General features: G+C 67.7%; 42 protein-coding genes (1 of these 42 cut by a window edge). 27 read left to right on the top strand and 15 right to left on the bottom strand.

Translation table 11 applies throughout. From position 1 onward, the window contains the following. Positions 1–37: 37 nt before the first annotated feature. The 4 genes from GOAMR_RS19005 (at position 38) to GOAMR_RS18990 (ending at position 4,549) form a co-directional block, all read left to right on the top strand. Entirely contained in the window at positions 38–1,120 is a 1,083-nt protein-coding gene (locus GOAMR_RS19005; RefSeq protein ID WP_050942808.1) for a 3-hydroxyisobutyryl-CoA hydrolase, read from the top strand. Positions 1,121–1,247: 127 nt separating this feature from the next. Then, positions 1,248–2,024, top strand: coding sequence for an enoyl-CoA hydratase (locus tag GOAMR_RS19000; protein WP_005191658.1), 777 nt, complete (start codon positions 1,248–1,250; stop codon positions 2,022–2,024). 238 nt (positions 2,025–2,262) lie between these two features. Then, positions 2,263–3,366 (top strand): alpha/beta hydrolase, encoded by a 1,104-nt coding sequence (locus GOAMR_RS18995; protein WP_005191656.1) that lies wholly within the window; start codon positions 2,263–2,265, stop codon positions 3,364–3,366. Positions 3,367–3,634: 268 nt separating this feature from the next. After that, positions 3,635–4,549: a hypothetical protein gene (locus GOAMR_RS18990; protein ID WP_005191654.1), complete on the top strand. Its 915-nt coding sequence runs from the start codon at positions 3,635–3,637 to the stop codon at positions 4,547–4,549. A gap of 114 nt (positions 4,550–4,663) precedes the next feature. On the opposite strand, the gene GOAMR_RS18985 is transcribed toward GOAMR_RS18990, so the two are convergent. Together GOAMR_RS18985 and kstR are read right to left on the bottom strand one after the other, a co-directional pair. After that, complete coding sequence (locus tag GOAMR_RS18985) at positions 4,664–6,238, bottom strand: HNH endonuclease signature motif containing protein (RefSeq protein ID WP_244427447.1); 1,575 nt, start codon at positions 6,236–6,238, stop codon at positions 4,664–4,666. A 313-nt stretch (positions 6,239–6,551) separates the two neighbouring features. Beyond that, positions 6,552–7,220 carry a cholesterol catabolism transcriptional regulator KstR gene (gene kstR, locus GOAMR_RS18980; protein ID WP_005191650.1) on the bottom strand — a complete coding sequence of 223 codons (669 nt, stop codon included), beginning with the start codon at positions 7,218–7,220 and terminating at the stop codon, positions 6,552–6,554. Positions 7,221–7,349: 129 nt separating this feature from the next. On the opposite strand from kstR, the gene GOAMR_RS18975 reads away from it, so the two are divergent. Beyond that, entirely contained in the window at positions 7,350–9,533 is a 2,184-nt protein-coding gene (locus GOAMR_RS18975) for an acyl-CoA dehydrogenase family protein (protein ID WP_005191648.1), read from the top strand. Between the two features lie 5 nt (positions 9,534–9,538). Here the strand turns inward: GOAMR_RS18975 and GOAMR_RS25230 are convergent, their stop codons facing one another. Then, on the bottom strand, positions 9,539–10,312 hold the full coding sequence (locus tag GOAMR_RS25230; protein WP_005191644.1) for a cutinase family protein: 774 nt from the start codon (positions 10,310–10,312) through the stop codon (positions 9,539–9,541). A 228-nt stretch (positions 10,313–10,540) separates the two neighbouring features. On the opposite strand from GOAMR_RS25230, the gene GOAMR_RS25225 reads away from it, so the two are divergent. Continuing rightward, positions 10,541–11,128: a QsdR family transcriptional regulator gene (locus GOAMR_RS25225; RefSeq protein ID WP_170319190.1), complete on the top strand. Its 588-nt coding sequence runs from the start codon at positions 10,541–10,543 to the stop codon at positions 11,126–11,128. A gap of 233 nt (positions 11,129–11,361) precedes the next feature. Here the strand turns inward: GOAMR_RS25225 and GOAMR_RS23805 are convergent, their stop codons facing one another. Next, positions 11,362–14,274, bottom strand: coding sequence for a PEP/pyruvate-binding domain-containing protein (locus GOAMR_RS23805; protein ID WP_005191640.1), 2,913 nt, complete (start codon positions 14,272–14,274; stop codon positions 11,362–11,364). Between the two features lie 389 nt (positions 14,275–14,663). Here GOAMR_RS23805 and GOAMR_RS23800 point away from each other — a divergent pair, with 389 nt between their 5' ends. After that, the gene (locus GOAMR_RS23800) at positions 14,664–15,128 is read left to right on the top strand and encodes a hypothetical protein (RefSeq protein ID WP_005191638.1); all 465 of its coding nucleotides are present in this window, start codon (positions 14,664–14,666) and stop codon (positions 15,126–15,128) included. 90 nt (positions 15,129–15,218) lie between these two features. Then, a complete protein-coding gene (lon, locus tag GOAMR_RS18950) occupies positions 15,219–17,576 on the top strand; it encodes an endopeptidase La (protein WP_005191636.1) in 2,358 nt (785 codons plus the stop codon). 86 nt (positions 17,577–17,662) lie between these two features. Here the strand turns inward: lon and GOAMR_RS18945 are convergent, their stop codons facing one another. Next, the gene (locus GOAMR_RS18945; protein ID WP_005191634.1) at positions 17,663–18,991 is read right to left on the bottom strand and encodes an oxygenase MpaB family protein; all 1,329 of its coding nucleotides are present in this window, start codon (positions 18,989–18,991) and stop codon (positions 17,663–17,665) included. 343 nt (positions 18,992–19,334) lie between these two features. Between GOAMR_RS18945 and dnaK the strand changes: the two genes are divergently transcribed. From dnaK to GOAMR_RS18920, 5 genes are all read left to right on the top strand, one after another. Then, complete coding sequence (gene dnaK, locus GOAMR_RS18940) at positions 19,335–21,176, top strand: molecular chaperone DnaK (protein ID WP_005191632.1); 1,842 nt, start codon at positions 19,335–19,337, stop codon at positions 21,174–21,176. Beyond that, complete coding sequence (gene grpE / locus GOAMR_RS18935) at positions 21,173–21,865, top strand: nucleotide exchange factor GrpE (protein WP_005191630.1); 693 nt, start codon at positions 21,173–21,175, stop codon at positions 21,863–21,865. Before dnaK ends, grpE begins: the two co-directional genes overlap by 4 nt. Positions 21,866–22,038: 173 nt before the next feature. Continuing rightward, positions 22,039–23,232, top strand: a complete 1,194-nt coding sequence (gene dnaJ, locus GOAMR_RS18930; protein ID WP_005191628.1) for a molecular chaperone DnaJ — start codon at positions 22,039–22,041, stop codon at positions 23,230–23,232. Positions 23,233–23,328: 96 nt separating this feature from the next. Then, entirely contained in the window at positions 23,329–23,748 is a 420-nt protein-coding gene (locus GOAMR_RS24550; protein ID WP_244427455.1) for a heat shock protein transcriptional repressor HspR, read from the top strand. 144 nt (positions 23,749–23,892) lie between these two features. Further along, positions 23,893–25,113, top strand: coding sequence for a hypothetical protein (locus GOAMR_RS18920; protein ID WP_050942803.1), 1,221 nt, complete (start codon positions 23,893–23,895; stop codon positions 25,111–25,113). 75 nt (positions 25,114–25,188) lie between these two features. Here GOAMR_RS18920 and GOAMR_RS18915 read toward each other — a convergent pair whose 3' ends face one another. Further along, positions 25,189–26,340 carry an FAD-binding oxidoreductase gene (locus tag GOAMR_RS18915; protein ID WP_005191624.1) on the bottom strand — a complete coding sequence of 384 codons (1,152 nt, stop codon included), beginning with the start codon at positions 26,338–26,340 and terminating at the stop codon, positions 25,189–25,191. A gap of 237 nt (positions 26,341–26,577) precedes the next feature. On the opposite strand from GOAMR_RS18915, the gene GOAMR_RS18910 reads away from it, so the two are divergent. Further along, positions 26,578–27,714 carry an amidohydrolase family protein gene (locus GOAMR_RS18910; RefSeq protein ID WP_040515825.1) on the top strand — a complete coding sequence of 379 codons (1,137 nt, stop codon included), beginning with the start codon at positions 26,578–26,580 and terminating at the stop codon, positions 27,712–27,714. Here the strand turns inward: GOAMR_RS18910 and GOAMR_RS18905 are convergent. Together GOAMR_RS18905 and GOAMR_RS18900 are read right to left on the bottom strand one after the other, a co-directional pair. Further along, a complete protein-coding gene (locus GOAMR_RS18905; protein WP_005191620.1) occupies positions 27,711–29,219 on the bottom strand; it encodes an amino acid permease in 1,509 nt (502 codons plus the stop codon). The two genes, GOAMR_RS18910 and GOAMR_RS18905, sit on opposite strands and share 4 nt — an antisense overlap. A gap of 226 nt (positions 29,220–29,445) precedes the next feature. Continuing rightward, positions 29,446–30,381, bottom strand: a complete 936-nt coding sequence (locus GOAMR_RS18900; RefSeq protein WP_005191618.1) for a serine/threonine-protein kinase — start codon at positions 30,379–30,381, stop codon at positions 29,446–29,448. Between the two features lie 112 nt (positions 30,382–30,493). Between GOAMR_RS18900 and GOAMR_RS18895 the strand changes: the two genes are divergently transcribed. The 3 genes from GOAMR_RS18895 to GOAMR_RS18885 all read left to right on the top strand — a co-directional run bounded on the left by GOAMR_RS18895 (position 30,494) and on the right by GOAMR_RS18885 (position 34,868). Continuing rightward, complete coding sequence (locus GOAMR_RS18895; protein WP_005191617.1) at positions 30,494–31,861, top strand: FAD-binding oxidoreductase; 1,368 nt, start codon at positions 30,494–30,496, stop codon at positions 31,859–31,861. Positions 31,862–32,211: 350 nt separating this feature from the next. After that, on the top strand, positions 32,212–33,180 hold the full coding sequence (locus tag GOAMR_RS18890; RefSeq protein ID WP_005191615.1) for a phosphatase PAP2 family protein: 969 nt from the start codon (positions 32,212–32,214) through the stop codon (positions 33,178–33,180). Then, positions 33,177–34,868 (top strand): hypothetical protein, encoded by a 1,692-nt coding sequence (locus tag GOAMR_RS18885; RefSeq protein ID WP_005191614.1) that lies wholly within the window; start codon positions 33,177–33,179, stop codon positions 34,866–34,868. The genes GOAMR_RS18890 and GOAMR_RS18885 overlap by 4 nt, the downstream gene beginning before the upstream one ends. A gap of 17 nt (positions 34,869–34,885) precedes the next feature. Here GOAMR_RS18885 and GOAMR_RS18880 read toward each other — a convergent pair whose 3' ends face one another. After that, positions 34,886–35,578, bottom strand: coding sequence for an SDR family NAD(P)-dependent oxidoreductase (locus GOAMR_RS18880; protein WP_005191613.1), 693 nt, complete (start codon positions 35,576–35,578; stop codon positions 34,886–34,888). Between the two features lie 94 nt (positions 35,579–35,672). Next, positions 35,673–37,226, bottom strand: coding sequence for a PucR family transcriptional regulator (locus GOAMR_RS18875; protein WP_005191612.1), 1,554 nt, complete (start codon positions 37,224–37,226; stop codon positions 35,673–35,675). A gap of 112 nt (positions 37,227–37,338) precedes the next feature. Here GOAMR_RS18875 and GOAMR_RS18870 point away from each other — a divergent pair, with 112 nt between their 5' ends. From GOAMR_RS18870 to GOAMR_RS18845, 6 genes are all read left to right on the top strand, one after another. Further along, positions 37,339–38,766, top strand: coding sequence for an aminobutyraldehyde dehydrogenase (locus tag GOAMR_RS18870; RefSeq protein WP_005191611.1), 1,428 nt, complete (start codon positions 37,339–37,341; stop codon positions 38,764–38,766). 57 nt (positions 38,767–38,823) lie between these two features. After that, the gene (locus GOAMR_RS18865; protein ID WP_005191609.1) at positions 38,824–40,794 is read left to right on the top strand and encodes a primary-amine oxidase; all 1,971 of its coding nucleotides are present in this window, start codon (positions 38,824–38,826) and stop codon (positions 40,792–40,794) included. Then, positions 40,794–41,654, top strand: a complete 861-nt coding sequence (locus GOAMR_RS18860) for a universal stress protein (protein ID WP_005191607.1) — start codon at positions 40,794–40,796, stop codon at positions 41,652–41,654. The genes GOAMR_RS18865 and GOAMR_RS18860 overlap by 1 nt, the downstream gene beginning before the upstream one ends. Before the next feature lie 95 nt (positions 41,655–41,749). Further along, a complete protein-coding gene (gabT, locus tag GOAMR_RS18855; protein WP_005191605.1) occupies positions 41,750–43,111 on the top strand; it encodes a 4-aminobutyrate--2-oxoglutarate transaminase in 1,362 nt (453 codons plus the stop codon). Then, complete coding sequence (locus GOAMR_RS18850; RefSeq protein ID WP_005191604.1) at positions 43,108–44,559, top strand: NAD-dependent succinate-semialdehyde dehydrogenase; 1,452 nt, start codon at positions 43,108–43,110, stop codon at positions 44,557–44,559. Before gabT ends, GOAMR_RS18850 begins: the two co-directional genes overlap by 4 nt. A gap of 126 nt (positions 44,560–44,685) precedes the next feature. Further along, complete coding sequence (locus GOAMR_RS18845) at positions 44,686–46,254, top strand: APC family permease (protein WP_005191602.1); 1,569 nt, start codon at positions 44,686–44,688, stop codon at positions 46,252–46,254. 28 nt (positions 46,255–46,282) lie between these two features. Here GOAMR_RS18845 and GOAMR_RS18840 read toward each other — a convergent pair whose 3' ends face one another. Continuing rightward, positions 46,283–47,164, bottom strand: a complete 882-nt coding sequence (locus tag GOAMR_RS18840) for an alpha/beta fold hydrolase (protein WP_005191600.1) — start codon at positions 47,162–47,164, stop codon at positions 46,283–46,285. 217 nt (positions 47,165–47,381) lie between these two features. Here GOAMR_RS18840 and GOAMR_RS18835 point away from each other — a divergent pair, with 217 nt between their 5' ends. Continuing rightward, a complete protein-coding gene (locus GOAMR_RS18835) occupies positions 47,382–48,779 on the top strand; it encodes an MFS transporter (RefSeq protein WP_040515842.1) in 1,398 nt (465 codons plus the stop codon). 7 nt (positions 48,780–48,786) lie between these two features. Here GOAMR_RS18835 and GOAMR_RS18830 read toward each other — a convergent pair whose 3' ends face one another. Beyond that, complete coding sequence (locus GOAMR_RS18830) at positions 48,787–50,301, bottom strand: MFS transporter (protein ID WP_005191596.1); 1,515 nt, start codon at positions 50,299–50,301, stop codon at positions 48,787–48,789. A 207-nt stretch (positions 50,302–50,508) separates the two neighbouring features. Between GOAMR_RS18830 and GOAMR_RS18825 the strand changes: the two genes are divergently transcribed. From GOAMR_RS18825 to GOAMR_RS18815, 3 genes are all read left to right on the top strand, one after another. Next, positions 50,509–51,012, top strand: a complete 504-nt coding sequence (locus tag GOAMR_RS18825) for a MarR family winged helix-turn-helix transcriptional regulator (protein ID WP_005191594.1) — start codon at positions 50,509–50,511, stop codon at positions 51,010–51,012. Between the two features lie 238 nt (positions 51,013–51,250). Next, the gene (locus GOAMR_RS18820; RefSeq protein ID WP_005191592.1) at positions 51,251–52,840 is read left to right on the top strand and encodes a GMC oxidoreductase; all 1,590 of its coding nucleotides are present in this window, start codon (positions 51,251–51,253) and stop codon (positions 52,838–52,840) included. Positions 52,841–53,081: 241 nt separating this feature from the next. Further along, positions 53,082–54,677 (top strand): GMC oxidoreductase, encoded by a 1,596-nt coding sequence (locus tag GOAMR_RS18815; protein ID WP_083837025.1) that lies wholly within the window; start codon positions 53,082–53,084, stop codon positions 54,675–54,677. Between the two features lie 9 nt (positions 54,678–54,686). Here GOAMR_RS18815 and GOAMR_RS18810 read toward each other — a convergent pair whose 3' ends face one another. The 3 genes from GOAMR_RS18810 to GOAMR_RS18800 form a co-directional block, all read right to left on the bottom strand. After that, a complete protein-coding gene (locus tag GOAMR_RS18810) occupies positions 54,687–55,655 on the bottom strand; it encodes an enoyl-CoA hydratase/isomerase family protein (RefSeq protein WP_005191588.1) in 969 nt (322 codons plus the stop codon). A 102-nt stretch (positions 55,656–55,757) separates the two neighbouring features. Continuing rightward, positions 55,758–56,843, bottom strand: a complete 1,086-nt coding sequence (locus GOAMR_RS18805; protein ID WP_005191587.1) for an NAD(P)H-dependent amine dehydrogenase family protein — start codon at positions 56,841–56,843, stop codon at positions 55,758–55,760. 43 nt (positions 56,844–56,886) lie between these two features. Next, a protein-coding gene (locus GOAMR_RS18800) for a Rieske 2Fe-2S domain-containing protein (protein ID WP_005191585.1) crosses the window boundary here: on the bottom strand, positions 56,887–57,671 show its 3' portion. The gene runs 298 nt beyond the window's last position; only the last 785 of its 1,083 coding nucleotides appear in the window; its start codon lies beyond the right edge, outside the window — the gene reads right to left on this strand; it ends in the stop codon at positions 56,887–56,889.

The raw sequence follows: 57,671 nt of genomic DNA, 5'->3' as shown, positions 1-57,671 counted from the left end.
GACCGGGCACGGGACGCCCGACAATCAGGCGTCGGTGCTGGTGACGGTCGATACGCCGGGAACCGAGGGGGGTGGCAGCGTCGGGACGATCACCCTCAACCGGCCGAAGGCCATCAACGCACTGGACCACGAGATGGCGCTCGCGATGGAGCAGGCACTGCTGGGGTGGGCCGTAGACGGGGAGATCAGCGCCGCGATCGTGCGGGGTGCGGGCGAGCGTGGCCTGTGCGCGGGCGGCGACATCGTCGCCATCCACCGGGACGCGGCCGTGCTCAGCGTGGGCGGCAAGTCCGACGCCGATGCGGCGGCATCACCCTCGGCGGCGTTCTGGCGTGACGAGTACCGGCTCAACACGCTCATCTCGCGCTACCGGAAGCCGTATGTGGCGATCATGGACGGCATCGTGATGGGCGGCGGCGTCGGCATCTCCGCGCACGGCAACATCCGTGTGGTCACCGACCACACCAAGCTTGGCATGCCGGAGGTGGGCATCGGCTTCATCCCCGACGTCGGCGGCACCCATCTGCTGTCGAAGGTGCCCGACGAACTCGGCACCTACGTCGCGCTGACCGCCGGCACCATCCGGGCCGCCGACGCCATCGCCATCGGGCTGGCCGATCACTACATTCCCGCCGACGGTGTGGCCGCAGCCCTGCAGTGGTGGCAGCCGGGCGAGGCATTCCCCGGCGCCGACCCCGGCGAGTCTGCGCTGGCCGAACAGCGCGGCTGGATCCGCGAGGCGTTCGCCGGTGATTCGGTGGCCGACATCATCGCCCGGTGCCGGGCGCTCGGTACCGAGGAGGCCACCAAGGCCGCCGGCATCATCGAGGCGAAGAGCCCACTGGCCGCGGCGGTGACGCTGCGCGCGCTGCGTGAGGCAGCGCCCCGGCAGGACCTGGCCGAGTCGCTGCGCGTGGAATACCGGCTGGCGCTGCGGTCGCTGCTCAACCCCGACATGGCCGAAGGCATCCGGGCGCAGGTCATCGACAAGGACCGCAATCCCACCTGGCGGCACAGCGATCACGCCGCGGTCACCGCGGAGGAGGTCGACGCCTTCTTCGCGCCGCTGCCGGTGGAACTGGAACTGCCGATCGAGGCGTGGATCGCGCCCGGCGCATAGCCCGCGCCCTACTGCCACCCGATCACGACCCGCCGCGATCCTGCCCGCCCGGCCGCAGCACACTGGGCTTCAACAGCAACCGGGCGTCAACCGCAACCGGGCATCAACCGCACGAGAGGAACCATCCATGACCACATACGAGACCATCATCGTCGAGACCGAGGGCCGCGTCGGCGTCATCACGCTGAACCGGCCCAAGGCGCTCAACGCCCTCAACACCCAGCTGATGAACGAAGTCGTCAGCGCGGCAAAGGCATTCGACGCCGACCCGGAGATCGGCGCGATCGTGCTGACCGGCTCGGAGAAGGCCTTCGCCGCAGGCGCCGACATCAAGGAGATGTCGTCCAAGTCCTACAGTGAGGTGGTCTCCGAGGCGTTCTTCGGCGCCTGGGACGACCTGTCACGCGTGCGGACCCCCATCATCGCCGCGGTGACCGGCTACGCCCTCGGCGGCGGCTGCGAGCTCGCGATGCTCGCCGACACCATCATCGCCGGCGAGAACGCCCGCTTCGGTCAGCCTGAGATCAACCTCGGCGTCATCCCCGGCATCGGCGGCTCACAGCGCCTGACCCGCGCCGTCGGCAAGGCCAAGGCCATGGATCTGGTCCTGACCGGCCGGCAGATGAAGGCCGACGAGGCCGAGCGCGCCGGGCTGGTGTCGCGGGTGGTGCCCACCGAGGAGGCGCTGACCGTCGCCAAGGAGGCCGCCACCACCATCGCCTCCAAGTCGCTGATCTCGGTGTACCTGGCCAAGGAGGCCGTGAACCGGGCCTTCGACACCACCCTCACCGAGGGTGTGCGGGCCGAACGTGGCCTGTTCTACTCGCTGTTCGCGACCGATGACCAGACCGAGGGGATGGCAGCGTTCATCGAGAAGCGGGATCCGGAGTTCAAACACCGCTGATCTGTGGTCGTTGCGGCACGCGCCGCGAAAATAGACCGTTCGGCCGCAGGTCGATGCCAAAACCGGCGTCGACCTGCGGCTTTTCTGTGTGTCCAGGTGCAGTGTCCGCGTCACAAGTGGCTAACGGCACCCTGCTCCGGCTTGGGATCTGGCGCAACCAGAGTTACATTTGTTGCATCTGAGACTGATGATGCCAAAGGGGTACATGGTGCGACGAGGTGTGATGCGACGCGGTGTTGTGCGCGGCCGGTGGGCCCGCAACGTGGCGGTGATCGCCGGTGCGTTCTCTTTGGCGATAACCGGTGGGGCGGTGGCCGCTGTACCCGCGGGTGCTGACCCGGCCCCGGCGACCACCACTCCCACGGCGACTACCACGCCTACGGCAACCACGACACCGGCGGCCGACACCGGTGCCGAGCCCGATCCCGCCGTGTCCCGGATCGACACGGTCATCACCGGTGGGGGCGGACAGCGGGCCACCGCGATCGTCTACTCGGCGTCGATGCGCAAGATGATCCCGATCGAGATCCTGCGCCCCAAGGACAGTTCCAAGCCCGCACCCACGCTGTACCTGCTCAACGGTGCCGGTGGCGGTGAGGACTCGGCCACCTGGTCGGCCCGTACAGACTACGAGAAGTTCTTCGCCGACAAGAACGTCAACGTGGTGACCCCGATCGGCGGTGCGTTCTCGTACTACACGGACTGGCAGAAGGACGACAAGGCGCTGGGCCGCAACAAGTGGACCACGTTCCTCACCAAGGAACTGCCGCCGCTCATCGATCAGCGGTTCGGCACCACCAAGACCAACTCCATCGCCGGTATCTCGATGGCCGGAACTTCGGTGCTGAACCTCGCGATCAACGCGCCGAAACTGTACAAGTCGGTGGCCGCGTTCAGTGGTTGCGCCCGCACCAGCGATCCGTTGGGGCAGGCCTACATTCAGGCCGTGGTCGGGACGCGGGGACATGGCAGCATCACCAATATGTGGGGGCTGCCCGGTACCGCCGGCTGGCGCGCGAACGACCCGTACATCAACGCCGCCAAGTTGCGCGACACCAAGGTGTACATGACCTCTGGTTCCGGCCTGCCCGGACAGTACGACCGGCTCGGCGCCAAGGGCGTGGAGAACAATCTCGACACGCTGGCCAATCAGATCGTGCTCGGCGGCCTGATCGAGGCCGCGGTCAATCAGTGCACCAAGGACATGAACAAGCGGATGACCCAGCTCAAGGTTCCGCACGAGGTGATCAACCGCCCCAACGGCACCCACTCCTGGGAGTACTGGGCCCAAGACCTCAAGACCATCTGGCCCAAGATCGCCAAGGACCTCGGCGTCAAGTAGTCGCCACGCGGCGTGGGCAAGAGCCCGGTGGAACCTTCGAGGTTCTGCCGGGCTTTGTTCGATTGTGGGGCGGTTGCGTTTCGGTGCGGCGTGGACCCACATTGTGGGCGTTCTACTTGCACATGTCGTCGGGAGTCGCGTAGTCGATCACCGGGGAACACCCGTAATCGGGTAGCGGACTACGCGCGCCCGGACGGTATGGGACGGACGATCCTTGACGCGGGGCCGTCATGTGTGAGCGGCCGTTTCCCGGACAGAGGAGAGGCCGATGACCACCACAGCAATCGAGAATTCATTTGTCACCCGACATTCGGAGCACCGGCTGCCGGATGAAGTGGAGGAGGCGCTCAACAGGGACCACGCTGCCCGGATGGCTGCGGTGCGGCGTGGGCATGAGCGGGTGGCTGCCGCGCGTTTGACGGCGGAAGACAGGCGAGTGCTCAGGGGAGCCGAGTCACGGGTGCGCGCCGACGAAGCCGTGCGGCACGCTCTGCGGGATTTTACCGCTCGGGTGAGACCTGAACTGCTGGGCAGATTTGTGCCAGATCTGGTAGATGTCGATCCAGCGCCCAGGGCCGCGGACAATATGATGTGGTGGGCGCGGACACAGTGGTTCCCCGGTGGGGGAATCGGCATTGAGTCGTTGTCGGACGGTCTTCACTATTTTGGTCAACGCACGTACGACGGAGACAATCTGATCGGATTCTCTGTGGCATCATTCGCGACTTTCGAATTGCCGCGTGAGCGACGAACACCCGCGGCGCGGTATCGTTCGCTGCCATACACCGAAGCGTTCGGTGAGGTCACTGGCTGGGCGAACCTGCAAGTGTGCCCCTGGGCATGCGACGACAAATGGTGCAAGTGCCGGCTCGTTCTCAGGCAGTCCGCGATTCAGTTCGTTCCCGGACAAGGCTTCAAGCTGTGCGGCGAGAATATCACTCAGACACAGATCATCGACCGGGACGGGGAAGGGACCGGTGAAACGTTCGGACTTCCCGGATTTCAGCCGATGCCGCCCTTGGAGTTCGCACTGTTGGCACCGAACGAGACACTGATCATCGACGTCGAGGTGAGGTTCGATTGTCAGCTTGAGGGTAGTTCGATGATCACCTTCAGCCCGAACAGCACGCCAGCTGGCTCGGTCGTCGTCAGATATCCGCAGTGGTCGGTGACCCCGGCCTGAATGGCCGACCGTGGTCAGGTGTGATGGAGATCCAACCGAAAACTGTCGCGGATCAACCACAACTACCCGGCAGATTCCTTCGTGGATCTGCCGGGTTGTTCTGTTGTGGGGCGGTCAGGTGCTGCCGGATTCGGCGAGGAACTCGTCGAGGAGCTTGGCCAACTCTCGTTCGATATCCGAATCTCCCACCGGAAGTATGGAATCCGGGATGTCGTCGGGTGGATTCGGTTGTGGGCCGTGGATTTCGGATCTGGTGGCGTCGAGGTTCTGGATGAACGTCTGCTTGATGTCGGGGAGCAGGTTGATCTGTTCGGGGTTGGGGGCCGCGCCTGGTGCGGGGTTGCGCCGCCACCAGGTGCGGCCTTTGCCGGGTCCGTCGGTGACCTTGCCGGTGGTGTACTGACCGGGCGTGCGGCCGACGATGCGGTTGTGTTTGGGGCAGGCCGGAGCCAACTGGTCGATGTCGGTGCGGCCACCGTCGGCCCAATCACGAACGGCGTGATGCATTTCGACGCGGGCGGCGGGCTGCCCGCAGCCCGGGAACGAGCATGCGTGGCCACCGGGCGCGGCGAACGACGCCAGGCGTTGTCCGCGTGATGCCAGACGCTTTGCCCTGCCCAGGTACAGCGGCACGGCATCGTGATCACGGAAGACGGCGAGGTACGGGTCGACGCCGTCGCGGGCCAGCGCGTCGATGACCTCGCTGATCGGGAGCACGGTTCCGGTTGCGGTGCTCCCGCTGCCGGTGCGTGATTGCAGGTCTTTCAGGTCGGCTTTGATCACGACGGTGGCCGGTAGTCCGCGGTGGGTGGTGCCGAGAATGCCGGCGTCCAACCCGGCGCGCAGGAAGGCGGCGAGTGCGTCGTGATGGCGCTGGGAACTGCTGCGGGAGTCACGGTCCGCGGCCTCGTGCAGTTGGTCGGCGTCGGCGGTGTCGGGATGGCCGGCGGGGGAGTGCGGGTCGGACGGATTGTTCATGCCGGGCGCACCCCAGGCGTTGAGCACGACCTCGAGCATCGCCCGGGTTGCGGGATCAAGGTGTCCGGTCAGTTTCGACATCTTTTGTGCGTCTTGCCGGTTCAGCCACAGGTTGCGGCGGCGCGTGCGGTCGTGGTCGTCGGTGAGTTCGCCGTCGGGATCGAGGTGTGCCAGCAGCCTTCCGCCGGCGGTGATGATCTCCGACGGGGTCAGGTCCACCGAGATCTCGGCCATGGTCTGCTCGGCGGCGAGTTTGGTGTCGTGTGGCAGTGCGTGCGGTAGCTTGGCGAGAACCTCGATGACGGCGTTGACGTGTGCCGGACCGAGGTCGCCGCGGTGCGCGGCGTCGGAGATGTTGGGGTACTCGGGATCTCGGCGCTCACCGGTCATCGCGGTGAAACGCGCGAGCTTCTCCATACGCGTCATGCGCAGCATGGGGTCGGTGATCCGCAGTTCGTGTGTCAGGAACATCTGGCGGGTGGTGCAGCCGGTGAGTCGGTGCGCCTCGCGATCGAAGATCTCCACTATCGCAGCATCATTGAGCACGGCCATGCGCCGCGCACACCGCTCGTGTGTGGCTGCCGCCTGAAGGAGTTGTTCGTCCGTGCATCGGGCGGGTTCGGCCGCTGAGATCTGCTCCAGGAGGGTGTCGAGTTGAGCGTACAGAGCGGGCAGCGCGGCACCCGGCGCGTCGGCGTCCACATCAGCCATGCCCATCCCCCTTGCGATGCCCCGAAACACAACTACTCGATCATATGTTCGATTGTAGGAATCGATTGCTCCGTATGCAAGGGTTTGGCGGAACTCAGTCTGCAGAGCCCCGTACCCGTCGTTCTGCGCCCGCCTCGGTGAGGACGTGGAGGCCGGCATCTGGCCGGATTCGGCACGCAGGCGCGGTTACGCCTCTACCACGAGGTGACGGTCCCGACGCACAACGGTTCGCGCGCACTCATTTCCTTCACCGCTAAACGGATCCGTTTAGCGGTGAAGGAAGCCGTTACGCGGGAACGGTTGTGGTGTGCCGTCAGGCGCGGTCCTTCAGTAGCAGGCGGACTGTGAGTTCGAGGCGGTTGGCGACGTCGGTGGCGGAGGCGCGGCGGGTGAGCCACTGCACGAGGTTCGACATCCAGACGTCGGAGATGACGCGGGCGACGGCGAGGTCGTCGGATGTGGGTTCGCCCTCGTCGACCATCGCTCCGGCGAAGAGCCGGTCGATGACGCCGGCCACCTGGTCGACCTCCGCGGAGGCCGAGGCATCGGCGAACATGAAGGCGCGGGTCATGGCCTCGGTGAGCAGCGGGTCGCGCTGCATCGCGAAGGTGATCATGTCCAGCACGTGACGCAGCCGTTCGACGGCGCTGTCGCCGCGCAGCTGGGAGCGGTCCACCCGGCCCTCGACACGGCCCAGTTCGCGGGCCATGGCCGTCACCAGCAGGTGCACCTTCGACGGGAAGTACCGGTACAGGGTGCCGACGGCGACATCGGCCTTCTCCGCGACGGTGCGCATCTGCACCGCGTCGTAGCCGCCCTTGGAGGCCAGCGCCAGGGTGGCGTCGAGGATGCGCTTGCGGCGCTCGCGCTGGGCCGACGAACCCGAATCGGCGGCACCGCCGGCCGACGATTCGGCGGGGACCGGGATGTCCTCGGTCGAGGTCACGTCGACGGCTGCGTTGTTGGATGCGGAACGGGCCATCAGCTCAGGGTCCTCACGTGTCGGTCCTCACGGGCCGGGTCACCTGGCGGCTACCGACCTTTACTCTCTCGTGGCATATTAGAACAGGTTCTAATTAAGGGTCACAACCCCAACATGCACAGGAGCGTCGTGAGTCTGGTCACCAGTGAAGAACAGAGGGCCGTGTGCGAGGCGATCTCGGCGTGGGCGTCGGGTCAGGGCTTCGCCGACGCCGCCCGCGCCCAGCTGGACAAGCCCGCGGACTCCGCCGGCAACTCGTGGGCGGACGTGTTCGGCCCGCTCGCCGAGTTCGGCGTGTTCGGCGCGGCCGTACCCGAGGATCAGGGCGGGCTCGGGGCGTCGTTCGCCGACGCCGCGGCGATGATCGAACAGTGCGGATATGACCTGGTGCCGGGGCCGATCGCGGCGACGGTCGCCGCGACGCTCGGCCTGGCCCGGTCCTCGGACGCGCGCGCCGCGTCGCTGCTGGAATCGGTGCTGGCCGGCGAGGCTGTGGCCGCCGTACCCGCGAGCGCCTACACCGCACCGTCCGTGCTCGACGGGGGTTCGGTCGACCTGGGCCTGGTACCCGGCTTCGTGGACGGCTGCGTGCTGGTGATCCCGATCGCCGGCGACGACGGCGCGCTGTCGTGGTGTGTGCTGGTCCCGGGTGCCGCGACCGTCACCGCCACGCCGCAGCCGGCGACCGACGGCGCGACCCCCGTCGCCCGGGTATCGGTCACCGGCGTCACCGACGCGGATCTGATCCGGCTCGGCGACGACGCGCTCGTCGGCGGGGTGCTGCACGCCGCGTTGACGGCCTATCAGAGCGGCGTATGCCGGTGGGCGCTGGACACCGCCGTCGACTACGCCAAGGTGCGCACCCAATTCGGCAGCGCCATCGGCTCGTTCCAGGCGGTCAAACACATCTGCGCCGACATGCTGTGCCGGAGCGAGCAGGTCGCATCGGTGGCGTGGGATCTGGTGCGGGCGGTCGACTCGGCGCTCGCCGGCGGCGACGGGGCGCCGCAACAGCTGGAGCTGAGCGCACTGTGCGCCGATGTGATTGTGGCGCAGGCGGCACCCGCGCTCGCCAAGGACTGCATCCAGGTGCTCGGCGGCATCGGCTTCACCTTCGAGCATCCGGCGCACCTGTACCTGCGGTCGGCGCTGGGTGCCGCGGTGACCCTCGGCCACGCCCACCGGCAGGCCGTCGACCTCGCCAAGGACGGACTGCGGGGCGCGCGAAGGGTTTTCGAGGTCGATCTGTCGGCGGTCGACGACCAGCGCGACAAGGTGCGCGCCGACGTCGCCCACATAGCCGCGGCCACCGGCGACGAACGGCGCCGCGCACTCGCCGAATCGGGTTACCTGATGCCGCACTGGCCCGCTCCCTACGGGTTGTCGGCGTCGCCCGCGCTGCAACTGCTCATCGACGCCGAATTCGATGCGGCGGGCGTCGTGCGCCCGGACCTGGTGATCGCCGGGTGGGCGATCCCGACCATCCTGCAGCACGGCACCGACGCCCAGCGGAGGCGGTTCGTCGCCCCCACCCTGGCCGGCGAGATCGTGTGGTGCCAGATGTTCTCCGAGCCGGAAGCCGGATCGGACCTGGCGTCGTTGCGCACCAAGGCCGTCCGCGTCGACGGGGGCTGGAGCCTGACCGGACAGAAGATCTGGACATCGCAGGCCCACAACGCGCAGTGGGCGATCTGCCTGGCGCGCACCAATGTCGATGTCGCCAAGCACAAGGGCATCACGTACTTCCTGGTCGACATGACCTCACCGGGACTGGACGTGCGGCCGCTGCGGGAGGCCACCGGGCACCCCAAGTTCAATGAGGTGTTCCTCGACGGGGTGTTCGTGCCCGACGACTGCGTGGTCGGCGACGTCGACGGCGGCTGGCGGCTGGCCCGCACCACCCTGGCCAACGAGCGCGTCGCGATGGGCGGCTCCGGCCTCGGCAAGGAGATGGACGCGCTGCTGCGGCAGATCGACGGCCTCGGCCGCGACCTCACCGCCGGCGAACTGCACACCTTCGGCAGACTCTTTGCCGACTCCCATGTGGGGCGGGTACTCGACGCGCGCGCGGTGACCGCGCAACTCGCCGGTCTGGACCCGGGGGCGGTATCCAGCGTGCGCAAACTGATCGGGGTGCAGCACCGGCAGTCGGTGCCCGATTTCGCTCTCGAACTGTCCGGATTCGACGGGCTGACCTGGCCGGACTCGGCCGAGCAGGTGATCCAGAACCGGTGCCTGTCGATCGCGGGCGGCACCACGCAGATTCTGCGCACCGCGGCCGCCGAGCGGATCCTCGGTCTGCCGCGGGGGTAGCCCGCTCAGCCGGCCGTGGGGGCGGGCTGTTTCGGGGTGTCCTGCTCCAGGATGGAGCCGGGCGGTTTCACCAGCCCCGCGGCGAAGGCGGCACCGGCGTAGGTGACACCACCGAGCGTGTAGGCCAGGTGCAGCGGGTTGGGCGGGCTGAACTGGGTGCCGTCGCAGATATTGTCCAGCGGCAGGCAGTAGCGCATCGACTTGCCGGCGTACTCGGCGCCCAGCCGGATCGGGGGCGCCCCGATGTCGCCGAGCCAGTTGTCCGACGGTGGCGAGAAGAACACGATGGCCGCGATGTGGTCGGAGATCGACACCGGCAGCGGTTTGGGCATCGCGAACTGCAGAATCGACAGGTCGCGGCGCAGGCTCAGATCCGAACTGATCGCATAGCCGACGACCGCGGCGCCCTGGGAGAATCCGCCGAGCACGATCTGGGTGTTCGGGCACCGCTTGATGGTGGAGATGATGCGTGCCTGCGTCCCGAGCACCCCGGCGCGCACCGAGCGGACGTAATTGAGCGGCCGTGCGTAGTCACCGCTGGCCGCATACCTGATGCCGTGCCCGGCCACCGACCGGCCCACGAGCTGCGCCTGCAGCGAGCTGACGAACGACTGCCCGGTGGTGCCGAGCGGTGCGGGCTTCTCGGTGGTGCCGCGCGCGTAGATCACCTGCACCTCGGGGCACGGCGCCGCCTGGGCTGCAGGGGCCGTCACGACCGTCGCGGCTGCGGTGAGCACAGTGCCGAGGCCTGCGAGAACCGCGGTGGAAACCTTCTTCATACCGGGCGATACTAGCGGCGCACGTCCCGTAACGGCAGGCCCAAATCCACAGGTAGTGAGCGGGACTACAGACACCTGACGGTTGTGTGCCGGAATTGCGTCGCTCCAGCGCGTGCTGCGCCGCCCGCTCGTGATGAGACGATCGGCATTCCCGTATCGGTTTACTGCGACACCACCTCCCGGTGAATCACCACGGTTCGGCTTGCCGGGCGTCGTACGATGCTTGATATGCCGATCCCTCGACGCAGCGAGACCCGTGAGGCCGGCCGCCGGAAGTTGATGGAGGCGGCCATCAACTGCTACCTCAACAACGAGAAGATCGAGATCTCGGCGCTGGCAACGGAACTCGGTATCAGTCGGGCGTCGGCATATCGTTGGCTCGGCGACAACGACCGGGTACTGTGCGAGGTGCTGATGATCCGCACCCGTCTCAACTTCGAGGACAGGCGTTCGGAGAACCTGCATCTCATCGGCCGCGCCCGGGTGCTCGGTGTGCTCAACGGATTCATGCGGCATGCCGCGGAATCCGAACATCTGATGTCGGCGCTCATGGCGGACCCGCCGCGGGTGATGCGGATCGTGGCGTCGAGCGCATTTCCGATGCAGCGCATGGTTGTCGGGTTCATCCAGGGCCTGCTCATCGAGGAGGAGGCGGCCGGCCGGATCGAGCTCCCCGTGGACGCCCGCGCGCTGGCGTACGGGATCTGCCGACTGATGGAAGGCTTCCTATACGCAGACCTGGTTGCCGGAGAATCCATCGATATGGACCGCGCGACAACGGTTCTCGAATTGCTGGTACCGAACGACGGGCAGTAGCGCGCCTGTTCGGCCCGCTGCCGGGTACGGTCGTCGGCCGCCTGAATTCGGCCTGTGCCGCGTGCAGATGGACCAGCGCCGGCGCCAGATCCTCGTCACCGGACACCACGGCCGTTGCGCTGCGGACCTTCTCGGCACAGGCCTCGGCGTGCCGGTCCCGTGCAGAGTGTTCGGGTGGCGGGTGGGGTCGATGGTGCGGGTTGGTGGGCGACCGCCCACGCGCGAGTCTCTGTCTACGCGTGGGCGGTCGCCGGTTCTGGGGCGACGGCGGTACCGTCGGGATCGGGGGAGTGGCGCGGCTTCTCGGGTTCGGCCGGGTCCTTTGGGGTGGCCTCGGCGGTGGAGGCCTCAGCTCTTGGGATCTCACCGGCCTCATCGTCGGTGGGTGGTGAGTCGTCGGGTGGTGCGGTGAGGATGCGTACCTCGCCGGTATCGGCGTTGACGTCGATCGTGGCGCCGTCGGGGATGTAGGACATGGCGTTGTTGATCTGGATGGCGGGGATGCCGTACTCCCGGGAGATGCAGGAACCGTGGGCGAGCATGCCGCCGGTCTCCAGGACGAGGCCCTTGAGAATGAGGAAGACCGTCGTCCAGCCGGGGTCGGTGGAGTGGGTGACCAGGATGTCGTCCTTGCGCACGCGGTGCAGGTCCTTCTGGTCCGCGATGACGCGGGCCGTGCCGACGGTGTGGCCGCGGCTGGTCCCGACGCCGTGCAGCACCCCCTCCGCGCTGAATCCGCTGACCGGCTCCTGGCCGTCGGTGGTGGGGGTGCCGTTGCCCAGGATGAACATCGGCGGTGCGCCGTCGGCGCGGAAATTGTCGCAGTGCCTGCGGCGGGCGGCCACCTTGGCGCGGGTGACGCGCGGGCTGTCGCCGCCGCCGTCGAACAGCCGCATCAGCTCACGTTTGCCCAGATACAGGTAGTCGTCGGGGGATTCGAGGACGCCCCGCAGGTGCAGGCGGCGGCTCACCTCTTTCACCGACTGCTTCTTGCCCCAGGTCCCGCGGTCGGTATGGTGACGTTCGTCGTCGCGGAAGACGAAGAAGCGCAACAGCCAGTCGTGGACCACCTTGAACGCCTCGGCTTTGAGGCGGCCGAGCGGCTGCTTACGGATGGATGCCAGCGCATCCTCGGTGGCGGCCTCGCGCTGGGCGATCAGCCTCTCCTCGTTGCTGCCGGGGCGTTCGCCCCCGGAGGCTACGAACACCTTCAATGAGTTGTAGTCGAGTTCGGGCGCCTCGCTGCGGCGCGGGTAGGAGATGTCACGATCGGCGTGACCGCGATGGCCGTACCTGGTGAGGAAATCGCGGTAAGCGTCGAGGAACTGTTCGCCACCCTCGGCGGCGGCGACGGCGGTGAAGAATTCGGCTCCGGGATGGTCGGTGAACGCCTCGGTGAGCGCCGGCGAGGTGCGGATCTTCTCACCGAGCTCCCACAATTCGAGGTTTTCCTTGAGCGTGATGGTGGGTTCGGGCAGACCGGTGATCAGGTCGTTGAAGATGTGCGGATTGCTGCCCTTGTACCAATTCCCGAGCATCCACACGAATACCGCCGACAGTGTGGTGGCGTGCAGGAAGAATCCGCTCCACAGATCCTCCACCCAATCGTGCTGATTCTTGATCGCCCGGTCGACGGCGCGGACGAGTTCGTGGTCGGACATCTTCTGCAGTTCGTCGATGCTCGGGCCGAGCATCCGGTCGCCGTCGTCGTTCATCTGCCGGTAGCAGTTGGTGAAGAACCGGTACGGCCCCAGATCGGCGTCGATCATCCGGATTCGTATGAGCGCCTTGGCGTATCCGAACCAATTGCCCTCCTGCTTCTCCAGGTCGGCGACCAGGCTGGGCTGGGTGAAACCGAGGAGCGCCGGGTTCCACATGGTGGGCGGCAGGAACGACACCATGTTCTCGAACTCCTGGCGGCCGGTATAGTAGACCTCTCCCTTGTGGTACTTCCAGATCCGGAGCTTCGCGGTTTCTGTTGTGCCCCATATTTCTTGGTGCCGGGTGATCATCGGGTGGAAGGCCTCGCAGCGCAGCGAGTAGCCCATCGGGGTGACCCGGCCCTGCCAGACGCTGTCGGCGAACGCACGGGTGAGTATCTCGGCGCGGTCGATGCGGGGTAGTTCGGGCATGTACTCTTCGAGATCCTCATCCCAGGTGAGGTCGACGCCGGTGACGTCCCGGGACTGCAGCAGGTAGAAACTGCCTGCTGCGTAAGCCCATTCGATGTCCTGTGGCCAGCCGTCGTAGTACTCGGTGACGGCGGCGCCGAGCCTTCCCAGCCCGGCGATCTGCGCGGGGGTGAGCGCGGGTGCCCGGGCCCGGGCGGGATCGACCGTCGAGATGGTGGTGTGCTTGCCACCGGCAATGCGGTGCACCTTTTTGGCCTTGCCGCCGATCAATTCGTCGACCACCGCGTAGGTGTCACGGTCGATCGTGTACTGGTCGGGGGTGAGAATGCCGGAGACGATGCCCTCACCGAGCCCGTAGGCGGCATTGATGACAAACTCGTCCACCGCCGTCGACATCGGGTTGGCGGTGAACATCACCCCGGAGACCTCGGACTCGATCATCTCCTGAACAACGACGGCGAGCGCGACATCAGCCTGGGCGAATTGTCCGTTATTGCGGTAGGCGGTGGCGCGGGAAGTCCACAACGAACCCCAGCACCGGCGGACCGCGGTGAGAAGGTCGTCGTGGCCGAGAATGTCGAGGTAGGTGTCGTGCTGGCCGGCGAAGCTGGCCTCGGCGAGGTCCTCGGCCGTGCCGGACGAACGGACAGCCACGAATGTGTCGGCGCCCAGCGTGTCGGCATTGAGCGTGTCGACATTGAGCGTGTTATAGGCGGTCCTGATCTCCTCGGCGATATCGGCGGGGACCGGAGAGGATTCGATGAGTTCGCGGATCCTGGCCGTGGCCGCCTCCACGGTGGCTGCATTGGCGAAATCTGCTGTGGCAAGCTCGGATTCGATCTGTGGCCACAGCTCTGCGGCATCGATGAACCTGCGATATGCGGAGGTGGTGATGACGAAGCCGCCGGGTACCGGGAAGCCCGCGCCGGCCATTCGGGCCAGATTGGCTCCTTTGCCTCCTGTCGTATCGGAATCCTGCGACTCAGGCGCGTCCAGGCTCACGACGAAGGTCATCACCGACTCCAATCGAAATGGATACGAAGGCGTCTACCGTCTCACAAAACCTTAGGGTGTGTCCAGCGTCACATAAGGGTGAAAGTGGCTGTCACGGGGAATCTACTCGGTGTTGTTGCACTGTAATGCTCTTTACATGCCGTCCCGGGTGTATGCCGACACGTGGGCAAGCGTTCCTTAGTTGAGACGATTCAAGATATTGTCTCGATTTCTTCGAAATCTGTGCACGCTGGCGGGCAAGCGGCGTGATCCCGAGGCCTGCTCGTGGGTCGCGGTGCGGATATGGTGAGTGCTGCCCCGATATCTCGTGCCCGCTGCTGCCTCGCGCCTGCTGTTCAATCGATAGTAGCGGTGTTCGGCGGGGTGCGCATTTGATACAGGAGATAAGAATGAACATCTGCAAGACCGTCGCGACCGGCGCCATGATCGCCGCTGGGGGCGTTGTCCTCGGAATCGCTGCGGCACCGGCCGATGCGGGTGTGTTCCCGAGCAACCCGGTGGGTGTTCAGCAATGCTCCTACGCCACGTCGGTCCCGAGTCAGGAATGCCTGAACACCCCCACTTACCGGGTGAAGACCACCACCGGCGCGTTTGCCGTCCAATTCCGGGCCGCTCCGTCGCATTGCTTCAAGATGATTGCGCACATCATTGTGGATGACAAAGAACGTGGTAAAGAAGTCCTGGGTGCCGGTGAAAGCGACGGTGGCTACGTCATGAGGCTTTCTCCCGGAATCCACAAGGTCGGCGTGCGGGCCACCGGTATCCCGGGCGGCTGCAATCCGGGATACCTGGAGACCTGGGGCGGCAACCTGGCCATCGAGACCGACGCCGACGCCGCCGACGGCGTCGGATAGGCCGCCGCCGTTCGCTGGGGGCATAACCGGGCCGGGAAGAACGGGACACCCTCCAAGGTTGAGTCGAGCAGACTGAACTTTGGAGGTTGTATGTCCAACACATACTCAGTGCCGGTCCTGTTCGTTCCCGACCTGGTGGTTCTGCCCGGCATGGTGGTGCCGATCCCGCTCGACGACGCCGCGCAGGCGACCGTCGATGCCGCACGTGCGACCGGAACGGGGAAGCTGCTGGTGGCGCCCCGGTTCGATGACCGGTATCCGACACACGGTGTGATCGTGTCGATCGTGCAGGCCGGGCGCATTCCCGGCGGACAGCAGGCCGTCGTCGTCAAGGGCGAGAAGCGTGCGCAGATCGGGTCCGGGGCGCCCGGGCACGGTGCGGCGCTGTGGGTCGAGGTCACCGAAATCGACGATCCGGCCGTCACCGACGAGGTGAAAGAGCTTGCCGCCGAATACAAGAAGCTCGTGCTGGCGATGCTGCAGCGCCGGGAGGCGTGGCAGATCATCGACGCGGTCAACAAGATGACCGATCCGTCGGCCCTGGCAGACACCTCGGGGTACTCGTCGTGGCTGAGCGATGAGCGGAAGCGGGAACTGCTGGAAACACCCGATACGGCGCAACGGCTACGGTCGCTGATCGAGTGGACCGGCGAACATATCGCCGAAACAGAGGTGAGCGACAAGATCGCCTCCGACGTCCGCGACGGAATGGAGAAGCAACAGAAGGAATTCCTGCTGCGCCAGCAGCTCGCCGCCATCCGCAAGGAACTCGGCGAGGGCGAACCCGAGGGTGCCGACGACTACCGCGCTCGTGTTGAGGCCGCCGACCTGCCCGAGAAGGTGCGCGAGGCCGCGCTGCGTGAGGTCGGGAAGCTCGAACGGGCCGGCGACCAGTCGCCGGAGACCGGCTGGATCCGGACCTGGCTCGACACCGTGCTCGACCTGCCGTGGAACGTCAGCACCACCGACTCGACCGACATCGCCGGTGCGCGTGAGATTCTCGACGCCGACCATCACGGACTCGACGACGTGAAGGACCGCATCGTCGAATACCTGGCGGTGCGGGCGCGGCGGGCCGAACGCGGCCTGCAGGTCGTGGGCGGACGCGGGTCCGGTGCGGTGATGGTGCTCGCCGGCCCGCCCGGTGTCGGCAAGACCTCGCTCGGCGAGAGCGTGGCCCGCGCGCTGGGTCGCGAGTTTGTGCGCGTCGCTCTCGGCGGTGTGCGTGACGAGGCCGAGATTCGTGGTCACCGGCGCACCTACGTCGGCGCGTTGCCCGGCCGCATCGTGCGCGCCATCAGCGAGGCGGGATCGATGAATCCTGTTGTGCTGCTGGATGAGATCGACAAGGTGGGTTCAGACTACCGGGGCGATCCGGCGGCCGCGCTGCTGGAGGTCCTGGACCCGGCGCAGAATCACACCTTCCGCGACCACTACCTCGACTTCGATCTGGACCTGTCCGACGTGGTGTTCCTGGCGACGGCCAATGTGATCGAGAACATCCCGTCGGCGCTGCTGGACCGGATGGAACTGGTGACCATCGACGGCTACACCGAGGACGACAAGGTCGCGATCGCGCGCGGGCACCTGGTGCCGCGGCAGATCGAGACGGCCGCGCTCACCGCCGACGAGGTGAGCGTCGGTGACGACGCGCTGCGCGAGATCGCCGCGAACTTCACCCGCGAACCCGGTGTGCGCCAATATGAACGGCTGCTGGCCAAGATGCTGCGCAAGGTGGCCACCAAGCTGGCCGCCGGCAAGGTGTTGGCACCGGTCGCGATCGGCGTCGACGACCTGAAGGAGTACCTGGGCCGGCCCCGGTTCACCCCGGAATCGGCGGAGCGGACCGAGGTGCCCGGTGTGGCAACGGGTCTCGCGGTCACCGGGATGGGTGGCGATGTGCTGTACATCGAGGTCACCGCGACCGGCGGGCAACCGGCCGACGGCGACGGTGCGGCCGGTGAGCCGCGGCTGCAACTGACCGGTCAGCTCGGTGACGTGATGAAGGAGTCGGCGCAGATCGCGCTGTCGTATGTCCGTTCGTACGCAACCGAACTCGGCGTCGACCCGGCCGCGCTGAACCGCACCGTGCACGTGCACGTGCCCGCCGGCGCCGTCCCCAAGGACGGTCCGTCGGCTGGTGTCACCATGGTCACCGCACTGGTGTCGATGGCCACCGGACGCCGGGTGCGCGGCGAGGTGGGTATGACCGGCGAGGTCACCCTCAACGGCCGGGTCCTGCCGATCGGTGGCGTGAAGCAGAAGCTGCTCGCCGCACAGCGCAACGGACTGAAGACGGTGTTCATCCCGCAGCGCAACGAACCCGACCTCGATGACGTGCCCGCCGAGATCCTCGACGCGCTGGAGGTGATCCCGATGACCGACGTCGCCGAGATCGTCGCGCGCGCACTGGAGCCGGTCGCACAGTCGGAGGCGTCGGCTGCCTGAGAACACGCCCACAAACCCCACCGATACGTCCGGGCATCGCAATAATGTCGATGCCGGACCGTATCGGTGGGGTTTCGGTTGTTCGGTCAGTGCGCGTATTCGCGGTGATCGGTGGTGTATTCGGGCACGCCGTAGACCTCGAGCCGGTGACGGACCCGGCCGGTCAGATACCTGCCCGATGCCTCCCGTAGTCTCGGGACCCGCCCGGCCAGCGCCACCGCGACCAGCCGGCCGCCGATGAACGGGCCGGTCGCGGCGATGCGCGCCGCATCGCGCACCCCGATGTCGACCCCCATCCGGCTCGCGGCTCTGGGGTTGAAATCGCAGAACGCGGCGCAGAAGGCGGCCTTGCTGTAGGTTTTCTCCACCGCGTCGGCCATGCGGTCGAAGAGCCGGTCCGTGGGCCGTAGATACGCATCCATCGTCGAGGTGACCAGGGCGCGGCAGGAGTCGTCGAAATCCTCCCGCAGGGTGGCGCCCCGGGCATGGAACATGTCGACGATGCCCGCGGGGTCGCTCGGCAGGAGTTCCTCGGGGAGGCCGAGCAGAAAACACCGGTACCGGTAGAACTCGATCATCGCGCGTTCGTCGTCGGTGAAGGCGCGGCCCAGCCGCAACGCGCCCAGCGACACCAGGTATGGGCCGATCATGCCTGCCGGCAACTGGTCGAGCTGGGGGATGGGCAGTCCGTACACGCTCGCGTCCCACGCGCGCCGGCGCTCCTTGCCGGGGGCGGGGCGCCCGAGCGCGTTGTAGCGCACCATCGAGTGCATGACGCGAACCATCACGGCCGCCTCGAAACCGGGGCCGAACCGTTCCAGCGCCCCGGGCAGGGTGGTGACGGCGAAGAAGGCGTTGGTCTCGTTGACGCGGTGCGCCGCCCGCCTGCCCGACAGCGCGCCCGTGAGCGTCATCGGCAGCGCCGCATAGCTGTTGGTGAAGGTGGCGATGAACGCGCCGCGGGTCACGAACGGGGCGACGAGCCCGGTGATCAGGCGCGACCGCGCGGCGCCGCGTTCGATGAGATCGTGGTCGATCCAGTCGGGCTTGTCCGACATGACCTCCAGCAGGGCTGCCAATTCGGCGGGTGCCCCGGGCACGTTCTCGGCGCCCTCGCGGCACACCCGCCTGATCAGGGTGACCAGATCGGTCACCGAATGGCGCGCGGACAGCGCGGCGACCCGGTCGGCGGGGACATCGCCGAGGTAAAGGGCGGTGCGCATCAGCTCCACGAGCCGCCGATCATCGAGGTACCCGCGGCGATCACCGCGACGCGGCGGAAGGGCGCTCGTGACGGCCGGGTCGGTGGTGAACCGCTCGGGGGTCGCGGCGAAGTCGAAATCCCCGTACAACTCGGGCAGATCTTGGGCCTGCCGGAGTACCCGGGCAGCCAGTTCGGGGTAGTACGTCGCCATCGTCCCTCCCAAGAAAACGGACCTGATCGCACTGTAATGCCCGGGTTCGGCGGTCGGCGGTCGGGTGGGCAGGTGAACGCCGTACGGCGAACATGAGTGAAGTTCGCTCAACTTTTTTCGGGGATCGGGGAACATATCCGCCACCCCACCCGTTGGACCCATCGAGAAACTTGAGCAAGTACCACTCAACTTGAGTTGACCGCAGACGACGCTTCCGCTAGAACATGAGTCGGCTGCACTGAAGTTGAGTGCCTGCGCAGGTTTCGGGAAACCAACCCCCGCGTCGTACGGCGCCGGAACCACAGAACTTGGGCGCACGCCCTGAACACAGGAGGAAAAACAGATGTCACGTGCTGTTGGAATCGACCTCGGCACCACCAACTCCGTCGTGTCGGTGCTGGAAGGTGGCGAATCGACCGTCATCGCCAACGCGGAGGGCTCGCGGACCACGCCGTCCGTCGTCGCCTTCGCCCGCAACGGTGAGGTCCTGGTGGGCCAGCCCGCCAAGAACCAGGCCGTCACCAACGTCGACCGCACCATCCGCTCGGTCAAGCGCCACATGGGTGAGGACTGGACCGTCGACATCGACGACAAGAAGTACACCCCGCAGGAGATCAGTGCCCGCACACTGATGAAGCTCAAGCGCGACGCCGAGGCCTACATCGGTGAGGACGTCACCGACGCGGTGATCACCGTCCCCGCCTACTTCAACGACTCCCAGCGCCAGGCCACCAAGGAAGCCGGTCAGATCGCCGGCCTGAACGTGCTGCGCATCGTCAACGAGCCCACCGCCGCCGCGCTCGCGTACGGCCTGGACAAGGGCGAGAAGGAACAGACCATCCTGGTCTTCGACCTCGGTGGCGGCACCTTCGACGTCTCGCTGCTGGAGATCGGCGACGGCGTCGTCGAGGTCCGCGCCACCTCCGGCGACAACAACCTCGGTGGCGACGACTGGGACCAGCGCGTCGTCGACTGGCTGGTGGAGAAGTTCAAGTCGCAGAACGGCATCGACCTGACCAAGGACAAGATGGCCCTGCAGCGTCTGCGTGAGGCCGCGGAGAAGGCCAAGATCGAACTGTCGGCCTCGCAGTCGACCGGGATCAACCTGCCGTACATCACCGTCGACGCCGACAAGAACCCGCTGTTCCTCGACGAGCAGCTGAGCCGTTCGGAGTTCCAGAAGATCACCTCCGACCTGCTCGAGCGCACCCGCGCACCGTTCCAGGCCGTGATCAAGGACGCCGGGATCTCGGTCGGCGACATCGACCACGTGGTCCTCGTCGGCGGCTCGACCCGTATGCCCGCCGTCACCGAGCTGGTCAAGGAACTGACCGGCGGCCAGGAGCCCAACAAGGGTGTCAACCCCGACGAGGTCGTCGCGGTGGGCGCTGCCCTGCAGGCCGGCGTGCTGCGCGGTGAGGTCAAGGACGTGCTGCTGCTCGACGTGACCCCGCTGTCGCTGGGTATCGAGACCAAGGGCGGCGTGATGCACAAGCTGATCGAGCGCAACACCACCATCCCCACCAAGCGGTCGGAGACCTACACCACCGCCGAGGACGGCCAGCCGTCGGTGCAGATCCAGGTGTATCAGGGTGAGCGTGAGATCGCCTCGCACAACAAGCTGCTCGGCTCGTTCGAGCTCGGCGGCATCGCCCCCGCCCCGCAGGGTACCCCGCAGATCGAGGTGACCTTCGACATCGACGCCAACGGCATCGTGCATGTCACCGCGAAGGACAAGGGCACCGGCAAGGAGAACAGCATCCGCATCCAGGACGGTTCGGGCCTGAGCAAGGACGAGATCGACCGGATGATCAAGGACGCCGAGGCACACGCCGACGAGGACAAGAAGCGTCGCGAGGAGGCCGAGACCCGCAACCAGGCCGAGTCGCTGGTGCACCACACCGAGAAGTTCCTCAAGGACAACGAGGACAAGGTGGACGCCGGCCTCAAGGACAAGGTCAACGCCAGCATCGCCGAGGCCAACGAGGCGCTCAAGGGTACCGATCTCGGCGCCATCAAGACCGCCGTCGAGAAGCTGTCGGAGCAGTCGCAGGAAATGGGCCAGGCCATCTACGCCGCGGCCCAGGCAGACGCCGCCGCCGACGGTGGTGACGAGGGTGCCGCTCCGGGTGCCGGCGCCGACGACGTGGTGGACGCCGAGGTTGTCGACGAGGACAAGAAGTGACGGCTCCCGGCACGCAGCCTGACGAGCCGATCACCGTGAGCGACCGGCGGCGCATCGATCCCGAGACGGGACAGGTGCGCCCCGGCGCGGCAGATGCCGAACAGGCCGGACAGGAACAGGCCGGGCAGACTGAGGTACCGGCGGACCAGGCTCCCGCGGAAACCGTTGCCGACGAGCCGCAGCTGGCCGCGGCCGCACCCGACGCGGCGGCCCAGGTGGCCGCCGAGCAGGTGGCCGAACTGACTGCCGCCCTGCAGCGTGAACGCGCCCAGTTCGCCAACTTCAAGCGGCGCAGCGCCGAGGAGAAGCAGGGTTCGGTGGCCTACGGCAAGCGCGTGCTCGCCGAGAAGCTGCTGCCGATCCTCGATGACCTCGACCGGGCCCGCGCGCACGGCGACCTCGCCGACGGCCCGCTCAAGGGCGTCGCCGACAAACTGATCGCCGTGCTCACCGCGGAGGAACTGGTGCCGTTCGGCAAGTCCGGTGATCCGTTCGATCCCGAACTGCACGAAGCCGTCCAGAACGACGGCGACGGCACCAACCCGGTGCTCGGTGATGTGTACCGCTGCGGATATCGGTTCGGCGAGAAGGTGATCCGCACCGCGATGGTGACCGTCACCGACGCCCCGGGGGCTCCGGCGGAGCCCGGCACCGGCGAACAGCCCGCCGATGCGCAGGGTGCAGAATAGTTTCATCGCTTTACCGATATGCCCGGTGTCGTCGGATGCGAAGCAGCTTCATAGCTTCGCGTGTCAGGCGGCACCGGGCATAGCAACAACACACAGAACTTCACAATCAACACAGGTCGGCCGGCATCGCACCGATACCCGCCGACCACAACGTCCCAAGGAGGTGACGTCCGATGGCTCCACAGCGTGAATGGCTCGAACGAGACTTCTACAAGGACCTCGGCGTTGCTTCTGACGCTTCGTCTGAGGAAATTCAGAAGGCCTACCGCAAGCTCGCCGCAGAGCTGCACCCTGATCGCAACCCGGGGAACACGGAGGCCGAAGAGCGATTCAAGAGGGTGTCTGAAGCAAAAAGCGTTCTGTCGGATCCCGAGAAGAAGAAGGAATACGACGAGACCCGCGCGATGTTCGCCGGCGGCCGGTTCCGTGGCGGCGGCAACGGCTTCCCCGGCGGTTTCCCGGGCGGCGGCGGTACGACCTACACGACGACGACCGGTGCCGACTTCAACATCGGTGACCTGTTCGGCGGCGGAGGTGGCGGCGAATCGGGTGGTTTCGGCGACATCTTCGACGGCCTGTTCAACCGTGGTGGCCGGTCGCAGCAGACCTCGCGGCCGCGGCGCGGCAAAGACCTGGAGACCGAGACGACGCTGACCTTCCGCGATGCGGCGGTCGGCACCACCGTGCCGTTGCGCGTGACCAGCCCGTCGCCGTGCACGTCGTGTCACGGCAGTGGCGCCAAGCCCGGTACCAGCCCGCGGGTGTGCCCGTCGTGCAACGGTTCGGGTTATGTCAGCCGCAACCAGGGTGCGTTCGGTTTCAGCGAACCCTGCCAGGACTGCCAGGGCACCGGATCACGGATCGACGACCCGTGCACCGACTGCGACGGCAGCGGCGTCAAGGTCCGTGCCCGCACCATCAATGTCCGCATCCCACCGGGCGTCGAGGACGGCCAGCGCATCCGCCTGGCAGGGCAGGGGGAGGCCGGACGGCGCGGGGCGCCGTCGGGTGACCTGTACGTGGTCGTGCACGTCAAGGCCGATCGGGTGTTCACCCGCAACGGCCAGGACCTCAAGGTCGTGCTGCCGGTGAGCATCTCCGAACTCGTGCTGGGGGCCACCGTGTCGGTGCCCACGCTCGACGGTTCGGTGGGCGTCAAGATCCCGGCGGGCACCACCGATGGCCGCACGCTGCGAGTCCGGGGCCGGGGCGTGCCCAAACGGGCCGGCGGGGCCGGGGACCTGCTGGTGACGGTGAAGGTCGCGGTGCCGCCGAAGCTCGACGACGCCGCGCGCGAGGCCATGCGGGCCTACGCTCAGGCGGAACGCTCGAGCGGGTTCGATCCGCGGGCCGACTGGGGACGGTGACCGACCATGAACACGCATTCGGGCGATGAGCGTGCGGCCAGGGACTCAGCATCCGGCCGGGAAGGCATCAACGCGGGCGATTCGACTGCTGTGTTCATGATCTCGGTGGCGGCCGAGCTGGCCGGAATGCACGCGCAGACGCTGCGCACCTATGACCGGCTCGGCCTCGTCACGCCGCAACGCACCAGCGGCGGCGGACGCCGCTACAGTTCCCGCGATGTCGAACTGCTGCGGGAGATCCAGCGTCTGTCCCAGGAGGAGGGCGTGAACCTGGCGGGCATCAAACGCATCATCGACCTCAGCAATCAGGTCGACGCCCTGCGCGTCCGGGTCGGCGAACTCACCGAGGAACTGGAGCGCTCGCGGTCGCGTCGTGGCCGTGAGCTGGTCCCGGTGCCGCGCACGAGTGCGCTCGTCGTGTGGCAACCGCGCCGGCGCAGGCCGGACCACGGCAGATCCAACCGGTCGGAGGGACAGTCCGGACCAGAAGGGCAGCCGGGGTCCCCAGACGCGTGAGCGTTTCCGTGTGAGCGTAACGGTGTGACAACGAACGCGAGGTGCCAGGCACCCGTGATAAAGCGACCCCTACAGTAGGTGGGATGCCCGGACAGCGGGCCCGGATGAGATTGCCGGATGGAATTGGACCGAGGGACACGCACGATGACCTATGCCGCCGACGAGCCGGGTTCGGAGGCGCCGACCGTACCCGTCGGTCGCCGCGAAGCCGCGGGGAGCGGCAGCGTCCTCGGCCTGACCGTCACCGACGAGGCGATCATCTCGGTGGTCCGAGGACCCGCCGGTGACATCGTCGCCAGTAACATTGTCGACCTCGTCGACAGTACCCCGCAGGACGCGTTCGACGCGATCACCGAACTCGTCGACTCCGTGCCGCTGGCCGTCGACGCCATCGGGATCGCCGCGTCCCGCCAGTCCACCGGCGGCTATCTGGCCGAGCGGTTCGCGCCGGGGGCGTCGGCACCGATGTGGTCGCCGAAGGTGCGGATGGTGGACTTCCCGGTCGCGCTGGCCGAGGTGGCCAGGGCCGAACCGACCCGTGGCGGGATCATCGCCGTCGTCGATCTCGACGGTGAGGGCGTGCCCTCGGCGGGCCGGTCCATCATCACCGTCGACGTCCAGTCCGGGGCGATCGTCGGCACCGCCGAATTCAACGACGGGGCACCGGAGCCCATCACCGAACCCGCGGGGGCGAACGCGGTGGCCGATGCGGTCACCACGATGCCCGGCGGGTCGTCGGTCGCCCAGGTGCTGTGCACCGGTGCCGGCGCCGAACTCCCGGGTGTGGCGCCCGCGTTCGAGTACGCGGTCGCCAGGCCCGTCTCGATCGCGACGGCACCGACGCTGGCGGGTGCGACCGGTGCGGCCATGTCGGCGCAGCGGATGTCGGTGGAACCGCCCGGCCCGACCGTCCGCACGCGCGTGGCGGCTGTCGCCGACACGCCGACGTCGCCGCCGCGCCGGTGGTGGCCCGCGGCCGCCGCGATCGTCGGTGCCCTCGCACTCGGGGGAATCATCGGAGCGTTGATCGCGGGGGGATCCGATTCCGAACCGGAGAAGCTGGCAAGCACCTCCGATGCGACGGCCACGGTCACCCGGACGACCACGAAGACCTTCAACCGGCCGCGGGCCACGGTCACCAGGACGGTCGACGGCAACGCGGCAACGGTGACCGAACGCAACACCGAGACGGCCACCGCTACGCAGACCGCGACCCGGACGGCCACCGAGACCCGGACACGGACCGAGACGGCGACCGAGACCGTCACCGAGGTCGAGACCGTGACGGTCCCCGCGCAACCACCGACGGTCCTTCCTCCGGTCACGTTCACGGTCACCACCACGGTCACCGCTCCCGCCGGGTAGCCGGACGCCGCCCGATTCTCGGGAACCCGGTCGTCGCGGGGCGATCATGCCGTGGCGGCACCTTCGGGACCGCGCTCAGCTCAGCGGGTCGTGCTGGATCCTGCGGGCGGGCACCCCGGTGATGATCAGCCGGGTGCGGGTGGATTCGACCATATCCGGCGAACCGGCCACCAGAACTTGGTGATCGCTCCAATCCTGGTATCCGACAATGACATTGGCCAGGGTCCCGTAGCGGTGCTCGAAACCGAGGGCCGACGGGGTGACCTTCGCATCCAGCCACCACGGATCCTCGGTGTGTTCGGACACGGCCGTCACGGTCAGCCACGGATTGGTGGCGCAGATGCGGCGCAGCACCGCCAGATCGTATAGTTCGCCCGGATAGCGGGCCCCGTAGAAGATGTGCGTCGGCAATTGGTCGACGCGGCGGGCCATGTCCAGCAGCAGGGCCCGCAGCGGCGCCAGGCCGGTCCCGCCCGCCACCATCAGCACCGGACGTCCGGGTTCGAGGTGCAGTGTGCCGTGTGCCTGGGCGAACGTCCACCGGTCGCCGACGGTCGTCTCCTTCACCACCGAGGTGCTGAACAGTCCGCCGGGAACGGCGCGCACGTGGAACTCGAGCTCACCGCCGTTGTTGGGCGGGATGGCCGGCGACAGATTGCGCCAGGTCTTGGGCCATTGCGGGACCTTCACCTCGAGGTATTGCCCGGTCTTGTACGAGGGTGGTTCCTGCGCCACCAGCCGTACCACCGCGAGGTCGCGCGAGATCCGGAACTTCTCGACGACGTCGGCCGTCCAGTGGACCGGTCCCTCGGCCATCTGCGCGGCACCGCGCATGACGCCGGTCGTCAGCAGCATCGCCTGCGACACGGCCTGTTGCGTTTCCGGGTCCCAGTCGGTGTCCATCATCGCGGCGAACTCGTCCATCAGCGCCTGGTACATGACGTTGTAGTACTCGGGCGCGATCCCGTATTTGCGGTGGTCGCGGCCGAGCTGGGCCAGGAACTCCACCAGCTCGTCCTGCCCGCTGGGGGCGGGAATCGTCTCCAGCACGTGATCGATGACGCCGACGAACTTGCTGCGCATCTCGGTCATCGACGGCCCGAACAGGTCGCGCAGGCTCGGTTCGATACTGAACAGCCGGGCGTACACGTTGGTGGCAAAGCCCTGCTGGTCCTGGTTGACCAGGTCACGCAGATGGTGCAGACCGCGCCGGGAGTGGCTGACCACGGTGTATCCGTACCTCCTGTATCCCGGCTCGGCCCGGGCATGGATTCATCAGGCTGAAGCCAATATTCTAGTCGGTGGTCCTGGCCGGACACCGGTGTCACGATCGCCCGAACGAACGATTCGGCCCGGGACGGCGTTCGGAAGGCCCGCTGGTCCGCCCGTTTCACGGGTGCGGGGCAGGTCACAGGGCGCGGTCGCCGGTGTGATCGTAGAAGACAAGTATGCAACGCTCGGGGGGTGAACAGGTTGGGTGGTGTACTTCCGGGAATCGTCGACGCGCACCTGCATCAGTGGAATCCGCGGCGCACGCCGTCGTCGTCGGACATTCTCACTCGAGGCCTGCATTTCGTGACCGATCTGGGCAGGCACGTTGTCCCCCGGGTGACGGGCCGCGGAGAACCGGAGTTCCTGCTCAACCCGTCGGCCCTGCTGCGGGCCTACGAACCTCGGGACTACCTCGCCGACGCCGCCCGGGTGCTGCCGGTGACCGGGGCGCGCATCGACACCGTGGTGTGCGTGGAGTCGCTGTCGCTGTCCGGGCGGGATGCCTCGCCGGCGGCGGAGACCGGGTACACGGCGTCGTTGCCGTTCGGGTTGGGGTCCGCACCCCGTCTGGGGGCGATCGTCGCGGCCGCCGATCCGCGCGCCGACGACCTCGGTGACCGGCTCGACGCGCATGCCGCGGCGTCGGAGCTGCTGCGCGGGGTGCGCTGGTGCGCGGCGCGGCACCCCGATCCGGGCGTCCGGGACTTCGCCGCGGACGACGGTGTCCTGTCGTCCGCTGAGTTCCTGACCGGCTTCGAGTCGATCGCCCGGCGCGGGCTGGTGTTCGAGGTGATGTGCTATTCGCATCAGCTGTACGACGTGGTGATCCTGGCGCGCGAGTTTCCCGACACGACGATTGTCGTCGAGCACATGGGGATCCCGGTCGGTGCGTTCGGGCCGGTCGGCGCGCGCACGGGTGCCACGGCCGCCAATCGTGCCGACATCCTGCGGCTGTGGCGGGAACGGATCGTCACGCTGGCGACGTACCCGAATGTGGTGGTGAAGCTGTCGGGGCTGGCGCTGCCGGTGCTGGGTTACGGCAAGGCCCGGTGGGGCAACATCGGCGGCCGGGAGACCCTGGCCGAGATGGTGGGTCCGCTGGTGGATCATCTGGCGGGGCAGTTCGGTCCGGAGCGGCTGGTATTCGGGTCCGATTTTCCGGTGGACAAGCCCAACGCGACGCTCGATGACCTGGTGGGGGCGCTCTCCGATGTTCTGGACAAGCGCGGATCCTATTGGTTGAAACGGGTTTTCGCCGACAACGCGAGGGCGGTCTACGGGATCGACGCCCCGGACGGCCCTCGCGCCGGCGATGTGGAGACAGCCTAGTCCTTCGGTTCCTCCTCGTGGTGGTGCAGGAACTCCGGCTCCTCGGGCACGGGCGGCTGCGGCACCACCGGGTATTCACCGGTGTAGCCCTCGCGGGCCGCGGCCATCGCCAGCACCTTGCCACGCACCGCGTACCAGCCTCCGATGAGCATCGGGACCAGGGCGATGATGGCCCACAGGTTCCAGATGTTGTCGATACACATCAGGACGGTTACGACGGCCAGGAAGATCAGTGTCAGCACACTGGTGTAAGGCGTACCGGGCAACTGGAACTTCGGGCGGGTCAGGATGCCCTTCTGCTCCCACCGCCACAGCTGGATCTGGCACGCCATGATCATCGCCCAGGTGGAGATGATGCCCAGCGCCGACAGGTCGAGCGCGATGTTGAAGGCCTCTTCGGGGACGAACAGATTCAGGATGATGCCCAGCAGTGTCAGACCACCGGTGAGGGCGATGCCACCGAACGGCACCCCGTTCTTGTTCATCTTGCCGGTGAAGGCGGGTCCGCTACCGTTCATCGCCATCGAGCGCAGGATGCGGCCGGTGGAGTACAGCCCCGCGTTGAGACTCGACATCGCGGCGGTGAGCACCACGATGTTCATGATGCCGCCGGCGGCGGGCACCCCGAGCTTGGAGAAGAACGTGACGAACGGGCTCTCGCCGGACTTGTAGGTGGTGTACGGCAGCAGCAGGGCCAGCAGGATCAGCGACCCGACGTAGAACACCGCGATCCGGAAGATCACCGAATTGATCGCTCGCGGCATCACTTTCGGAGGATCGGGGGTCTCGCCCGCCGCGATGCCGACGAGTTCGACCGCGGCGTAGGCGAAGATGACGCCGGAGGTGACGATGCACAGCGACCAGGCGCCCTCGGGGATGAGGCCGCCGTTGTCGCTGATGACTGAGAATCCGGTTGTCTGGCCGTCGATCTCGAAGCGGCCGGCCAGGAACACCAGGCCGACGACGAGGAAGGTCACGAGCGCGGTGACCTTGATGATCGACGCCCAGAATTCCATCTCACCGAACAGCTTGACCGAGATGATGTTCATCGCCAGTACGATGGCCAGCGCGATGAGCGCGATGAGCCACTGCGGGATGACCTCGAAGGCGCCCCAGTAGTGGACGTAGAGCGCCACGGCGGTGACGTCGACGATGGCGGTGGCCGCCCAGTTGAAGAAATATAGCCAGCCCGTGACGAAAGCCGTTTTCTCACCGAAGAATTCGCGGGCGTAGGAGACGAACGACCCCGACGACGGGCGGTGCAGGACGAGTTCGCCGAGGGCGCGGAGGATGAAGAAGACGAAGATTCCGCAGAGCGCGTACACCAGGAACAGGCCGGGGCCGGCGTCGTGCAGGCGGCTGCCGGCGCCCATGAACAGGCCGGTGCCGATAGCGCCACCGATCGCGATCATCTGGATCTGCCGCGGTTTGAGGGATTTGTGATAACCCTCGTCTTCGGCGTCGAATGCTGAGGTGTCGTAGCTCGCGGATGTTTCCGACGTCATGTCGGCTCCTCGGTATTTCGGGGACAATGTGCAGAGAATCGGTGATCACGGAATCGGTGATCACGTGACGCTTTGCGACGTTATCGCCGATGTCTCCGGCCCGACACTCGGGGAATGTTAACAATGTGAAAAAGCGGAATCAGTGCAGGTGGGAGTGCTGCCGATGGGGTGTTCCGGATCACCGTCGCGGTAACGCCCCGGTGAATTCGGACAGTATTACCCGGCATCACCACGGAAACCAGCCGAATCGACGGGAGGGTTTCGGGCGCTCCGGCGGCGTGACATCCCGCAGGGTATGGGCGACGATCGCTACGAATTCCTCGCAGGTTTCGTAGCGCTGCGCGGCATCCTTGGCGAGGGCCTTGGTGAATACGGAATTGAGCGAACTCGGCAGCCAGGGACGGCGTGAGGTGAGCGGCGGAATCGGGTCGCGGATATGCGCGTAGGTGATGGCGAAGGCCGTCTGGCGCGGGAAGGGCGGCTTGCCCGTCAGCCATTCGACGAGGCTGCAGGCCAGTGCATACAGATCCGTGGCAGGGGAAAGTCGTTGTGCCTGAAGGAGTTCAGGCGCGGCGTAGGCGATGGAGCCGCGCACCCGGCCGTTACGCGCCAGCGGGCGGGTGTCGTCGAGAAACTGGGCGATTCCGAAATCACTGAGCAGGGCGTCGGCCTCGGCCGGCGTCTGCGCGGTGAGCAGGATATTCGCCGGCTTGACGTCGCGGTGGATCACCTCGTTGCGGTGCGCGTGATCGAGGGCCGCCGCGCTCTGGGAGGCGACCCGGACGATCGTCGGCAGGTCGGGTTCGGTGTCCGGCGCCGGGATGAGGACGTCGGAGGCGGGGCCGCCCGCGTACTGCATCGCCATCCATGGGGTGACGGTTCCCTCCGAGTTCAGTTCCCCGTGGCCGTACATCCGCACGATGTGCCGGTGCCTCAGCAGCGAGGCGATTTCGAACTCGCGCTCGAATCTGTCGCGGGCCAGATGCTGACCGGCCTCCCCGGCGTGCAGCACCTTCAGCGCCACGTCGCCCGGCATGCCGGACCGCGGGGTCAGCGGATGGGCGAGGTAGACGTCGGCGCTGCTGCCCGCGCCGACGAGCCGCTCGATGAGGTAGTCGCCGAGCGTGGTGCCGGGCGCGAGAGCCTCACGGGTCGCTGTCACATCGATAGCGTAAGGGCACGTCCGGTGTGTGGCCCGTCAGGATGTCCGGCGCCGGTGGGATGTCTGCCCCATTAGGCGGTCTCGGGGCTATTGCACTCCCTAAGGTGGGGCCATGCCGACAACAGATGTTGCCCCGCTCGCCGCGTCGCTGCCCGAGGGCATGGTGGTCACCGATCCCGATATCCTCGAAGGCTATCGACAGGACCGGGCGCAGGACCCGGACGCCGGGACCCCGCTCGCCCTGGTGCGCCCGCTCACCACCGAGCAGGTGCAGACGACGGTGCGCTGGTGCGCCGCAAACGGCGTGCGGATCGTCACCCGCGGCGCCGGCACCAGCCTGTCCGGCGGGGCCACCGCCGTCGACGGCGCGATCATGCTGTCCACCGAGAAGATGCGCGAGATCAGCATCGACACCAGCACCCGCACCGCCGTCAGTCAGCCCGGCAGGTTCAACTTCGAGGTCAAAGAGGCCGCCAAAGCCAACGGCCTCTGGTACCCGCCGGACCCGTCGTCGTTCGAGATCTGCACCATCGGCGGCAACGTCGCCACCAACGCGGGCGGGCTGTGCTGCGTCAAGTACGGCGTCACCACCGACTACGTGCTGGGCCTGGAGGTCGTCCTTGCCGACGGCCGCGCGGTGCGGCTCGGCGGCAAGCAGCTCAAGGATTCGGCCGGTCTGCCGCTGACCAAGCTGTTCGTCGGCAGCGAGGGGTTGCTCGGCATCGTCACCGAGGTCACGCTGCGGCTGATTCCCGCCCAGTCGGCGGCGTCGACGGTGGTCGGGAGCTTTGCCTCGGTGCGCGAGGCGAGCGAGGCGGTACTGGAGATCACCGGCAAGATCCGTCCGGCGATGCTCGAGTTCATGGACAAGGTGTCCATCAACGCCGTCGAGGACATGCTGCACATGGACCTCGACCGGAACGCGGGCGCGCTGCTGGTGGCCCAATCCGACGCCCCCGGACCGGCGGCGGCCGCCGAGGTGGCGTTCATCGAGGAGGCATTCGCCCGGCACGGCGCGTCGGAGGTGTTCTCCACCGCCGACCCCGCCGAGGGGGAGGCATTCACCGCGGCGCGGCGGGCGGCAATCCCGGCCGTCGAACGCCTCGGCTCGCTGCTGCTCGAAGACGTGGGTGTGCCGATCGTCGCGCTGCCCGACCTCATCGACAAGGTGGCCGCCATCGCCGCCGACGAACAGGTGATGATCTCGGTCATCGCCCACGCCGGCGACGGCAACACCCACCCGCTGATCGTGTTCAACCCGGCGGACGCCGACGAGACCCGGCGCGCCCATTCCGCTTTCGGCCGGGTGATGGATGCGGCGATCGAGCTCGGGGGCACCATCACCGGCGAACACGGCGTCGGCAGGCTCAAGAAGGCCTGGCTGCCCGACCAGGTGGGCCCCGACGTCATGCAGATGACCGCGGCCATCAAGAAGGCCCTCGACCCCGACGGCCTGCTCAATCCGGGCGTGCTCCTCTGACCGATCCGCGGGCCGAGGCGGTGACGGCGGCCACGCGACGTCCCGGGGAATCCTGGGTGAACGGTGTATGCTGGCGGCTCGACCTGTGATCGACCGGCAGGGGCGGGCAGCGGTACCGCGGGTCAGCTGCCGGGCGAGTGAATCGCCGGATGAAACTGCCGGAAGAGTAGTGGTGGACGTCACCTGCATCGTTCGGTGAGCAGAGGGAAGGTTGCGCCCACGCCGGGTGTTTCCCTAGGGTCGGCATGTGATTTACCTGTCGGTAACACCGATACCGCAGGTGCTTCGGCGGCAGCCGCCGCCACGTCGGCCCACCACAGTGGCGCCCGCGTAGTTGTGAGGAGGACGCCGTGACAGGTACGAGAGCATCTGTCGGCGACGGCGCGCCTGCCACCCGCACGGGTTCGGGTCAGACCCTCTGGCGTGTCCTGGGCCGGCTGCCGCGTGGTTTCGCCGCGGTGATGCGCTACTTCGTCGCCCCGCGCTGGTGGGTCGAGATCATCGTGCTCGGCGCGCTGTACGGCATCTACTCGATGATCCGGAACATGGCCGACGGTGACGTCGGGATCGCGTTCACCAACGGCCGCGACATCCTGGCCTGGGAGGACGAGTTCGGCCTCGCCTTCGAGCGCTGGCTCAACGAGTTCGTCAACGACACCCCGCCCGTCGCGGCGCTCAGCGCGCTCGAATACGCGTCGCTGCACTTCATCGTCACCCCGGGCGTCCTGATCTGGCTGTTCGTGGCCCATCGCAACCGGTACCGGCTGATGAGTTCGGTGCTGGTGATCACCACGGGCTTCGCCCTCGTCGGCTTCTACTCGATGCCCACCGCGCCGCCGCGGATGCTCGCCGACGAACGCTTCGTCGACATCATGGCCAAGACCGGCTCCTGGGGCTGGTGGCCCGACTCCGGCGCACCCGGCTCCGACGCCGTGTCCAATCAGTTTGCGGCGATGCCGTCGCTGCACTGCGCGTGGGCCACCTGGTGCGGCATCATGCTCGTGCACTTCGGCCGCAGGCACTGGGTGCGGGTGCTCGGCTGCCTGTACCCGTTCACCACGTTCTTCGTGGTGATGGGCACCGGAAACCACTACTTCATCGACGTCGTCGCCGGGCTGGCCACGCTGCTCGCCGGTGCGGTCGCGGCGTACGGGCTGCGCTATCTGTGGCGGCGGTATCTGGCCTCGCCGTTGAGCGGAGTGTCCTGGAAGGACTTCGACCGCGCCGAGGCCACCACCGGTGACATGCCGGTCGTCGCCGGTGCGGATCGCACCCCGGTCGAGTCCCGCGCGGCCGAGCGAGTCACCCCGGAGTCGTGAGCACCCCGCTGCACCTGACTCCCCGATTCCGGCGGGCATGGCTGCCCCTGGCGGCCGCGGTGGTCGCGAGCATTGTTCTGCTGTTGGTCAGTCCGGCCCTGTCGGATCTGCAGGCGGCACTGGCCCGTGAGGACGCCGCGCGTTCGGGCGTGGGCCTGGCCTACTGGTTCGGCTGGTACGGCGGTGTGTCGCCCGGGAGCTACTCGCTGATCGTCCCCGCCCTGTCGACGCTGATCGGTTCGCTGCCGCTGCTGTGCGCCTCCACCATCGCGATCGCGGCGTCGGCCTATCCGCTGTCGCGGCGGGCCGCGCACCCGACCCTGCTGGCGTGGGCGATCGCGGCGACCGCGGTCCTCAATATGATGTCCGGCCGGGTCGCGTTCGCCGTTGCCGTCGCCATCACGCTCGGCGGTCTGGTCCTGATCCAGCAACGCAGGCTCGTGGCCGGTGCCGCGGTCCTGGTCGTCGGCGGGTGTGCCAGCGCGCTGGCCCCGGCGTTCGTCGGGCTGGCCGTGGTGCCGTTCGTGATCCGCTCGCTGCACGACGGTGGTCGGCTGGTGTGGCATCACACCACGGCCGAACCGACCGCCGATCCCCCCGAGGTGCGTAAGCCCGATCCGGCGCTGTGGGCGCTGCTGATCGGTGCGGCGATCGGCGTGTTCGTGCCGTTCGCGCTGTTCGGGGCGCCCGGATCGCAGGTGTTCCCGGTGACCACCCTGTTCTGGTGTGTGCTGATCGGCGTCGGGGCCTGGATCGCCCTGCGACCGGAGACCGGGGACGCCGGTCCGTCCGGGAGGTCGATGCGGGAAACCGCCGTGTGGGTCCCGCCGCTCGCGCTGGCCGTCGCGCTCGCGCTGTTCCTCATCCCGACGGGCGTCGGCTCGAATCTCAGCCGGTTCTTCTGCTTCGTGCTGCCGTGCCTGGTGCTGTACTTCTCGCCGCGGCCCGCGAAGTTCCTGGCGATCGCCCTCGCCCCGGCACTGGTCTACTCGGTGTTCGTGGCGGCCGCCGACCAGGTTGCCGCCGCCGACGTCGACGACCCGGAGATCTCGTACGCGCCGCTCGTGGAGCAGCTGGCGAAGATCCCGGACATGGCCAATCACCGCGTCGAACTCGTCGACGCCGGCACCCACGCCGGGTCACACGTGGTGGCCAAGACGGTGAAGCTGGCCCGCGGCTGGGAGAACCAGTCCGACGCCCGCTACAACCCGATCTTCTACGAGACCGACGCGCTCACCGCCGACAGCTACCGGCTGTGGCTGGCCGACAACGCGGTCGCCTATGTGGCGGTGTCGGCGGCGCCGATGCGGCAGGCAAGGGCCGAGGCGGCGCTCATCGAGGCAGGTCTGCCGTTTCTGACGCGGACCTGGCGCAACGACGACTGGACCCTGTACCGGGTCACCGGCCCCACCGGCATCGTGCCCGCCCCACTGCGGCTGGTGGAGGAGTCGCCGTCGCGGATGGTGATCGAGGCCCCGGCGGCCGCCGCGTACGAGATCCGTATCCGGCCCAACCGGTACCTCACGGCCCGCGACGCGGTGGACTCGACGATCACCGCGTGCGTCACCGCCACCGTCGACGGCTGGACCGAGATCCGCACCCCGGCGCCGGGCCGCTACGAGCTGGCCGGTGACGTCAGCTGGCGGGGTGTACTGCTGGGGGAGGCCCCGGAGTGTGCGGAGAAGTAGGGGCCGGGAAACAGGGGTCAGGCGTCGCCGTACACCGGGACGCGGGCACCGCTGATCGGGGCGGCGTCGGCGCTCGCGAGGAACGCGATGACCTTGGCGATGGCGGCCGGGCTGACCGCGCGCGAGGCGAGATCCTCTGACATCCAGGTGCGGTTGGCGGGGGTGTCGATCACCGACGGCAGCACCGCGTTGACCCGGATCTTCTTGGGCCGCAACTCGTCGGCGAGCAGTTCGGTGATCCGGACGACGGCGGCCTTGCTGGTGGCGTGGGCCAGCGGCGCGGGACCGGAGATCGCGGTCTTGGAGCCGACGGTGACGATCGATCCGCCGCCCGCGGCCTCGAAACGCCTGGCGGCCTCACGCGCCGACCACACCAGCGAGTCGACGTTGGAGTCGATCATCGCGTCCCAGATGTCCTCGGTCAGATCGGCCAGCGAACTCGGCTGGAAACCGCCCGCGAGGGTGACCAGGGTGTCGGGGGTGCCGATCGCGTCGATGGCCTCCCACGCGGCCACGGTCTGAGCGGCGTCGGAGAGCTGCGCGCCGACGGCGTGCACATCGTCGGTCTCGCCCAGCGCGTCGAGCCGCTCGCCCGGGATGTCGACGGCGGCGACGGCCGCACCGGCGTTGAGGAACTCGGAGACCACGGCCTGCCCGAGGGCTCCGGCGGCTCCTGTGATGACGACCAGACGCTTCGGTGATTCAGTCATTGGTTCTCCTCGTATCGCGGTTATGCGGTGGTGATGGGCTCGGGTTCTTATGGCACCCGGCCATACTGTGCAAATTACCGTAAGGGTCGTCCGATCAGTCCTCCGCGGCATGTGCCCGCTGGTCGCGGGCGATGATCGCCAGCAGCACCTCGGCACGGACGCGGGCAGAACTGAGATCGCAACCGATCACCTCGGCGGCCTTGACGATCCGGCTGCGCAGGGTGTGCCGGTGCACCTGCAACATCGCGGCAGCCTGTTCCCACTGGCCGTTGGCCTCCAGGTAGGCCCGCAGCGAGTCGAGCAGTCCGCTGTCGTGCGCGGCGTCGTAGCGTTCGAGCGGCTCCACCAGCAGCATCCCCATCGCGGTGAGGACATTCCGGGATTCCGGTACGGCCAGCAGCGTGCGGCCGGTGATTGCGGTGGCGTCGACGGGTTCGCCGAGCGCCAGACCCGCCGCCATCCGGGACTCCGCCGCCGCGGTGCGGACCTCCGAGAGCGCGTGCGCCGCGCTCAGCCCGATGCGCAGGTGCCGGCGGACGGCCTCTCCCAGGGGTTCGAACAGCGAACCGGCGAGCGTGAGGTCGTCGGTTCCGCGCAGCAGTATCGACACCGTCGCGCCGTCGGCGTGGAGAAACGAGTTGCGCGCATGGGCGGCGAACTGGTCGTCGACCACCTGACGCAGTGTCTCCCCGTCGCGGGCGTCGAGCACCGTCAGCATCCGGATGCGGCCGCGATCGTCGGTCGCGGTGCGCAGCAGCCCGATCGCCGACGCCGTGCCGGTGCCGCCGGCCAGCGCGAGCGCCAATGCCGCGGCGTGGACCTGCCCCTGTTCGCGCCGGACCCGGTTGGGGCGTTCGAATTCGAGCCCGAGCAGTGAGTTGGCGTGCCCGATGAGCAGCTGATCGATCGGCGACGGGGTACCGGTCACGCCGACCGCGAGGTAGCCGTAGGTGCGGGTGCCGATCCTGATGGCCTGCACCACGGCCACCTCGCCGCCGGAGAGCGGGACGACGCTGCTGTGCGGGAACGAGCCGCCGCCGGCCCGGGTGATGAGATGTCCGATGCCCGCTGCGATGGCCTCGTTCTGATCGTCGGTGTCCCGGCCGCGGGCGGCGTGGATGACCTTGCCCGTCCGGTCGATGATGATCGCCGGGCCGCCGCATGCCGACGACAGTTCGCCGAGCGTGCCGGGCGCGCCGCTCACCGCGGCGGCGCGGGTCATCCTGGTCTGCACCCGGGTGGCGGTGAGGACCGATTCGTACTGCTGATGGGCCAGGCGGTTCATGACCGTCTTGGCCACCGCGACGAACGGGGTGGCCAGCGGGACCTCGAACAGGGCCAGCCCGCAGTCGTCGGCGGCGGCGATCAGTTCCGGCGGCACCGTGTCGAAGGTCAGTCCGGTTCCGAAACCCACTGCCGTGACCCCGATCTTGTGAAGTCCGTGGATGTAGGCGGTGCGCAGGGCCGGATCGTCGGGCAGGCCGAGGCCGGTGGTGAGGATCAATTCGCCGCCGGAGAGCCAGCGCGCGGGGTCGGGGAGTTCGGTGGTGACGGCAAAGGTGATTTCCGCGGTTAGCCCGGCAGAACCGGTGCGCAACCGTAAACTCAGATCCGCCTGATCGAGAAGCCATCGCACAGGAACCGCCACCGCACTCCAATCTGTTGAAACCACTTCACCGACGACGGACATTCTGGCAGATGCGCTCTCCCCGCGCTGTAGTCCAGAGTTTTAGACAGCACACACCCAGGAGGTATCCAAGATGACCGGTCGGCTGCAGAACTTCATCGGTGGCGCGTTCGTGGACTCCGAATCGGAAGAATCGATCGACATCATCAATCCGGCCGACGAATCGGTCGTCGCGGTGTCCCCGGTGTCGACGGCCGCCGAGGTGTCGGCGGCGATCGACGCCGCGGAGAAGGCCCGCATCGCCTGGGGGACAACCACTCCCAAGGAACGCGCCGACGTACTGCTCAAGCTCGCCGACGCCGTCGAGGCACACGCCGACGAGATCGTCGAGGCCCAGATCCGCAATACCGGACAATTGCGGGCGATGGTCAAGAACGATGAAGTGCTGATCAGCGCCGACCAGCTCCGTTTCTTCGCAGGTGCCGCCCGGTTACTGGAGGGTAAGTCGGCCGGGGAGTACATGGAGGGATTCACCTCCTATATCCGGCGCGAACCGATCGGCATCGTCGGTCAGGTCACGCCGTGGAACTACCCGTTCATGATGGCCATCTGGAAGATCGGCCCCGCACTCGCGGCCGGCAACACGATCGTGCTCAAACCCAGTGACACCACCCCGGAAAGCACTGTCGTGCTGGCCCGGCTCACCCAGGGCATCGTGCCCGACGGCGTGTTCAACATGGTGCTGGGCACCGGCGCCACCGGCGCCGAGCTCGTCTCCGATCCGCGCCTGGGCCTGGTGTCGATCACCGGTTCGGTGCGCGCCGGCATCGCCGTCGCCGCTGCTGCCGCCGCCACCGTCACACGCGCCCACCTCGAACTCGGCGGCAAGGCACCGGCGGTGGTGTTCGCCGACGCCGACATCGAGGCCGCCGCATCGGGCATCGCGGAGGCCTCCTACTACAACGCCGGCCAGGACTGCACCGCGGCCACCCGGGCGATCGTGCACTCCGCGGTATACGACCAGTTCCTGGAGGCGCTGCTCGCCAAGGTCGCCACCATCAAGCCGGGCGGCGTCGACGACGAGGACGCGTTCTACGGCCCGCTCAACAACATCCGGCATTTCACCACGGTCACGGAGAAGATCGCCGCGCTCCCCGAGCACGCGACGATCGCCACCGGCGGAACCCGGGTGGGCGACCGCGGATTCTATTTCGCGCCCACCGTCATCACCGGCGTCCGGCAGGACGACGCCATCGTGCAGGAGGAGACCTTCGGGCCGATCCTGACCGTGCAGACCTTCGACGACGAGGACGACGCGGTGGCCAAGGCCAACGGTGTCGATTACGGTCTGGCGGCCAGCGTCTGGACCACCGACAACGGCACCGCCAACCGGATGACCGCCCGCATCGACGCCGGGTGCGTCTGGGTCAACGGTCATATCCCGCTGGTGGTGGAGATGCCACACGGCGGTTTCAAGAATTCCGGGTACGGCAAGGACATGTCGGCCTACGGTGTGGAGGACTACACGCGCATCAAGCACGTGATGAGCGCCAATACCTGAGCGCGGGGCGCGCCCGGCTGTTGTCTTGAGCCCGTTCATCTTCGAGGAAGCAGAGCAGTGACCGATCCCGTGTTTCATCCCCTCGATCCGCTGTCGGCGGCGGAATTCAGTGCGACCGTGGGGATTTTGGCCGCGGCCCATGGTGTGGTGGCGCCGGCTTGGCGGTACGCCAACATCGAAATGGCCGAACCGGACAAGGCGGCACTCGCCGGATTCGACGCGGGTGGTGCGGTACCACCGCGGCAGGCGATCGTCACCTGCTTCGAGCGGGCCACCAACAGCACCTACAAGGCACTGGTGTCACTCACCGACTCGACGGTCGTCGAATGGACGCACATCCCCGGTGTCCAGGCGAATTTCACCGTCGACGAGTGGACCGAGGCCGATGCGGCGCTGCGGGCCGAACCCGAGGTCATCGCGGCCCTGGCCGCACGCGGCATCACCGATCTGGACCTGGTGTTCATGGACACCTGGACCTACGGCGAGGCACTGATCCCGGACAAGTACCAGGGCCGGCGCATCGGGTGGTCGGACACCTGGGTGCGGTCGGCCCCCGGCAAGAACCCATATGCCGGGCCGGTCAACGGTTTTCACTGCGTCATCGACCTCAACACGATGGAACTGCTGGAGATCGAGGACACCTTCACGGTGGACAAGCCGGAGATCATGGGCGAGTACGTGCCACGGTTCGTGCCCGACCGGATCCGGGAGGCGAGCACCCGCGAGGAACTCAAGCCGCTGGAGATCACCCAGTCGCAGGGGCCCTCGTTCACGCTCACCGGGAATCGGCTCGACTGGCAGAACTGGTCGTTGCGCGTGGGATTCAATCACCGCGAGGGCATGACACTGCACTCGATCAGCTACGACGACAACGGCACCCGGCGCTCCATCGCGCACCGGCTCTCGTTCGCCGAGATGATGGTGCCCTACCGCGACCACTGCGACGACCACTACCGCCGCACCGCGTTCGACATCGGCGAGTGGGGTCTGGGGTTCATGACCACCTCGCTCGAGCTCGGCTGCGACTGCCTAGGCGAGATCCGGTACCTCGACGCGGTGCTGCACAACAGCGCCGGTGAGCCGTACACCATCAAGAACGCGATCTGCATCCACGAGGAGGACAACGCCGTCCTGTGGAAGCACGTCGACCACGACGGCACCGAGGTGCGCCGTATGCGCCGGCTCACCGTGTCGTTCCACGTCACCGTCGCCAACTACGAATACCTGACGTACTGGCGGTTCTACCAGGACGGCAACATCGAATGTGAGGTCCGCGCAACCGGTCTCATGGTGGTCAGCCACCTGCCCGAAGGAGTGGCGCCCGAGCACGGCACCCTGGTGGACGAGCGCACCTACGCGCCGTTCCATCAGCACTTCCTCATCGCGCGCATGGATCTCGATGTCGACGGCACCGACAACACGGTGTACCAGACCGAGACCGAGATGGTCCCGATCGGGCCCGACAACCCGTACGGCCTGTCGTTGCGGCAGCAGAACACCCCACTGCGCACCGAACAGGAAGGCAAGGGGGACATGAACTTCGCCACCCAGCGCACCTGGAAGGTGGTCAACGACAACAAGACCACCGGCATCGGCGCGCATCCCGCGTACAAGCTGGTGCCGGGTGCGGCGTTCCCGCCGATGTTCGATCCGTCCTCGGCTGTCCTGGACCGGTGCCGGGCGATCGAGCACACCGTCTGGGTGACCCCGAACTCGGCCGATGAGCGCTGGCCCGCGGGTGAATTCGTCAACCAGAGCGGCGGTGGACTCGGGCTGCCGGAGTGGACGGCGGCCGACCGGCCCATCGAGAACACCGACGTGGTGCTCTGGTACATCTTCGGCATCCACCACATCACCCGCCCCGAGGACTGGCCGATCATGCCCGCCGACACCATCAGCTTCTGGCTCAAACCGTTCGGGTTCTTCGACCGCAATCCCGCCCTCGACGTGGCGCCGACACCAAAGTCGGCCTGCCACACCGAGACCGGTGCCGGCAGTTGTTGCTCATCGTCTGAGGGAGGCCACTGATGCCGATTCTCGTCGCCTATCTCGCCACCCCCGGCGGCGCCGACGCCGTGGCGCTCGGTGCGCGGCTGGCCCGCAGCCTGTCCACCGGGCTGGAGATCTCGATGGTGCTGCCGCCGGAAACCGTCGTCGACCCGCCCGGCAACTACGAGGAACTGCTCACCGACCGCGCCGAGTCCTGGCTCGCCGAAGCCGCGGACCTGGTCGATGACGACGTCTCCGTCACCACCCATATCTCCTTCCACGAGTCCTCGGCCGAGGGCATCATCACCGAGGCCGAACGGGTCGGGGCCGAGCTGATCGTCGTCGGCGGCGGAGGCGGCGGCGCGCTGGTGGGGTCGCTGACCCTGGGCAGCGTCGTCAACGACCTGATGCATTCGTCGCCGGTCCCGGTGGCGGTCGCGCCGCGCGGTTCCCGATCGTCCGGTGTCAACCGGATCCGTGAGGTCACCTGCGCCATCGGTGAACGCCGCGAGGCGCCGGAGGTCTTGCGGGCGGCCGTCCGCGGCGCCGCCCGCGCCGGAGTCGGGCTGCGGCTGGTGTCGCTGGTGGCTGTCGAGCCGGTCAGCGGGGCGGCCAAGACCGACGCCGAGGTCATCGAACGCGCCCGCACCCATGCCGCCGGCCTCGTCGAGAAGGCGAAAGAACTCGCAACCAACGAGATCTCGGTGACCGGCGAGGTGACCTCCGGCAGGCACATCGAGGACGCCGTCAACAAACTCGACTGGCACGACGGCGATCTCATCGTCGTCGGCTCCAGCCGGCTCGCGCAGCCGCGCCGGATCTTCCTCGGCTCCACTGCTGCCAAGATGCTGCGCGTGCTGCAGGTGCCGATGGTGGTCGTGCCCAAGGGTGACGACTGATCGTCCCCGATCCCGTCCGGCACCACCGGATCCCCATCTCCCACAACCCTGCCCAATTTCTCACCACCCTGGGCGAACATCGAAAAGAGGCTGAGATGACCGCAGCGGCTCCCACCGGGATCAGCTACCGACTGCCACAGGAACGCAGACTCGTCACCGAGCTACCGGGACCGGCCTCGCGCGCACTGGCCACCCGGCGCGCGCGGGCGGTGGCCGCAGGCCTCGGGTCGTCTGTACCGGTGTACGCCGCCGATGCCGACGGCGGAGTGATCGTGGACGTCGACGGCAACTCGCTCATCGACCTGGGTTCGGGCATCGCGGTCACCAGCGTGGGCGCCTCCGAACCGCGGGTGGCGGCGGCGGTGGCCGAACAGGTGCGGCATTTCACGCACACCTGCTTCATGGTCACCCCGTACGAGGGCTATGTGGCGGTGGCGGAGGCGCTCAACGAGCTGACACCCGGTGACCACGAAAAACGCAGTGTCCTGTTCAATTCCGGCGCCGAGGCGGTGGAGAACGCGGTCAAGGTGGCGCGCCTGGCGACCGGCAGGGAGGCGGTGATCGCCTTCGACAACGCCTACCACGGGCGCACCAATCTCACGATGGCGCTGACCGCCAAACGGATGCCGTACAAGGCCGACTTCGGCCCGTTCGCCCCCGAGATCTACCGGATGCCGATGTCGTACCCGTTCCGGGACGAACCCGGAATGACCGGCGAACAGGCGGCCGCCCGGGTGATCTCGGCGATGGAGGTGCAGGTCGGGGCCGAGGAGATCGCCGCGATCCTCATCGAACCCATCCAGGGTGAGGGTGGATTCATCGTTCCCGCACCGGGTTTCCTCGCGGCGCTGAGCGCGTGGGCCAAGGACAACGGCGTGGTGTTCATCGCCGACGAGGTGCAGACCGGATTCGCCCGCACCGGTTCGTGGTTCGCGTGCGAGCACGAGGGCATCGTCCCCGACATCATCACCATGGCCAAGGGGATCGCGGGCGGCCTGCCGCTGTCGGCGATCACCGGCCGCGCCGAACTGCTCGACGCGGTGCATCCGGGCGGACTCGGCGGCACCTACGGCGGCAACCCGGTGGCCTGCGCCGCGGCACTGGCCGCGTTCGAGACGATGAAGGTCTACGACCTCCCCGGCCGGGCCGCGCACATCGGCGAGGTGGCCTTCACCCGATTGCGAGATGCGGCGCAGCGCATTCCCGCGATCGGCGAGGTCCGCGGCCGGGGCGCCATGATCGCGGTCGAACTCGTGACCCCCGGAACCACCACCCCCGACCCGGCACTCGCGAAAACCATTGCGGCGCGGGCCCTGGAGCAGGGGGTCATCGTGCTCATCTGCGGCACGTACGGGAACGTGGTGCGGCTGCTGCCGCCGCTGGTGATCGGCGACGACACCCTGAACGACGGCCTCGACGTCTTCATCGCGGCCATCGAGGAGGGCGCGAACGCATGAGTACGGCACTGGCGCAGGACATCCCGACGGGACTGTGGATCGGCAACGACGAGCGCCCAGCGGCCTCGGGCGCCACGATCGACGTCGTCGACCCCGCCACCGGCAAGGTCCTGACATCGGTGGCCGACGCCGGGATCGCCGACGCGACCGCAGCCCTCGACGCGGCCGTCGCGGTGCAGGCCGAGTGGGCCGCGACGTCGCCGCGGGAACGGTCGGTGATCCTGCGCCGCGCCTGGGAACTCATCGCCGAACGCGCCGACGACTTCGCGGCCCTGATGACCGCCGAGATGGGCAAGACCCTCGCCGAGAGCCGCGGCGAGGTGGCCTATGGCGCCGAGTTCTTCCGCTGGTTCTCCGAGGAAGCGGTGCGCGTGTACGGCCGCACCGCCACCCCGCCCGCCGGCAACGGCCGCATTCTCGTGGTCAAACAGCCGGTGGGTCCGGTGCTGGCGGTGACGCCGTGGAACTTCCCGCTCGCCATGGGCACCCGCAAGATCGGTCCGGCACTCGCGGCGGGCTGCACCGTCATCGTCAAACCGGCCGAAGACACCCCGCTCACCATGCTGCTGCTGGCCAAGGTGCTCGCCGACGCCGGACTGCCCGACGGGGTGCTGTCGGTGCTCCCGACGCTCAACTCGCCGGAGGTCGTGGCCGCGCTCATGGCCGACCCGCGGCTGCGCAAGGTGTCGTTCACCGGCTCCACGCAGGTCGGCAAGATCCTCATCGAACAGTCGGCGGGGCAGGTGCTGCGGACGTCGATGGAACTCGGCGGCAACGCCCCATTCATCGTGTTCGACGACGCCGACATCGACGCCGCGGTCACCGGCGCGTTCGCGGCGAAGATGCGCAACGGCGGCGAGGCCTGCACCGCGGCCAACCGGATCCTGGTGCACAATCCGGTCCGCGAGGAGTTCACCGCCGCACTCACCGAGAAGGTCGCCGCCATCAAGGTCGGCCCGGGCGACGCGGACGGCGTCGACCTCGGCCCCCTCATCAACGCCAAGCAGCGCGACCGGGTGGCCGCGCTCGTCGACGAGGCGGTGGGTCTCGGGGCACGCGTGCGCACCGGCGGCAAGGCGCTTCCCGGCGACGGATTCTTCTACGAGCCGACGGTTCTCGACGACGTGCCGGCCGGAGCCCGCATCCTGGGCGAGGAGATCTTCGGCCCGGTCGCGGTGATCACCGGCTTCGACACCGAGGACGAGGCGGTGGCCCTGGCCAACTCGACCGACTACGGCCTGGCGTCGTACTTCTACAGCCGCGGCCTCGACCGGGCGCTGCGGGTGTCGACGGCGCTCGAGGCGGGCATGGTGGGCGTCAACCGTGGTGTGATCTCCGATCCCGCGGCACCTTTCGGGGGGATCAAGCAGTCCGGCCTCGGCAGCGAGGGCGGCTCGGAAGGTATCGAGGAGTACCTGAACACCAAATACATCGCCCTGACCGGATAATCGCCGGCTCGGCTGCGCACCTCAGATCCGCATTCCCATCGCACGCGACCCAGACGTCGGAGGCGATAGACCCGTCACTATCCACGCCCGCGGCCTCGGCGCCCAAGGCTTATCACCGGAGGCCAGATGGCCACACCACAAGACATCCCGGAAACCGAGACTTCCGATAAGGGCCTGGCGGCCAACAAGATCGGTGTTCTGTCCGGAGCCGTTCTCGGCATCTCGACGGTCGCGCCGGGCTACACGCTCACCGCGAGTATCGGGCTGATCGTGGCCGCCGTCGGCCTGAAGATGCCGGCCATTTTCATCGCGGGCTTCATCCCGATGTTCCTGACCGCCTACGGCTACCGTGAACTGAATTCGGACACAACCGATTCCGGTGCCTCGTTCACCTGGTCCACCAAGGCGTTCGGGCCGTACGCGGGGTGGATGTGCGGGTGGGGCATGGTGGTCGCCTCGATCATCGTGCTGTCGAATCTCGCCGCGGTCGGGGTGCAGTTCTTCTATCTGACGCTGGCGCGGGTATTCGACCACGAATCGCTCGCGGATCTGGGCACCTCCAACAAAGCGGTCAACATCCTGACCACGGTGGTGCTGCTGGCACTGGCCACGTATGTGTCGATGCGCGGCATCACCACCAGCGAACGCATCCAGTACTACCTGGTCGGATTCCAGATGCTCGTGCTGATGGTGTTCGCGACCATCGCCTTCGTCAAAGTTGCCACCGACGACGCGCCCGCCGGGTTGTCCTTTGACATCGACTGGTTCAATCCGTTCACCGGAATGTCGATCTCGGCCTTCGCCATCGGCCTGACCGGTTCGATCTTCGCGTTCTGGGGCTGGGACACCTGCCTGACCCTGGGTGAGGAGTGCAAGGACAAGGAACGCACCCCCGGCCGGGCCGGATTGCTGTGTGTGCTCACCATTCTCGGCACCTACCTGCTCGTCTCACTGGCCACCATGATGTACGCCGGTGTCGGCGAGGACGGGCTGGGACTGGGCAACCCCGACAACGCGGAGAACGTCTTCGGAGCGCTCGCCGAGCCGGTCATGGGCAGCGTCGGGCAGATCTTCCTGTTCCTGGCGATCCTCGCCTCCGCGGTGGCGAGCCTGCAGACCACGTTCCTGCCGGCGGCGCGCACGATGCTGTCGATGGGCAGCTACAAGGCGTTCCCCGACCGGTTCGCCGAGATCAGCCCCCGGTTCCTGTCCCCGGCCTTCGGTGCGCTCGTCGCCGGGATCGTCACCGCCGTGTTCTATACGGGGGTGACGCTGCTGTCGGACCGCACGCTCACCGACACCATCGCCGCGCTCGGCATCATGATCTGCTGGTACTACGGCATCACCGCCTTCGCCTGCGTCTGGTACTTCCGGCACCAGCTGTTCACCAGCACGCACAACATCCTGTGCAAGTTCCTGGCCCCGCTGCTCGGCGGCTGCGCCCTGATCGCCGTGTTCATCATTTCCGTCGGCGAAAGTCTCGACCCGGAGAACGGCAGCGGGGCATCGCTGTTCGGGATCGGCCTGATCTTCTACATCGGTTTCGGCCTGCTCATCGTCGGGGCGATCCTGATGGTGATCATGCGCATCAAACGCCCGGCGTTCTTCGTCGGCGAGACGCTGCGCCGCACCACCCCGGAGCAGTCCGCCGCCGAACGAGAGGCCGCCGCAGCCGTTCTCGAAACGGAGAAGTAGGACCGGACCGCCTGCCGGCCTACCGGGATCAGCCGGGCAGGCGCCCGATCGCCTCGCGGATCTCGGCGAGCAGCTCGAGCGGATAGTCGAGCATCACGTGATGCCCGGCCTCGGGGAAGGTGACGATCCGCGAGACGGTGCGCAGTTCGGCGACGATCTTGCCGGCCATATACGAGGTCATCCGGCCGCGGCCGGCGCGGATGACGGTGACGCGGGTGTCCGGTGCGGGCATCGGCGGCCGGGGGTCGAGGTGGAGGGCGAAGGTGCGGTCGAACTTCCAGCGCCAGCCCTCGGGCTCGCTCACCACAGAGCCGGCGGCCACGTAGTCCTTGGCGTAGCCGAGACAGGGATGATCGGGCACCAGCCGGTACCGGGCCAGCAACTCGTCGCGGCTCGGGTAGTGGCGGCGTCCGGTGCTGCGGATCGACGGCTGATCGTCGCCGCCCGGCCGGGACGTCCCGTGCACGGCCGGGTCGTAGACCTCCGAATCGATCATGACGATGTCGGTGATGAGTTCGGGAAACAACCTCGATGCGGTGGCGGTGGTGACGCCGCCGAGGCTGTGGCCCACCACCAGCAACCGGTGGTCCGCCCGCGCGGCCACGGCCACCGCGTGGAGCTCACGCGCCCACGTGTCGAAGGTGTAGGTCTCGCGCCAGTCGCTGTCGCCGTGCCCGGACAGGTCGAGGGCGACCACGCGCCTGCCGGCCGCGAGCTGCGGGGCCAGGTGATCCCACCAGCCGCCATGGGCTCCGCCGCCGTGCACCAGCAGCACACCGGGCGCACCGGCATCGCCCCACGTGCGATAGACGATCGTGGCGCCGTCGACCTCCAGCGAGTGCCGCTCACCCGGGGTGCTGATCGCGTCGGTGAACCACTGTGGGGCGGCCACGTTCGGATCGGTCGGCATGGGTTCCTCCGGTTCGGTGCCTGGGCCCCGGATACCCGGGCGGGTTCCGGTGCGCGGACCCTCGATCGACTCTAGGTGAGCGCAACCGCGCCCCCGACGCCGGTGGGTGCGACTGCCAGCGGGAACGCCGCCGACCGTGGCGCGGCAGCGGTCGTCGGCCCGCAACCCGGACTGTGGTCCGCCGCGGCCGGTGGGGCACTATCGAATGATGGTCACAGTGCGTCGAGATACGGAATCCGTACAGCCGATCGCATTGATCTACACGGCACTCTCGTCGTCGATCGTGGCCTCGCTCGGCATGCTGCTGGTGCCCACCATCGCCCGCGAACTCGACGTCGCGGTCAGCACGGCACAGTGGACGCTCACCATCAACCTGCTGGTCGGGGCGGTCGTCACACCGGTGATGGGCCGCCTCAGCGACGGCCCGCACAAGAAGCGGCTGCTTATCGCGAGCTTGCTGATCATCATGGCCGGGTCGGCGCTGGCCGCCTCCGCACCCAACTTCGCGGTGTTCCTGGCGGGCCGGGCGATGCAGGGCCTGACCTACGGCATCGTGCCGGTGACCATCGCGATCGCCCGGCGGTATCTGCCACCCGACCGGCTCGCGGGCGGCATCTCGTCGTTGTCGGTGACGGTGGCGACGGGCCTCGGACTCGGCTATCCGCTGACCGGTCTGCTCGCGTCGGACTTCGGTTTCCGCACGGCGTTCTGGTTCGCGGTCGTGTTCATCGCCTCGGCGGTGGCGGTGGCGTGGTGGACGATCCCGGACGGCCCGGACGACCAGGCGCCGCGGCGGCCGTTCGACGTGCGTGGGGCCGCGCTGTTCGGGGCGGGTCTGGCGGCGCTGCTCATCGGCATCAGCCAGGGGCCGGACTGGGGCTGGGCGTCGGTGCCCTCGACGCTGACGATCGGTGGCGCGGTCGTCGTGCTGGCGATCTGGGTCGTCGTGTCGCTGCGCACGCCGCACGCGATGGTCAACCTGCGGGTGATCCGTCGTCCCGACGTACTGCTGGCCAACGGCGCCGCCATCGGGCTCGGCATCGCGATGTACATGGGGCTGTCGATCATCAGTCTCGTCGCGCAGGCACCGGAGAGCACCGGGTTCGGTCTGGCCGTGCCGGTGCTGTGGGCAGGGTTCGTGATGCTGCCGCTGTCGGTGGGTAGTTTCGCCTCCAACCGGGTGGTGCGAGCGCTGTCGCGACGGGTGTCGCTGACGATGTTCCTGCCGATCGGGGCGAGCGCGTTGACCGTCGCGGCCTTCGCCATGTGGCTCGCGCACAACCACCTGTGGGAACTCATGGCAGGCCAGTTCCTGTTCGGCGTGGGCATCGGCACCACCTACGCGGCGATGCCCGGCCTCATCGCGCGCAGCGTCGTCACCGAGGAACTGGGCAGCGCCGTCAGCTTCAACCAGGTGCTGCGCACCCTCGGCGGCGCCCTCGGCAGCGCGTTGTCGGGTGCGGTGCTCACCGCGCACGCCGTCAGCCCGGGCGGACCGCCCACCGAGACCGGGATCCGGCTCGCACTGGCCATCAGCGCGATCGGTTGTGCGGCGGTGTGTGTGGCGCTGACCGCCAATCTGATCAGCGGCGGGGCGCGCGAATCCGCGCGGTGACGCGGTGCTACGTGCCGGCGCTGGTGGGTTCGGCGCCGGCCTCCGCGGGTGCGACAGGCACCGGCTGCGGGGCGGGCTTGGACCCCGGCACGAACAGGGTGATGGCCACACCGATGAACGCGGCGACCGCACCGATCAGGAAACACCAGGTGAACGTCGAATCCGACGGGAAGCTGATGCCGTCGACGTCGATGCTCGAGGAGGTGAGCACCAGTGCCATCACCGCCGACGCCGTGGTGGTGCCGACCGAGCGCATCAGCGAGTTGAAGCCGACCGCCGCACCGGCCTCCGACAGCGGGACGGCGCCCAGGATGAGGGTGGGCATCGCGGCGTAACCGATACCGACGCCCGCGGCGCACACCATCGACGCGATCATCAACTGCCAGGCCGAACCCATCATGAACGCGGCGAACAGGTAGCCCAGGCCGAGGATCGTCGCGCCCAGCATGAGCGTGTACTTGGGGCCGATCCGGTTGATCAGGGTGGCCGAGACGGGGGCGAAGACCAGCATCATCAGGCCGCCCGGGGCCATCCACAGGCCGGCTTCCAGAATCGTCTGGCCCAGACCGTAACCGGTGCTCTTGGGCGATTCGAGCAGCAGCGGCACCACGATCGACTGCGCCATCATGCCGAAACCGATGGCCACACCGGCGACGTTGCAGAACAGGACCGCGGGACGGGCGCTGGTGCGCAGGTCGACGAGCGGGTTGCTGTGGCGGAGTTCGTATGCGCCCCACCCGGCCAGCACGAGAAGGCCGGCCACCAGCATGCCGAGGGTGGTCGCGCTCGACCAGCCCCAGTCGTTGCCCTTGGTGATCGCGGTGAGCACGAGGATCAGCGCGGCGGACAGGCCGATCGCCCCGCCCCAGTCGAGACGGCCGCCGACGGCGTCCTGCACGGGTGGGACGACGATCCAGGTCAGCACCAGCACGAGCGCGGAGAGGGCGGCGGAGGCCCAGAACAGGACGTGCCAGTCGCCGGATTCGTAGATCGCGGCGGCCAGCGGCAGACCAATCGCACCGCCGACACCCATCGTCGCCGACATCGTGGCGACGGCGATCGAAGTGAGCCGCGGCGGGGTGACCTCCCGCATGAGGCTGATGGCGACCGGGATGAAGCCCATCGCCAGACCCTGTACGGCGCGGCCGACGACCATCGGCGCCAGGCCAGAGCCCGCGGCGCAGATCACCGAACCGAGCACCAGCAGCAGGCCACTCACCAGCAGCACGAGCTTCTTGCCGAACATGTCGGCCAGGCGGCCCGCGATCGGCATCGCCACCGCACCGCCGAGCAGTGCCGCGGTGATGACCCAGGACGCGTTGCTGCGCGAGGTGTCGAGCAGGGTGGGCAGCTCGGGTTGCAGCGGGACCACGAGGGTCTGCATGAGCGCCGCGGCCAGACCGCCGAAGCAGAGGGTTGCGATGATCAGGACGGCGTTGGGACCCTGCGCGGCTTCCTCCGCAGGGGCCACGACCGGGGTCGGTTCCTGGTCGGGCTGGGCACCCTTGGTGTGCTCGGACATGGCACCTCCTTCGGGTGTGCATAATACATATGTAAGCTACATATCAAAATTGGCCTTTACATTGAGAACGCCGATGACGGGCAGAATGTCCGAAATGTGTTGAGAGTGGAATACAGCGCAGAGCTTCGGTCCGGAGGGCCGTCATGTTCTGGACTGACGAGTGAGCCGGACGAGCTTGCGAGTCCGCGTGAACGAGGAGGGAAGAACATGACTTCTGGCCCGCAGGACCCGCGATCCGCGAGCGTGCGAGCGGGCGCAGAAAACACAGCCATCTCGCCGTGGGCGTCGCAGCAGATCCATGACATCGTCGACGAGTTGCAGCGGATGAACCGGCGCAAGGCCAGTACCTTCTCCGGGGCGATTCTGGAGGCGTCGGCGTTCAACATCCTGTGGCGGCTGTGGGAAGGGCCGCGCACCTTGCGGGAACTGTCCGTCGAGCTCGAACTCGAACAGTCGACGGTGAATCGTCAGGTCAACGCCGCGATCAACCACGGTTACGTCGAGCGGTTCGCGGTCGAGGGCAGTGCCAGCAAGCTGTTGCGGCCGACGGAGGCCGGGTATGTGGCGTTCCAGCACGACGGCGAGCTGCGGGCCGACAGGCTGCGGCGCGTCTTCGCCGACCTCGCGCCCGGCAGTCCCGAGGCGTTGCTGCATGAGTTGCGTGCCTACAACGACGCCTACGACCGGGCCGTCCGCGCCGAAGGTCTGTGACCGCCCCGCTTAGGCCTCAATCCGGAGGGCCACGCATCCCGGAGACCTCACACTTCGGCACCGATGCTCTTGAACCACAAGGTATGCAGGTCAGAGCACCTGATTTGTGACCGTGAAAGGTTCGCCAACACGGTTACGCTCCGGTAAGTTCCTCTACAGAGTTGGCGGGGTCACGTGACCCCAGGGTGGAATGCGCCCTGAGCCGGGGGTCGGCCCGGGGCGAGATATGGGAGTGGGAATGTCCTTGACGACGCGTCGTACCTTTCTCAAAGGCGCTGCCGCTGTCGGCGCCGGTGTGGCCGGTACGCAGTTCATCCCGGGTGTGGGACCCGCGACGGGTGCCCCCAGGGTGCGCACCGACCGGTCCGAACAGCGGGCGATCGTCATCGGTTCCGGCTTCGGCGGCGGTGTGGCCGCGCTGCGGCTGGCCCAGGCCGGCGTCAACGTGCTGGTCCTCGAGCGTGGCAAGCGCTGGCCGACCGGCCCCAACGCACACACCTTCCCGACCGGCCAGAACATGGACCGGCGCACCCTGTGGCACAAGTCCGCGCCCAACCTGTTCGGCCGCCCGTTCGGTCAGGACCCGTACGTCGGTCTGTTCGAGACGATCGTCAGCCCGACGATGTCGGCGGTGTGCGCTGCCGGTGTCGGCGGCGGCTCGCTGGTGTACCTCGGCATGACCCTGCAGCCCAAGCGGTCGGTGTTCAACGCCTGGTTCCCGGACGCCCTGGACTACTCGATGATGGACCGCGTCCACTACCCGCGCGTGGCCCGGATGCTCAAGGCCAACGTGGCGCCCGACGCGCTGATCAACTCGCACGCCTACCGTGGTGCCCGCGAGTTCGCCAAGCGCGCCCGCCGGGCGGGAATGCCGGTCGAGAAGCTGCGCGCCCCGATCGACTGGAACTACGCGATCGCCGAGAACCAGGGCAAGATGCGGCGCTCCTACACCGTCGGCGACACCCTGTTCGGCGTCAACAACGGGGGCAAGCACAGCATTGATGTCACCTACCTGCGTCAGGCCGAAGCCACCGGCCGGGTCACCGTCGCCACCCAGCACGAGGTCACCAGCATCGCCCGTGGCCGGGGCGGCAAGTGGATCGTCAACGTCAACCGCACCGACAAGACGGGCCGGGTGGTGGGCCGCAAGGTGTACACCACCAAGGCGCTGATCCTGGCCGCCGGCAGCCTCAACACCAGCAAGCTGCTGGTGAAGGCCAAGCGCACCGGCGCCATCTCCAACCTGCCCGACGGTGTCGGCCACGGCTGGGGCACCAACGGTGACCGCACCTTCTCCTGGACGGGCATCACCGCCGACCTCGGCGCCCCGCAGGGCGGTCCCGTCGTCTACGGCTCGGAGAACTGGTCCAATCCGCGTACCGCCTACACGCTGGTGCAGGCCGCCGCGCCGAAGTTCATGGGTGTCGACGCCCGCAGCACGATGCTGTTCGGTTACGGCGTCAGCGGTACCCGGGGCAGCATCGGCGTCGACCCGCTGTCGGGTAATCCCACCATCGCCTGGCCGCTCGGCGGCGACGCCGGGGTGTCCGGCCGGCTCAACAACGCCGCGCACCGCATCGGTGGCATCGACCCGGTTACCGACCTGAACCTGGTCACGCCGTTCACCTGGCACCCGCTCGGCGGCGCCAACATGGGTGTGGTGTGCGACCTCGAAGGCCGGGTGAAGGGGCAGAAGGGCCTGTACGTGCTCGACGGTGCGCTGCTGCCCGGGACCAGCGCGGCCTGCAATCCGTCGATGACCATCGCCGCGGTCGCCGAGCGTGCCATGGACCGGATCGTCGCACGGGACGTCGGCAGCATCATCTGAGCGCCCGGGTCGGCTGCCGGCGGCCCCGTCGGCTGTTGAGTCCGGCAAATGCGGTGTTCGAGACGGCAACTGCGGCAGAGATCACAGTGACACCGGGTACGGGGGCTGACAAAGTTACTGGGAAGTAGAAACGAGTTCTCGGACTTGTCTCTTGATTCCGGGGGATTCGTCGCCTGTCCGTTCTCCCAGCCAACCGTGTCAGCCGACCTCCCTGGAGTGCCGCATGTCGTCCGCCGTGCCCGTGTCCGCAACCTCCCGCCGTACCCTGCTCACGGGGGCGGCCGCCGTCGGCGCGGGTGCCGTTGCGGCACAGTTGATCCCGCATGCGGGATCGGTAAGCGCCGCGCCCGCCCGGCGTATCCGCACCACCCGCGAGGAACACCGCGTGGTGGTCGTCGGTTCCGGCTTCGGCGGTGGCATCTCGGCATTGCGGCTCGCGCAGGCCGGCGTCGACGTTCTCGTCCTCGAACGTGGCCGCCGCTGGAAGGCCGGCCCCAATTCGGACACCTTCCCGCGGGCGTCCGCACCGGACAAGCGCATCCTGTGGCACCAGTCCGCGCCCACCCTGTTCGGCAAGCCGGTCGCCTTCGACCCGTACGTCGGCCTGCTGGAAACGGTGATGGGCGACAACATGCTCGCGGTGTGCCCCGCGGGCGTCGGCGGCGGTTCGCTGATCTATCAGGGCATGACGCTGCAGCCCGCCGAGGCGGTGTTCAACGAGTGGTTCCCCGACCGCCTCGACTGGCAGCTGATGAACCGCGTGCACTACCCGCGGGTGGCCCGGATGCTCAAGATCGCCGTCGCCCCCGACAAACTGGTCAACTCGTCCAACTACAAGGTGGCCCGCGAGTTCGCCAGGCGGGTCCGGCGGGCCGGGCTGCCGCTGGCCAAGATCCCGATGCCCATCGACTGGAACTACGCCCTCGCCGAACTCGACGGCAAGATGCGGCCGTCGTACACCAACGGCGACGGCGCGCTCGGCGTCAACAACGGCGGCAAGCACAGCGTCGACGTCACCTACATCGCCCGGGCCGAGGCCACCGGGCGGGTGCGGGTCGCCATCCAGCACACAGTCACCTCCATCGCCCGCCGCGCCGACGGCAAGTGGACCGTCAACGTCGACCGCACCGACGAGACGGGCCGCACCGTCGAACGCAAGGTCCTCACCACGCCGACGCTGATCCTGGCCGCGGGCAGCGTGAACACCACCAAACTGCTGGTCAAGGCCAAGGCGACGGGCGCGATCTCCAACCTGCCCGACGGCGTCGGCCACGGCTGGGGCACCAACGGCGACCGCATCTACTCGTGGGTCAGCCCCGCCTCCGATTTCGGTCCGGTGCAGGGCGGTCCGGTGGTGTACGGCTCCAAGAACTGGGACGACCCCAAGAAGGCGTTCACCTTCATCCAGGCGTCGATGCCGCCCACCGCCGTCGAGACCGGTGCGACGACGCTGGTCGGGTTCGGTGTCAGCAAGGGCCGCGGACGGATCGTGTTCGACTCCGCGAAGGGCGAGGCCGTGCTGCGCTGGCCACGCGAGGGCGACGCCGCGATCCAGAAGCGCTACATCGAGCCGGCGATCCGCAAGGTCACCCGCTCGGATCTGTTGCTGGACAACAATGCCGCCGTCCCCAACACCTGGCATGCGCTCGGCGGCGCCAACATGGACGTGGTCTGCGATCTCGAGGGCCGGGTGAAGGGGCAGAAGGGTCTCTATGTGCTCGACGGCGCGCTGATGCCCGGCACCAGTGCCGCCTGCAACCCGTCCATGACGATCGCCGCCGTCGCCGAACGCGCCCTCGACGACATCGTCGCCAACGACATCGGCAGCATCATCTGAGGCTGGTTCCTAAGCGATCTCGTCGATCAGGCCCCAGTCGAGGGCGGTGGTGGCGTCGATGGTGTCTCCCGACAGGACCAGGTAGGCGGTCCGCCATCGGCCGATTCGTCTTGGGACGCTGAACATTCCGCCCGCGCCCGGGACGAGGCCGACGGACAGTTCGGGGAGCCCGAGCACGGCGTCGGGGTGGGCGGTGACGGTGCCGCAGAACGCGGCCATCTCCAGGCCGCTGCCGAGAACCTGACCGTGGATGCGGGCGCGCAGGGCCTTGCCGAGGCGCTTCTCGAGCGCGGACAACCCGAGTGCGGGGGAATGCCGGGTCCGGGCCAGATGCGCCGACGCGGGGTCGGAGAAACCGCCAAAATCGGCGAGATCGCCTCCGCTGCAGAAGGATCCACCCGCTCCCGAGATCTCGACGGCGGTGACCGAGGGGTCGAGGTGTGCCAGGTTCAGCGCCTCGATGAGCAACGCCCGCATCCCGTCGTTGAAGGCATTGTGGCGGCGGGGGCGGTGGAACTCGATGTGCAGGGTATCGCCGGCGCGGTGATAGCGCAGGGGAGCGGACTCGTCGGGGCGGGACGTCGACGGGCCACGCGAGGCGAGCCAGCGGGCGAACTCCGGCCCGGACTGCAGCGTCGAGTAGGCGAGGGATTCGACGGTGAGGGCGGGCGCTAGCGCACCGTCGGCATCGATGGCGCGCAGCACGTCGTCGCAGGTGGCCGACGTGATGGGGGATTCGGTGACCCGGCGGGCGATGCCGGCGGCCGCGGCGTGCGGGTCGGGTACGGTGATCGTCCGCCGGTCGTCGGTGGCGTGTGCGGCGAGTGTGAAAGTGGCCCGGTCCAGCCAGTATTCGGCATCCGTACCGATGAGGTCGTCGGCGACGGCCACAATGGGTACCCCGAGCGAGGTCACCTCGTCCGGAGCGGGCGGTCCGGACGAGGCGTCGACGATGCGGATCGGGCTGTCGGGGTCCATCTGGTCATTCTGCCCGAGTGTTGCCGACCGAAACCCCACCGATATGCCTGGGCATCACAAAAATTGTCGCGCCGGGGAACATCGGTGGGGTTTCGGGCACGCTCAGACCTTGAACCGTCCCGCGAACGCCCGCAGCGGCAGGTCATTGCTGGTGATGATGCCCGGGCGGGCCGCGACAACCGAACGCAGCGAGCTGAGCAGCGGCATACCGGTCACCGTCATGCCGATCTTCGCGAAGTTGTCGACGTTCGACAGGTCCATGCCCTTGGGCGGGAAGATCATGTGCTTGCTGTAGACCATCGGGTCACCGGTGATCTGGGTGATGTAGCAGCCCTTGATATCCCATGACGGATCGGTGTGCGGGGTCATCTGCCATTCGAGATTCGACTCGATGCGGGTCACGCCGTCGGCGATGCCCTGGTAGCTGATGTAGCTGCCACCGAGCGAACCCTTCGGCAGCTGATACCAGCCCAGGTCCACATCCTTGGTGCAGGCACCCAATTCGTAGATGAACCGCACCTCATCGAGTTCGAGGCCGAAGGCGTCGGCCATCAGGTACACCGAGTCGGCGAACACCGCCGTGTACTTGTACAGCGAATCGGGGATCGTCGGATCGTCGGCGGGCCGGCCGTAGCCGACGGCCTTCCAGGTCTCCACCGAGTGGTGGCAGGACACGTCGACCGATTCGGTGACCGAGATGTGTTCGATCTCGGCCACATCGGCGGTGTGCACGATGCCCAGGATCTGGTTCAGGCCCGGGTTCATCCCGGTTCCGTAGAACGTGGAGCCGCCGCGTTCGCAGGCGTCGGCGATCAGTTCTGACACCTTGCGGCCCGACGGATGTGGATGGTTGGTGTCGCGGTGGTAGCCGGTGATCCAGTCCGCGGTGGTGGCGATGTTGATCCCGGCCTCCAGTACCTTCACGTACAGATCCTCGTCGGGGAACACCCCGTGGAAGGTGAGCACGTCGGGTCGGGCGGCGAGGATCTCCTCGACGGTGCCGGTCGCGGTGACCCCGAGGGGCGCGAGACCGACGATCTCACCCGCGTCGCGGCCGACCTTCTCCGGCGAATAGCAGTGCAAGCCGACGAGTTCGAGGTCGGGATGCTTCTGGATGCGGCCGATGGTCTCGGTACCCAGATTGCCGGTGGCGACCTGGAATACGCGGACCTTCTCGGTGCTGGTCATCGGGGAACTCCTGAAGGTATCGGGGTGAAGGTGTGCGGTGTTGTCAGCTGCCGAGCGATGCCGCGGCACGGAGGCGGTCGAGCTCGGACTTCGGCACGGTGACGAGTTCCTCGGATTCTCCTGGTCGGGTGTCGGTCGGCTCGGATTCCGGATAGAACTGGGTGGCCCACTGGCGCAATGCCCGGAACCCGGCGAATTCCTTGCGGGACAGGGCCGGCGGATCGGAGTACCGCTGATGCGACCAGATGTGGATGTCGGCCTCGAACTGTTCGATCACGAAGCCCGACATGATCTTTCCGTATTCGGTGATGTCCGGGGCCGTTTCCTCGCCGGGTTTGCGGCCGATCCACACGGTGAACCGGACATCCGAGGTGGTCTCGTCGACCGGGGTGACCGCCGGCATGGTGCGGTTGTCGATCATGCCCCAGCTCCGGGTGACCGATACGCCCAGTCCGGCGTTGATGGATTCGACTCCGCTGGTGGCGGATTCGAGGGTGGCGCCCTCCTCGAAGGCGATGGTGAAGTCGACATACGACACGGGGCCGGAAAAGTCGTGACGCGTGAAATCCGGCATGAACGGTGTCTTGTGCACGAACTTGAAATGCGCGAAGTCGACGCCGTTCTCCATCACATACTGCGGATGTAGTTCGAGGCCCGGCCGGTAGATGGTGGCCGCGGGAAAGGGTGGGTAGTAGTCGTCGGCGGTCTTGCCATCTGAGAAATCGGCGAAGATATCGGGCACGCCGAAGTACGGTTCCCGGCGCTCGACGTCGTACCAGATCCACACGGCCGCATTGCGTTCCACGGTGGGGTAGCTACGGATCCGGC

It is taken from the genome of Gordonia amarae NBRC 15530 (assembly GCF_000241345.1).
Classification (GTDB): domain Bacteria; phylum Actinomycetota; class Actinomycetes; order Mycobacteriales; family Mycobacteriaceae; genus Gordonia; species Gordonia amarae.
The sequence above is the reverse complement of the archived record's forward strand: the minus strand, read 5'-3'. Positions and strand labels throughout refer to the sequence as shown.

Bases quoted from the DNA above. Each gene is read 5' to 3' on its own strand.
- GOAMR_RS19000 (WP_005191658.1), top strand. From the start codon at position 1,248: ATGACCACATACGAGACCATCATCGTCGAGACCGAGGGCCGCGTCGGC.
- GOAMR_RS18990 (WP_005191654.1), top strand. From the start codon at position 3,635: ATGACCACCACAGCAATCGAGAATTCATTTGTCACCCGACATTCGGAG.
- GOAMR_RS18985 (WP_244427447.1), bottom strand. From the start codon at position 6,238: ATGGCTGATGTGGACGCCGACGCGCCGGGTGCCGCGCTGCCCGCTCTG.
- kstR (WP_005191650.1), bottom strand. From the start codon at position 7,220: ATGGCCCGTTCCGCATCCAACAACGCAGCCGTCGACGTGACCTCGACC.
- GOAMR_RS25230 (WP_005191644.1), bottom strand. From the start codon at position 10,312: ATGAAGAAGGTTTCCACCGCGGTTCTCGCAGGCCTCGGCACTGTGCTC.
- GOAMR_RS25225 (WP_170319190.1), top strand. From the start codon at position 10,541: ATGCCGATCCCTCGACGCAGCGAGACCCGTGAGGCCGGCCGCCGGAAG.
- GOAMR_RS23805 (WP_005191640.1), bottom strand. From the start codon at position 14,274: ATGACCTTCGTCGTGAGCCTGGACGCGCCTGAGTCGCAGGATTCCGAT.
- GOAMR_RS23800 (WP_005191638.1), top strand. From the start codon at position 14,664: ATGAACATCTGCAAGACCGTCGCGACCGGCGCCATGATCGCCGCTGGG.
- lon (WP_005191636.1), top strand. From the start codon at position 15,219: ATGTCCAACACATACTCAGTGCCGGTCCTGTTCGTTCCCGACCTGGTG.
- GOAMR_RS18945 (WP_005191634.1), bottom strand. From the start codon at position 18,991: ATGGCGACGTACTACCCCGAACTGGCTGCCCGGGTACTCCGGCAGGCC.
- dnaK (WP_005191632.1), top strand. From the start codon at position 19,335: ATGTCACGTGCTGTTGGAATCGACCTCGGCACCACCAACTCCGTCGTG.
- dnaJ (WP_005191628.1), top strand. From the start codon at position 22,039: ATGGCTCCACAGCGTGAATGGCTCGAACGAGACTTCTACAAGGACCTC.
- GOAMR_RS24550 (WP_244427455.1), top strand. From the start codon at position 23,329: ATGATCTCGGTGGCGGCCGAGCTGGCCGGAATGCACGCGCAGACGCTG.
- GOAMR_RS18920 (WP_050942803.1), top strand. From the start codon at position 23,893: ATGACCTATGCCGCCGACGAGCCGGGTTCGGAGGCGCCGACCGTACCC.
- GOAMR_RS18905 (WP_005191620.1), bottom strand. From the start codon at position 29,219: ATGACGTCGGAAACATCCGCGAGCTACGACACCTCAGCATTCGACGCC.
- GOAMR_RS18895 (WP_005191617.1), top strand. From the start codon at position 30,494: ATGCCGACAACAGATGTTGCCCCGCTCGCCGCGTCGCTGCCCGAGGGC.
- GOAMR_RS18880 (WP_005191613.1), bottom strand. From the start codon at position 35,578: ATGACTGAATCACCGAAGCGTCTGGTCGTCATCACAGGAGCCGCCGGA.
- GOAMR_RS18870 (WP_005191611.1), top strand. From the start codon at position 37,339: ATGACCGGTCGGCTGCAGAACTTCATCGGTGGCGCGTTCGTGGACTCC.
- GOAMR_RS18860 (WP_005191607.1), top strand. From the start codon at position 40,794: ATGCCGATTCTCGTCGCCTATCTCGCCACCCCCGGCGGCGCCGACGCC.
- gabT (WP_005191605.1), top strand. From the start codon at position 41,750: ATGACCGCAGCGGCTCCCACCGGGATCAGCTACCGACTGCCACAGGAA.
- GOAMR_RS18850 (WP_005191604.1), top strand. From the start codon at position 43,108: ATGAGTACGGCACTGGCGCAGGACATCCCGACGGGACTGTGGATCGGC.
- GOAMR_RS18845 (WP_005191602.1), top strand. From the start codon at position 44,686: ATGGCCACACCACAAGACATCCCGGAAACCGAGACTTCCGATAAGGGC.
- GOAMR_RS18840 (WP_005191600.1), bottom strand. From the start codon at position 47,164: ATGCCGACCGATCCGAACGTGGCCGCCCCACAGTGGTTCACCGACGCG.
- GOAMR_RS18830 (WP_005191596.1), bottom strand. From the start codon at position 50,301: ATGTCCGAGCACACCAAGGGTGCCCAGCCCGACCAGGAACCGACCCCG.
- GOAMR_RS18825 (WP_005191594.1), top strand. From the start codon at position 50,509: ATGACTTCTGGCCCGCAGGACCCGCGATCCGCGAGCGTGCGAGCGGGC.
- GOAMR_RS18820 (WP_005191592.1), top strand. From the start codon at position 51,251: ATGTCCTTGACGACGCGTCGTACCTTTCTCAAAGGCGCTGCCGCTGTC.
- GOAMR_RS18810 (WP_005191588.1), bottom strand. From the start codon at position 55,655: ATGGACCCCGACAGCCCGATCCGCATCGTCGACGCCTCGTCCGGACCG.
- GOAMR_RS18805 (WP_005191587.1), bottom strand. From the start codon at position 56,843: ATGACCAGCACCGAGAAGGTCCGCGTATTCCAGGTCGCCACCGGCAAT.